This window comes from Flavobacterium sp. HJSW_4, assembly GCF_042436695.1.
GTDB lineage: Bacteria > Bacteroidota > Bacteroidia > Flavobacteriales > Flavobacteriaceae > Flavobacterium.
The window spans coordinates 57672-102417 of the sequence record NZ_JBHNPP010000019.1 but is presented as its reverse complement, the minus strand read 5'-3'; the positions used below and the strand labels follow the sequence as shown (position 1 = coordinate 102417).

Genomic DNA, 44746 nt, shown 5'->3' with positions numbered 1-44746 from the left:
TACGAACTAAAACCAGAAAATGTAATGAAAATCACAATTCTAATTGTTGACCATTCTTCAGAAAAACTAAAAATTTGGGAAGAAGAAATCAGTAAAGTGTGGAAAAACAATCCTTTTCCTGCCAGCACATTAATTCCTGTTCCAAAATTAGCACTCGACGGAATGCAGATCGAAGTTGATGCTGTTGCTTTTAAAGCCAATTAAATAAAGACATTTTAGATTTTGGTTTTTTATTTTAAAGATTCCAAAAAATCTAAAATCAGAAATCTAAAATCTACAATGGTAAACCGTACATTTGCACTACATTCAAAAAAACGCTTATGTCATCACACCATATAGTCCGCGACGATCAAGAACCAGCTTTAATAATTGCAAATGGCGCTGCCTGCGACCCAGAATTATTAGGACAATTGTTAGAATGGTCTCCTTTGGTTGTGGTTTTAGATTCGGCTATCGAAAGAGTGATTGAATTAGGCATAAAAGTCGATGTTTTACTGGGCGATTTTGACCATGGTTTTGATCCTGAAATCTATAAAACAACACAATTTCCGATCGAAATCGTTCATACTCCAGATCAGGAAAAAACCGATTTAGAAAAAGCTTTTGATTATCTTATCGAAAGAAAAATTCCTGCCGTAAATGTCGTTTGGGCAACAGGAAAACGCGCCGATCACACCATTACAAACTTGACACAAATTGTTCGTTACAGAGATTTATTAAAAATTGTAATTCTAGACGATCATTCAAAAATATTTCTTTTGCCAACAAAATTCGAGAAATGGTACACCGCAAAAACACCAATTTCACTGATTCCCATTGGTATTGTAAACGGCATTAATTCAACCAATTTAAAATACGAATTAAACGACGATACGCTGACAATGGGCTACAGAACAGGGAGCAGTAATTCTGTCGAAAAAGACGGCATTGTAACCATTACGCATCGTGAAGGAGATCTTCTTTTAATGGAATGTTTTGATTAGAAGCTATTTCCTGCTGTCCACTATATCTTTTGTGTCCGCCGCGGCGGACACAAAAGAATGCCGCTTCCATCAGGGCTAGGGCACTCATTTTCAAAACAAGACTTTCTTGCCTATCTTTGCAGTCGAAATAAAAGAAAATGAAAGCAAACGACAATTCTGAAAAAAACATTTTACACCCAAGAAATCTTCATCGAGAGCGATACGATTTCGAAAAACTAATTTCAAATTGTCCTGAATTAAAAGCTTTTGTTTCAGTAAACAAACACGGAATCGAAACAATTGATTTCAGTAATCCAAACGCTGTAAAAACCTTAAATAGCGCTTTACTGCAAACCTATTACGGAATTCAAAACTGGGATATTCCAAAAAATTACCTTTGTCCGCCAATTCCTGGACGTGCCGATTACATTCATTACATCGCCGATTTATTAGCGGAAAGCAAAATTCCAAACAATTCAGACGTTTTAGGTTTAGATATCGGAACTGGAGCTAATTGCATTTATCCAATTTTGGGAAATGCTATTTACAATTGGAGTTTCGTCGCAACGGATATTGACAAAAAAGCAATTGAAAACTGTAGTAAAATTATCCAAGCCAATCCTAAATTAATTGATGCGATAAGTTTACAACAGCAAACAGAACCTAGATTCATTTTCAAAAATATTATTACGTCAGAGGATCGTTTTACTTTTACGATGTGTAATCCGCCTTTTCATGCCTCTGCAGAAGAAGCCAATAAAAGTGCTTCGAGAAAAGTTTCCAATCTTAATCCGAAAGAAAAAAGAAATACAAATCCTGTTCTAAATTTCGGAGGTCAAAATGCCGAACTATGGTGCAACGGCGGCGAAATCGGATTCATCACACAAATGATTTACGAAAGTGCAAAATACGCTTCGCAGGTTTTGTGGTTTACAACTTTAGTTTCTAAAAAAGAAAATCTCCCAGCGATTTATAAAACTTTGAAGAAAGTAAATGCTGTTTCTGTGAAAACAATCGATATGGCACAAGGTCAAAAAAACAGCCGTATTGTGGCTTGGAGTTTTTTAAATGAAAGTGAAAAACAAAAGTGGTTACTGTAAACAATTGATTTCCAAATCAAAATCTTGATTTTATAATTTACTTTAAGTACATTTATTGTAAACATTTTAAAATCAAGATTATGGCAGAATACATTGGTTATCTAGCATCTGTTTTTATTGTTGGCGGTTTCTTGCTTAAAAACCTCAGAACAATTCGATTTATTAATATGTTTGGCTGTATTTGCTTTGTCATTTATGGTATTTTTCTAAATGATTATCACGATTTCAACCAATGGCTTTGGCCGGTAATTATTCCAAACGCGATTTTAGCTTTTGTACAGATTTATTATTTGACTTCAAAAAACGACAAATCTTAAAATTATGATATTTTAAAATAAAATTCTGATACACTTTTCACCTACTCCAATCGTAACTTTAAGCTGAAATTGAATTTTATTACTATGTTAAAACAATATTCGCGACTTTTAGTTGTATTATTTTTAGTTTCTAGTTGCGCTTCAAAAAAAGCGAAATATGAAGACTATGTTTTTAAAACCCGAAGCGAAGAACTAAAATACCAATCTGCTTACGACAAAGCGTTAAAACTTTGGAATATTCCGTATACCGAAGAAGATGTAAAAACTAGTTTTGGAACAGCGCACGTTGTAATCGCAGGTCCTAAAAACGGAAAAGATTTGGTTTTACTCCACGGAATGGATGCCAGCTCAACCATGTGGTATCCAAACATTAAAGTTCTAGCCAAAAATCACCGCATTTTTGCGATTGATTTTATCACGGAACCGAATAAATCAAACTTAACAGCAAAACCACTTTCATCCGATGATATTGTTGTTTTCTACAACGAGATTTTCGATCATTATAAATTAAAGAAATTCGATATAATCGGCGCTTCTCGTGGCGGATGGATCGCAACATTATTGGCCATTCAGAAACCAAATTCTATTGATAAAATTGTCTTACTGAGTCCTGCACAAACTTTTAAGTTTATAGATAAAGTCACAAAAACAACTTCTGCTTTGATGCTGAAACTTTTTCCAAGCGAAAAGAAATTCACTAAAACATTATCGACTTTTTCAACTCATCCAGAAAATATAAGCCGTATTTACAAAAGACAGTTTTATTTGGCTAATAAATACGCAAAATCAAATTCAAGCATGTTAAAAATGATGCCGTTTTCTAACAAAGAATTAGAATCTATTCAAAATCCTGTTTTGGTTTTAATTGGAGATAAGGATGTTATTAATTCGGAAGAAAGTCTAGAAACAGCAAAGAAACATTTAGCTAACAGTAAAACTAAAATGATAAAAGATGCTGGACATTTTCTAACCATTGATCAGCCAAAAGTTGTAAATGACGCGGTTATTAATTTTTTAGATTAGATTTTTTTTGCCACGAATTACACTAATTCGCACGAATATCATTTTACAGCACACGCAAAAAATTTGTGTAATTCGTGTAATTCGTGGCAAACTTTTGAACAGTTCATTTACATTCAAACTTCGTATCTTTACAAAACCAAATTTTCAGTATACAAAAATGAAATTTCAAGTTTCTTCAGAATATAGTCCAAAAGGAGATCAGCCACAAGCCATACAAAAATTGGCGCAAGGTGTGGTTGACGGAGAGAAATACCAAACATTATTAGGAGTTACCGGTTCTGGAAAAACCTTTACCGTTGCCAATGTAATTGAGGAAGTGCAAAGACCAACTTTGGTTTTGGCTCACAATAAAACTTTGGCTGCGCAATTGTATTCGGAGTTCAAGCAATTCTTCCCAAACAATGCTGTTGAGTATTTCGTTTCGTATTACGACTATTATCAGCCAGAAGCCTTTATGCCTGTTACTGGAGTTTTCATTGAAAAAGATTTATCTATCAACGAAGAACTCGAGAAAATGCGTTTAAGCACCACTTCTTCCCTACTTTCAGGAAGACGTGACGTTTTGGTTGTAGCATCGGTTTCTTGTCTTTATGGTATTGGAAACCCTGTTGAATTTCAGAAAAACGTAATTGAAATTAAAAGAGATCAGGTTATTTCAAGAACTAAATTATTGCACAGTTTAGTTCAAAGTTTATATGCTAGAACCGAAGCCGATTTTAATCCCGGAACTTTCAGAATTAAAGGAGATACGGTTGAAGTTTATCCGAGTTATGCTGACGACGCGTACAGAATTCACTTTTTTGGAGATGAAATTGAAGAAATAGAAGCATTTGACGCAAAAACTTCTCAAGTAATAGAAAAATTTCAACGCTTAACGATTTATCCTGCTAACATGTTTGTGACTTCACCAGAAGTTTTACAAGGCGCAATCTGGCAGATTCAGCAAGATTTGGTGAAACAAGTTGATTATTTTAAAGAAATTGGCAAACATCTTGAAGCGAAACGTTTGGAAGAAAGAACCAATTTCGATTTGGAAATGATCCGCGAATTAGGATATTGTTCTGGAATTGAAAACTACTCAAGATACCTTGACGGACGTGAAGCTGGAACAAGGCCTTTCTGTTTGTTAGATTATTTTCCAAGCGATTATTTAATGGTTGTCGACGAAAGTCACGTAACGGTTTCGCAAGTTCACGCCATGTACGGAGGTGACCGAAGCAGAAAAGAGAACTTGGTTGAATATGGTTTCCGTCTTCCTGCAGCAATGGACAATAGACCTTTGAAATTTGAAGAATTCGAAGCTTTACAAAATCAGGTAATTTACGTTTCTGCAACACCCGCAGATTACGAATTGCAAAAATCGGATGGTATTTATGTCGAACAGATTATTCGCCCAACTGGATTATTAGACCCTGTAATTGAAGTTCGTCCAAGTTTAAATCAGATTGATGATTTGATTGAAGAAATTCAAGTTCGTTGCGAATTAGACGAAAGAGTTTTGGTCACAACTTTAACCAAAAGAATGGCCGAAGAATTAGCCAAATACTTAACAAAAGTAAATATTCGATGCCGTTACATACATTCTGAAGTTGATACTTTAGAGCGTATTGAAATCATGCAGGATTTAAGAAAAGGACTTTTTGATGTTTTGATTGGAGTAAACTTACTTCGTGAAGGTTTAGATTTACCCGAAGTTTCTCTTGTTGCCATTCTCGATGCTGATAAAGAGGGATTTTTGCGTAATAGAAAATCTTTAACACAAACCATTGGTCGTGCGGCTAGAAACGTCAATGGAAAAGCGATTATGTATGCGGACAAAATTACCGAAAGTATGCAGCGAACAATTGATGAAACCAATTATAGAAGAACAAAACAAATCAACTACAACGTAGAAAACAATATTGTTCCGCAGCCTTTAAACAAGAAAATCGAAAGCGCATTTACGAAAAATCCATTGGTTGAATATGAATTAGGGCATCCAATTCCTGTTGCAGCCGAGCCAGAAACAGCTTATCTATCTAAATCGGAATTAGAAAAAATGATTCGCGAAAAGCGTAAAACAATGGAAAAAGCAGCGAAAGAATTAGATTTCCTTCAAGCGGCGAAACTTCGTGATGAAATTAAAAAACTACAGGAACAGCTTGCTTAATTATGCTGTTCCTGAAAAATTTCCAATAATACAATTGGATTAATCATTGTATTTGGTGCTTTTTTCATCATTTCTAAAACACGTTTTACAGCCGAAAGATTTAAACCCATTTCTAAAGCAATCTGCTGAATTGCTTTATGTTCTCTTTCGTGCAAAACGCCGTCAATATGCATCAATAAAGCCAATCTGTAAAACTGATTGATTCTTTGCATTTCTGATTTTATTGGAATTGTTTTGTGTTCTTGATGGAATAAATCCTGAAATTCTTCTTCGTTAATACTCAATTCCAAAGCTACGAGTCTTAAAAAATCAAGCTCACGTTTGTGCAAATGTCCGTCAACTGTGGCGAACATAATCATTTCTAAAAGTAAACTTCTTTTTTCTGCTTCTGTATTCATCAATTTCTTATTTTTAGCTAAAATATTGCTTTTAAATAAAAATACAAAACACGGATAATGAAGAGGATTTTCTTAGCAGTTTTACTTCTATTTACTCTAATTGGAAAAGCGCAAAGTACGGCTTCAAAAAACGTTTCTACTTTTACAATTGAAGCTCCTCAACTTCATACTACAAAAAAAATCTGGATTTATCTTCCTGAAAATTATTCCAAAGACATAAAGAAAAAATACAGCGTTATTTATATGCACGACGCTCAGAATCTGTTTGATGCTAAAACTTCTTATTCTGGAGAATGGAATGTCGATGAAAAATTAGACAGCTTAAAAGCTCCCGTTATTGTCGTAGGGATCGAGCACGGAAATGAAAAACGCATTGACGAACTTACGCCTTTCAAAAATGAAAAATACGGAGGCGGAAATGCTGACAATTACTTAGATTTTATTGTAAAGACTTTAAAACCTTATATCGACAAAAATTACAGAACCAAAACAAAAGCTAAAAACACGATTCTATTCGGAAGTTCGCTTGGCGGATTGGTTTCATATTACGGCGCTTTAAAACATCCCGATATTTTTGGCAAAACAGGCGCTTTTTCGCCTTCTTTTTGGTTTTCTAATGACATTTATACTTTCACCGAAAAACAATCCAAAATCAAGACTAAAATCTATTTTCTGTGTGGTGATAAGGAAAGTGAGGACATGGTAAACGATTTGACTAAAATGAAACGTTTATTAGATTCCAAACGCTGCTATTGTCTTCACCTTGATAAAACGAAAATTGTAAAAGGCGGAGAACATAATGAAAAACTTTGGCGTGATCACTTTGTTGAAGCGCTACTTTGGCTGGGCTATTAACCAAAAAATAAAAAAATACTCCTATAAAAATGAAATTAATTTTAAGAGAATACAATCTAAAACTAAAACATACTTTTACGATTTCTCGAGAATCTATTGACTTTCAGCCTTCGTTAATTGTAGAATTGCAAAGCGATGGTTTTTCTGGTTTCGGAGAAGCTACGTCAAATCCGTATTACCATATTACGGTTCCGATGATGATTGCTGATTTGGAGAAAATTAGATCGATTATTGAAAGTACGGAAGATGAAACTCCAGAAGTTTTTTGGTCAAAAATGCATCCGTATTTGAAAGACGATATGTTTGCTTTGTGCGCTTTAGATTTAGCTTATAATGATTTGTATGCTCGCAAAAAAGGCAAAAAATTATATGAATTATGGAATTATAAAACTGATCATAATCCGTTAACTGATTATACAATCGGAATTGATACGATTGAAAAAATGGTTTTTAAAATGCAAGAACTGCCTTGGCCCATTTATAAAATTAAATTGGGCACAAAGGAAGATATTGCCATTGTAAAAGAACTCAGAAAACATACCAACGCTATTTTTAGAATTGATGCCAACTGCGGATGGACGGTTGACGAAACCATAAACAATGCGGTTGAATTAAAAAAACTAGGCGTTGAATTTCTAGAACAGCCAATGAAAGCCGATAATTGGGAAGGTCATAAAGAGGTTTTCAAACATTCTGTACTTCCTGTAATTGCTGACGAAAGCTGTATTATTGAAGAAGATGTAGCGAAATGTTTCAATCATTTTCATGGTGTGAATGTAAAACTGGTGAAATGTGGCGGATTAACTCCAGGAAAACGCATGATTGAAGAAGCTAAAAAATTAGGCTTACGAACAATGGTTGGTTGTATGACCGAATCGACGGTTGGAATTTCTGCGATTGCACATTTGCTTCCGCAATTGGATTATGTTGACATGGACGGCGCATTGCTTTTGGCAGAAGACATTGCGACAGGTGTAACAATTGAAGACGGTATTATCAATTACTCCAATCTTAACGGAACGGGAGTTACATTGCTTTAAAATGATAGTCGAAAAATTTCCAGATCGAATCATTGAAATTGACCAAAAACAATATTTGTATTTTGGAGGAACTGCTTATTTGGGACTTCCAACAAACCAAAAATTTCAAGATTTAGTAGTTCAGAACATTTTAAAATGGGGAACCACTTACGGAAGTTCAAGAACTGCAAACATCAAATTAAGCGCTTACACTGCGGGAGAAAAGTTCTTAGCTCAACATATTGGTTCTGAAGATGCTGTTACGGTTTCTTCTGGAATGTTGGCTGGAAAATTGGTTTTAGAAAAACTAAAAAAGCAAACGGATTGTTTTTATCATTTGAATGAAATTCACTCGGCTATTCAGATAGAAAATAGTTTTCCTGTTTTTATAAATGAAAAATTGAACGATCGTTTATTAGATTCAAAACCTGAAAAAATAACGATTTTGACTGATGGAGTTCCTTCTTTTCAAACCAAACCTGTTGATTTGTCTTTTTTAAACGAAATTTCAAATCAAAAAGAAATTACTTTGGTTGTTGATGAATCGCATTCATTAGGAATTATTGGCGAAAATGGTTCTGGAATTTATTCCTCTATAGATTTTCCAATAAAAAGAAAAATCTTGGTTTCGTCTCTAGGAAAAGCTTTCGGATTAACAGGTGGCGTAATTGCTTCAGATTCTGAATTTATTCAAGAAATAAAAGAAATCGAGACTTTTACAAGTGCCGCAGGAATGAATCCGGCTTTTGTGCAAACGCTTTCAGATGCTTCTGAAATTTACAAAATACAGCATCAAAAATTGTTGGATAATTTAAGTTATATCGATTCGATTTTAATCCAAAATGAGAACATTAAGTTTGATAAAAACTATCCTTTAATTTACTTATTGCCAACAGAATTAGTTGATACTTTAAAAAACGAAAATATAATTATTGCCAGTTTTAGGTATAAAAAAGAAGCTGAACCACTAAATCGTATTGTAGTAACGTCAAATCACACAAAAGAAGATTTGGATAAGTTGGTTGGTGTTTTAAACTCATATAATCAGTAAAAGTTTGCAACAAATTACACGAATCTTCACGAATTTTTTAAATGCAACTTCTAAATTTAATTTGTGGAAATTCGCGCAATTCGTGGCTAAAAAATAAACCGTACATTTGTAAAAAATAAACGATGACAAATAACGATATACTTAAAAAACTTCGCGTGGCTTTGATGCTCCGTGACGACCAAATAGTTGAGATTTTAGAATTAGTAGATTTTAAAATTTCAAAATCAGAATTGGGTGCTTTTTTCAGAGCTGAAGACCATCCAAATTACATGGAATGTGGCGATCAGATTCTACGTAATTTCCTAAACGGATTGGTAATTCATTTGAGAGGAACTAAAGAAAATCCTAAAAACCCAAATGATGTTTTAGCGAAACATAAAGCTGAAATTCCGAAGAAAGAAAATTCTAAAGAAAGAGCTGAATTTAAAGCAACTCCAAAAGATTCTGAGAAATACAGAGGAGATCAAAATCCTTCAAAATCAGGTTCATCAACTGGGAAACCTAAAAAGAAATCATTCCCAAAAGGAAATGGAAAACCAACTGTAGTAGAAAAAGTGGTTTTCAAAAACGGTAATAAGAAAAAATCTTAACTAGCGATCTAACCGCAAAGAGCGCAAGGTTTTTTACCAAGGATTGTGAATATAAACGCAAAGTTCGCAAAGCTATATGGATAAAGCTTTGCGAACTTTGCGTTTTTATAAAGCACCAAAGACAAAAAACCTTGCGCCTTTGCGGTTAAATCTTATTCTGATCAATTTCATCAAAAAAAGCATCTTTAAAAGTCGCTCCAATTGGCAATTCTTTTCCGTTTACAAAAACAGAAAAATTATCAGTTGATTCTATATGCTGTAATGAAATCACATACGATTTATGTATCTGAATAAAATCTTTTTCTGGAAGCGATTCAATTACATTTTTTAATGACGAATGTGTAATAATTTGCTGTTTTACAGTATGAATGCAAACATAATTCTGAAGGCTTTCGACATACAAAATTTCATTCAAAAACACTTTCTGAAATTTATTCTTTCCATCAGTTTTTATGAATAGGAAATCTGGTCCTGCACTATTATTGCTATTTGAAACTTGTATTTTAGGTTCTGAATTTAGCTTAGAAACCGCTTGATAAAAACGTTCAAACGCAATTGGTTTTAAAAGATAATCAACAGCATTCAACTCAAATCCTTCTAAGGCAAAATCAGGATAAGCAGTTGTAAAAATGACTTTTATATCTTTAGAAATAATTTTAGAAATTTGTAAACCTGTTAATTGAGGCATTTGAATATCTAGAAAAATAACATCAACCGATTCTTTATTTAAAAATTCTAATGCTTTTAGCGAATCATTAAAAACGCCGACTTTCTCCAAAAAATTTACTTTTCCGATATAGTTTTCTAATATTCGAGTTGCAGGCGGTTCGTCGTCGACAATTATACATTTAAAAGCCATAAATTATTTCTTTAGGGGTATTTTTAAGTAAGTTTTAAAGGTATTATTTTCTTCTATTTTTTCAAGAATAAATTGGTCTTTATAGGTGTATTCTAATCTTTTCGTCAAATTATCAAAACCAATTCCGGTTGACGAATAATTCTCTCCTTCGATGAAATAATTGAATGTTGAAATCTCTAGAAAATTGTCTTTTATTCGAATCGAAATAACCGCTTTTTCTTTTTCATTATTAAATTTTCCGTGCTTGAAAACATTTTCAACAAAATGAACCAAAGCCGAAGAAATGATTTTTTCGTTAGAATAATTTCCTTCAACCGTAAAATCTAAAAACAGCTGATCTTCAAATCTTTTCTTTTGCAAATGAATGTAGTTTTGAATGAATTGAATCTCTTTTGAAAGTATCGCTTCATCTTTGTCTGTTTCTGTAATTACGTAACGAAGCAAATCGGAAAGCACCAAAATATCATCGGCCATTTTATCGTCTTTCAGAATCAATTGACTGTAAAAAGAATTCAAGGTATTAAACAAAAAATGCGGACTAACTTGTGCTTTTAACATCTGAAATTCAGCTTTTTTATTTTCTAAAAGCAATTCTTGGTTTTGATGCTGTGCAGTCTGAAATTGCCAAAACAAAAAAGTTAATGCACTTAGAATAACAGCAGGCAATCCGAAGAAAAAATTATCTTTTATGTAATAAGTAATTTCTCTAGTTTCTTCATAGTAATTATGCATTCCGGTAATACTATACATAACGACTTCTTGTAAAAAATAACGAACGGCTGCAAAAAGCAATAATGAAATCGGAAGAGTCAATATATAAATAAGCAGTTTCTTTTTGTTTAAAAACCATTCACAAAAGAAATAAAAATTGAGAATGTAAATAATAAATATTGCCAGTATATAAGTTGGTGTGATTCCGTAATATATTGCTTTTATTACATGCTCTATTTTTCTGTCATTAAGTCCAATATCCCACAAAATATAAGTTAAAAACAATAAGACAAAAAAGACAATGTGATAGTAAAAAGGAATTCTTGATTTCATAGTTTCTGATAATTAACTCAAAAATACAACTATGCCTTAAATAGAAAATTAGATTTATTTAAAACCTGCTTTTTTATTGATGAACTCTCAAAAACGTTACACGAAATTATCCCATCATAAATTTCATGCGTTTATGAAATGAAATCCCATGTTCATCAAAAACAAAAAATAGAGCTCAAAAGACGGAATACATTTGCCATGAATTTAAAAACAAACCATCATGCAAAAAATCATTTTATTATTGGCTTTTATCCTTTTCAACAACGTTTCGGCTCAAACAAAGAAAAAACAAATATTATTAATAGGCACTTTTCATTTTCAAAATCCTGGACTTGATATTGCTAAAACAAACACTTTTAATGTGATGTCTGAAAAAAGCCAAAAAGAGCTAGAAAACATCTCAGAGAAAATTAAAAAATTTGGTCCCGATAAAATCTTCGTAGAATGGGGATACGATAAGCAAGACAAATTAAATAAACTTTATGCTCGAAACTCAGATAGTTTACTTGGTAAAAAAGCAGACGAAAGAGTGCAATTGGCTTTGAGAACTGCTAAAAAATTAGGCCATAAAAAATTATACGCTATTGATTATAACAAAACTCATTTTCCTTATGACAGTCTAACCAAAGGAATGAAAGAAGCAAATCAAGAGGATTTAATGAAAAAAAATCTGGAATCGACGACGCAATTTGAAAAGTCTTTTAATGAAAATATTAAAAAATACAATTTAACTGAACTTCTCATCGATTTCAATACAAAAAAATTCATCAATCAAGATTTGCAGTGGTACATGGAAACCGCACTAAGAGCAGGAAAAACTGACAATTTCGTTGGCGCTTTTTTAGTTTCCGAATGGTACAAAAGGAATTTATACATGTATTCTTTAATTCAGAAATTAACAGATAGCAAGGATGAAAAAATAATGGTTTTATTAGGTGCCAGCCACGCTGCTATAATTAGAGATTTTATAGCGCACGATCCTACATTCGAAATTGTAGAATTATCAACTGTTTTGAAATAGTAATTTTCTAACCATATCATTAAACTTTTTCTACAATATACATTATCCATAAAAACAAAAAATCATGAAAAAATTCATTCTATTATTAGCTCTTATTACATTTAACATAACATCTGCTCAAACGAAGAAAAAACAGATTTTATTGGTCGGAACGTTTCATTACGCCAATCCTGGTCTTGATGTTGCTCAACTAAATAGTTTCAATATCATGTCTGAGAAGAGCCAAAAGGAACTCGAAATAATGAGTGACAAAATCAAAAAATTTGGCCCAGATAAAATTTTTGTAGAATGGGAGTTTAACGAACAAGCCGATTTAGATAAGTTTTACAATAAAAATGCCGACAGCCTTTTTAAAACTAACAAAAACGAAATAACGCAATTGGCGCTTCGCACGGCTAAAAAACTGAATCATAAAAAATTATACGGAATGAATCTCTATACTTCTTTTCCTTATGATAGTTTAATGATGTCAATGGAAAAAGCAAATCAACAGGATTTATTGAAAAGAAATAGTGAGTGGAAAAAAAGGAATGAAAAAGATCATAATGAAAGAATAACAAAAAGTTCGTTACAAGAACTTATGCTACATTACAATAAAAAAGAAACCGAAAATAAAAACATCCAATGGTATTTGGAAGTAGCAAATAGAGCTGGAAATCCAGATGATTTTATAGGGGCTTCTTTGGTTTCAAATTGGTACAAAAGAAACTTATACATGTATTCTCTAATTCAGAAATTAACTGAAAGTACCGATAATAAAATAATGGTTTTAGTGGGCGCTGGTCATGCTGCATTGATTAGAGAATTCATAATGCACGATCCAACATTTGAAATTGTGGAATTGTCCACTGTTTTGAAATAGTATTTTTTTAACCGCAAAGAGCGCAAAGATTTACGCAAAGTTCGCAAAGTTATTTGAACATAGCTTTGCGAACTTTGCGTTTTTATCAAGCCATAAAGATAAAAATCTTAGCGTACTTTGCGGTTAAAAAAAAATCCACTCCGCAAACGGAATGGATTTTCTATATAAATTGATTTCTTATTTTAATTAAGAAAGAGCAGCTTTAACTTGGTCAGCAGCTTCTTGGAATTGAACTGCAGATAAGATTGGCATACCAGAGTTGTCAATTAATTCTTTTGCAATTTCAGCATTTGTTCCTTGCAAACGAACGATAATTGGCACATTGATAGCGTCTCCCATGTTTTTGTAAGCATCAACAACACCTTGAGCAACACGGTCACAACGAACGATTCCTCCGAAGATGTTAATCAAGATAGCTTTTACGTTTGGATCTTTCAAGATAATTCTGAAAGCTGTTTCAACACGCTTAGCATCAGCAGTTCCTCCTACGTCAAGGAAGTTAGCAGGCTCAAAACCAGCATATTTAATTAAATCCATAGTTGCCATAGCTAGACCAGCTCCGTTTACCATACATCCTACAGTACCGTCAAGGTCAACATAGTTAAGACCAACTTCTTTAGCTTCAACTTCGATTGGATTCTCCTCACGGATATCTCTCATTTCAGCATATTTAGGTTGTCTGTATAAAGCGTTATCGTCGATATTTACTTTAGCATCTACAGCTAAGATTTTGTTATCAGAAGTTTTTAATACAGGGTTGATTTCAAACATAGAAGCATCAGAACCAATGTAAGCATTGTAAAGTGCGTCGATGAATTTCACCATTTCTTTGAAAGCATTTCCAGAAAGCCCTAAGTTAAAAGCAATTCTTCTAGCTTGGAAACCTTGTAAACCTACAGAAGGATCAACTTCTTCAGTAAAGATTAAGTGTGGAGTGTGCTCAGCAACTTCTTCGATATCCATTCCACCTTCAGTAGAATACATAATCATGTTGCGTCCTGTACCTCTATTCAATAAAACAGAAACATAAAATTCAGAAGTTTCGCTTTCTCCAGGATAGTAAACATCTTCAGCTACTAATATTTTGTTAACTTTTTTACCTTCAGGCGGAGTCTGAGGAGTAATTAACTGCATTCCGATGATTTGTTCTGCTAATTCTTCAACTTGTTGTAAGTTTTTTGCCAGCTTAACTCCACCTCCTTTTCCACGACCACCTGCGTGAATTTGTGCTTTAATTACATGCCATCCTGTTCCAGTTTCGGCAGTTAATTGTTTTGCAGCGGCCACAGCTTCAACTGCATTATTAGCCACGATTCCGCGTTGTACGCGTACTCCGTAACTCGCTAAAATTTCTTTTCCTTGATATTCGTGTATGTTCATAATATAGAATTTGTCTGGTTCTGAATTTATTTCAGAATAAAAGTGCGACAAAAGTAGCAAAATTCAACTTAAAAGTAAAATCTTTTTTAAATTAATAACTACACCTTAATTGATTCTTCATCTATTTAAATCGAAAGAAAAAAAATCATTAAACAATTGTATCTAAAAAGTTAACACAAAACCGCTAAAACGTTTGATATTTAACAAAAACTTCACTAATATCAATACCTTAGCGACGATTTTTCTTAATATATTTTAATCGCAATTGTCATTTTGATAATTCGCAATGCTTTATATGATAATTTTATCATTTAAGAACCGTTTTTCTAATATTCCTATAAAAATGAAAGCGAATCGATAATTTCAATACATTATGTTTAACGAAATCTTTATTTTTGTAAAAAAAATATCAAGAATGAGAGTTAAAGAACAAGGGCTTTATCTGCCTGAATTTGAACACGACAATTGTGGTGCAGGATTTATTTGTAATTTGAATGGTATTAAGTCAAATGATATTATTCACAAAGCATTAGACATCTTAATTAAATTAGAACATCGTGGTGCCGTTAGTTCTGATGGAAGAACTGGAGACGGAGCCGGAATTTTATTCGACATTCCTCATGATTTTTTTAAGAAAGTTTGTGACTTTGAAATCCCTGAAACGCGTGAGTATGCAGTAGGAATGGTTTTTTTACCAAAAAGCAAAAACCAAGTTTCTTTTTGCATTAATGCATTTGAGGCAACTATTAAAGACCAAAACTTAAAAGTTTTAGGTTGGAGAGATGTGCCAGTTGACGTTGAAAATTTAGGGCAAATCGCCGCAGAAAAAGAACCAACAGTTAAACAAGTTTTCGTTTCTAAAAACGGTCAGGATTTAACTGAAAATGAATTTAATGCAAAACTTTTTGCAGCTAGAAAAATTGCTGAACATGCCGTAAGAGGATCTAAAACTTCTGAAAGCCACATGTTTTATTTTACTAGTTTATCGACAACTACTATAATATATAAAGGTCTATTGATGCCAGAAGACATCAGCCGTTATTATATAGATTTGAAAGATCCAGACTTGGTGACGCGTCTTGCGCTTGTACACCAACGTTTCTCTACAAATACATTCCCATCTTGGGACTTAGCTCAACCGTTTAGATACATGTGTCATAATGGTGAGATCAACACACTTCGTGGAAACGTAAGCCGTATGCGTGCTCGTGAAGAGCTTATGCAAAGCAAAGTTTTTGGCGATGATATCAAAAAATTATTCCCAATTATCTTAGAAGGAAAATCAGATTCTGCTTCTATGGATATGGTGGTTGAACTTTTATTAATGACTGGCCGTTCTCTTCCTGAGGCAATGATGATGGTGGTTCCTGAAGCTTGGGAAAAACACCAAACAATGTCTGACGAGAAAAGAGCTTTCTATGAGTTCAACGCTTGTATCATGGAGCCTTGGGATGGTCCTGCTTCTATTCCGTTTACAGATGGTAACGTAATTGGTGCTTTATTGGATAGAAATGGTCTTCGTCCTTCTCGCTATACTTTAACGCATAGCGGATTCGTAATTATGTCATCTGAAATTGGTGTCTTAGACATCGATCCAGAAGATGTAATTCAACACGGTCGTTTAGAGCCAGGAAAAATGTTCTTGGTTGATATGAATGAAGGTCGTATCATCGAAGACGAGGAAGTTAAAAAAGCGATTGTAACAAAACGTCCTTACCAACAATGGGTTCAGGAAAACTTATTGCCACTTGCTAAAGTTCCTTACACCAACAACCCTACTCCTGTTGAAAAATTAGATTTCTTAACAAGACAGCGTTTGTTTGGTTATACAATTGAAGATTTAAAAACAATCATCAACCCAATGGGTAGCGACGGAGCTGAAGCAATCAGTTCTATGGGTAACGATACGCCTTTGGCAGTTTTATCTGATCAACCACAATTGTTATACAACTACTTCAAACAATTGTTTGCTCAGGTTACAAACCCACCGTTGGATGGTATTCGTGAAGAAATCATTACAGATATCAGTTTAGCAATTGGAGGAGATTTCAATATTTTCGAAATCGAATCGAAACAATGTAAAAAATTAAAAATCCAAAATCCAGTTATTTCTAATGAGGATTTGGATAAAATTAGAAATATCGATCACGCAGATTTCAAATCGGCTACGATTTCTACTTTATATAAAATAGAAAAAGGAGTTAATGGTTTAGAAAGAGCATTAGAAAAATGTGTTCAGGCTACTTTTAAAGCAGTTGAAGAAGGATGTAACATCATTATCTTGTCTGATAGAGGTGTAAGCGAAGAATTGGCTCCAATTCCGATGTTATTGGCTTGTTCTTACATTCACCACTCATTAAACATTTTACAAGTTCGTTCTAAATTCGGAATCATCATCGAATCTGCTGAACCACGCGAACCTCATCATTTTGCTTTATTGTTTGGATATGGTGCAAGTGCGATCAATCCTTACATGGTAAACGAAATCATTCACGATCAAGTTGAAAAAGGTTTCATTACAAAAGTAAAAGCTGATTATGCAGTTGTTAACTACAACAAAGCAATCGCAAAAGGAATCGTAAAAATCATGAACAAAATTGGTATCTCTACTTTACATTCGTACAGAGCTGCTCAAATTTTCGAGATTTTAGGATTAAACAAAACATTTACATCTAAATATTTCCCTTACACGCCTTCTAGAATTGAAGGAATTGGTTTAATGGAAGTGGAAAAAGAAGTAAAAAAACGTTTCCAAAAAGCTTTCCCAAATTCAAAAATTGCAAACTTGCTTTCTCTTGAAATTGGAGGTATTTACAGATGGAGACGTGGTGGAGAAAAACACATGTTTAACCCAACTACGATTTCTAAATTACAACAAGCAGTTCGTTTAAACAGCCCAGAAAGCTATAAAGAATATGCTAATGCTGTAAACGAGCAAAGCTCAAACTTAATGACTATTAGAGGTTTATTTGAATTCAACAATTTAGATCCAATTTCTATTGATGAAGTGGAACCTTGGACAGAAATCGTTAAGAAATTCAAAACTGGAGCAATGTCTTACGGGTCTATCTCTAGAGAAGCGCATGAGAACTTAGCGATTGCGATGAACAGAATTGGCGGAAAAAGTAACTCTGGAGAAGGTGGAGAAGATCCAAAACGTTTCCAGAAAGAAATTAACGGAGATTCAAGAAACTCTGCAATCAAACAAGTTGCTTCAGGACGTTTTGGTGTTTCGATCAACTATTTGACAAACGCTAAAGAAATTCAAATCAAAATGGCTCAGGGAGCAAAACCTGGAGAAGGTGGACAGTTACCTGGAGAAAAAGTAGTGCCTTGGATTGCTGAAACCAGAAACTCTACTCCTTATGTAGGTTTGATTTCGCCTCCGCCTCACCACGATATTTACTCTATTGAGGATTTATCTCAGTTGATTTATGATTTGAAAAATGCAAACCGTGAAGCTCGTATCAACGTAAAATTGGTTTCTGAAGTTGGAGTTGGAACAATCGCTGCCGGTGTTGCAAAAGCAAAAGCTGACGTTATCTTAATCTCTGGTTATGATGGAGGAACTGGTGCTGCACCATTAACTTCATTACAACACACAGGTATTCCATGGGAACTTGGTTTAGCTGAAGCACAACAAACACTTATCTTGAATGACTTAAGAAGCCGTGTGGTTTTAGAATGTGACGGACAATTGAAAACAGGACGTGACGTTGCTATCGCCGCTTTATTAGGTGCTGAAGAATTCGGATTTGCTACTGCTCCGCTTGTAGCTTCTGGATGTATCATGATGAGAGCTTGTCACTTAAATACTTGTCCAGTTGGTATTGCAACTCAGGATCCAGAATTGAGAAAAAATTTCAAAGGAACTCCAGAGCACGTAATCAACTTCATGTATTTTATTGCTGAAGAGTTAAGAGAGATCATGGCTCAGTTAGGTTTCAGAACTTTAAAAGAAATGGTAGGTCAGTCTCAAAAATTAAACGTAGACAAAGCTATCAAACATTATAAAGCTAATGGTTTAGACTTATCGACTATTCTATACAAACCGGAAAAAGCGAAACATGTGCCAATTCACAATACTACAGAACAAGATCACGCTCTTGAAAACGTACTGGATTTCGACATCATCAAAGAAGCTATTCCGTCTATTTATAGAAAAGAGAAAACGAGAGTTACTTTCAAAATCAAAAATACAGACCGTTCTGTAGGTGCGATTTTGAGTAACGAAATCTCAAAAATTTATGGCGCACAAGGATTACCAGATGACACTATTTTAGTTGATTTTGAAGGTTCTGCCGGACAAAGTTTTGGTGCATTTGCAACAAACGGATTGTCATTTAAAATTCACGGAAACTGTAATGATTACTTAGGAAAAGGTCTTTCTGGAGGAAAACTAATTGTAAAAGTACCTCCTACTGCGACTTTCAAACCTGAAGACAACATCATTATTGGGAACGTTGCCCTTTACGGAGCTATTACCGGAGAGGCTTATATTAATGGTATCGCAGGAGAGCGTTTCTGTGTGAGAAACTCTGGAGCAACAGCAGTTGTAGAAGGAATTGGAGATCACGGATGCGAGTACATGACAGGTGGTACAGTTGTAGTTTTAGGAAAAACTGGAAGAAACTTCGCTGCTGGTATGAGCGGTGGTGTAGCTTACATTTACGATCCGAACAAGAAATTCGATTCGACAGTTTGTAACATGGAAATGGTTGCATTCGATCCGTTGGAAGAAGAGGACGTTACTAAACTAAGAAAACTGATCAAAAACCATTCATTGTACACAAGCAGTCCATTAGCTAAGAGAATTTTAGCAGACTGGGAAAATGAACAACAGCACTTCGTAAAAGTAATGCCAACAGATTACAAAAAAGCATTAAAACGAATTGCAGAAGAAAAACAAATAGAAGAATTAATAGCTAATTAAGAGGTTCTGAGGTACAAAGGTGCAGAGGTGCTAAGTTTTTAAACTTCACCTCTCACATTTCACAACTCACAACTAAATTTATTAAAATGTCATGGGTAAAATAGGCGGATTTAAAGAATATAATAGAGCCGACGAAAGTAATTTAGCAGTTGCAGAACGTGTTTCCAACTACAACGAATTTACTATTCCGGTACCAAAAGATAAATTAAAAGAACAAGGATCAAGATGTATGGACTGTGGTATTCCTTTTTGCCACAGCGGATGTCCGTTAGGAAATTTAATTCCTGATTTCAACGACATGGTACATCAGGAAGAATGGCAGAGTGCATTAGAGATTTTGCAATCTACAAACAACTTCCCAGAATTTACAGGTCGTTTATGCCCTGCTCCATGTGAGAAATCATGTGTATTAGGAATCATCAAAGATCCGGTTTCTATCGAAAACATTGAGAAAAGCATCATCGAAAGAGGTTTTGCTGAAGGATGGATCAAACCACAACCACCAAAAACTAGAACTGGAAAAACGGTTGCCGTTATTGGTTCAGGACCTGCAGGTCTTGCTGCGGCTCAACAATTAAACAGAGCTGGTCATACGGTTACTGTTTTTGAAAGAGACAACGCAATTGGAGGTTTATTACGTTACGGAATTCCAAATTTCAAATTAGAAAAAGGGATTATCGACCGTCGTGTAGTAGTTCTTGAAGCAGAAGGAATCACTTTCAAAACAAATGTAAATGTTGGTGTAAATTTCAGCGTTGAAGAATTAAACCAATTCGATTCTATTGTTTTATGCGGAGGAGCAACTGAAAGAAGAAGCTTGCCAACTAAAGGAATCGAAAGCAAAGGTGTTGTTCAAGCAATGGATTTCTTAACACAACAAACTAAAGTTTTATTTGGAGAATCAATTCCTGATCAAATTAAAGCTACTGGTAAAGATGTAATCGTTATTGGTGGTGGAGATACAGGTTCTGACTGTATTGGAACTTCTAACAGACACGGAGCGAAATCGGTAACTAACTTTGAGATTTTACCAAAACCTCCAGTTGGAAGAAGCGAATCAACTCCTTGGCCTTTCTGGCCTTTACAGTTGAAAACATCTTCTTCTCACGAAGAAGGTTGTGACAGAAACTGGTTAATCAATACTAAAGAATTCATCTCTAACGAAAAAGGTGAATTAACTGGATTGAAAACAGTTGAAGTTCAATGGAAAATGACTCCAGGCCAAAGACCAGAATTAATCGAAAAAGAAGGTTCTGAAAAAATCTGGCCTTGCGACTTAGCGTTGTTAGCTCTTGGATTTACAGGTCCGGAGAAAACGTTAAGCGAGCAGTTAGGCATCGAAACTGATATGAGAAGCAACTATAAAGCACACAACTATCAGACAAACGTTCCTCACATTTTCACTGCTGGTGATATGAGAAGAGGACAATCATTAATTGTATGGGCTATTTCAGAAGGTCGCGAAGCAGCAAGAGAAGTAGATTTATTCCTAATGGGATCTACAAACTTGCCTACTAAAGGAAAAGGAGATCTTCCTAGCCTATAAGAACTATAAAAAAACACAACACATACTATTTGACAAACCCCTGAATTTCTATTCAGGGGTTTTGTTTTTTTTCGCCACAGATTTCACAGATTAAATGGATTTTTTTGTTTGCCACTAACTTCACTAATTTATTTATTCAATCAATTTCAAACATTGCCCACGGTTTCAACCGTGGGGACGCAATGCAAATCCTCAACGATATGCAACAATACGTTTCCCACGGTTGAAACCGTGGGCTATGTTTTACAATGATTGCGAAAGAATTGTTTAAAATTATCTAGACGTCCTATATAAATTAGAAAAATTCGTGAATTCGTGGCGAAAAAAACTTTGTACCTTTGAACCTCTGTCACTTTGTACCTCAAAAGAGTTATAAAATTCCAAAAACAACAACTTTTTGTTCAAAATAAAACAATTTGTTATAATTTGTTATTTTTCTGCATTTTATTTGCTGATACACAAAAGAGTAATAACTTTGTTCAAAATAATTTGAAAAATGCAAGCAAAAGATTTACTGCAGTTAGCAGACCAATTTGGAAGTCCATTGTATGTTTACGATGCTGAAAAAATCCAATCTCAGTACAACAGATTAACTAAAGCTTTCTCTAAGGTAGAAAACTTAAGAGTTAATTATGCCATGAAGGCATTGTCTAACGTTGCTATTCTTCAGTTATTAAAGAACATGGGGTCTGGCTTAGATACTGTATCGATTCAGGAAGTTCAGTTAGGACTTCACGCTGGCTATGAACCCGAAAGAATTTTCTTTACACCAAACGGAGTTTCTTTAGAAGAAATCGAAGAAGTTGCTGCAATGGGTGTACAAATCAATATTGACAATTTATCTATTCTGGAGCAATTCGGAACAAAACATCCACATATTCCAGTATGTATTCGTATCAATCCGCACGTAATGGCGGGTGGAAATGCTAATATTTCTGTTGGACACATTGATAGTAAATTCGGAATTTCTGTTCACCAGATTCCTCACATCTTAAGAATTGTTGAGAACACAAAAATGAGCATTGTAGGTATTCACATGCACACAGGATCTGATATTTTAGATATCGAAGTATTCTTGTATGCTGCTGAGATTCTTTTTGATACAGCTAAACATTTCAAAGATTTACAATTCTTAGATTTCGGAAGCGGATTCAAAGTTCCTTACAAAAAAGACGATATCGAAACAGATATTGAAGAATTAGGTAAAAAATTATCTAAAAGATTCAACGCTTTCTGTACAGAATACGGAAGAGATTTAACGTTGATTTTCGAACCAGGAAAATTCTTGGTGAGCGAAGCAGGTCATTTCTTAGTAAAAGTAAACGTAGTAAAACAAACAACTTCTACAGTATTTGCTGGAGTTGATAGTGGTTTCAACCATTTAATTCGTCCGATGTTGTACGGATCTTCACACCATATTGAAAACATCTCAAACCCAAAAGGAAAAGAGCGTTTTTACTCTGTTGTAGGTTACATTTGCGAAACAGATACGTTTGCAAACAACCGTAGAATTCAGGAAATTACAGAAGGAGATATTTTATCTTTCAGAAATGCTGGAGCATATTGTTTCTCAATGTCTTCGAACTATAATTCAAGATATAAACCAGCCGAAGTCCTTTGGATGAATGGTCAGGGAATCTTAATTCGCCAAGCTGAAACATTTGAAGATTTACTTAAAAATCAAATTCCGTTGCCACAAGAAGTTGCAGCAACAGTTTAAAAATAGAAAAAAAGAGAATATCATTTTAATCCCGTTTCTTAATTGAGGCGGGATTTTTTTATTGTAGATTTTAGAATTCAGATTTTAGATTATTTGAATTGCATTTGTCAGGCTGAGCGGAGTCGAAGCCCACGAAAAGTAACCACAAAGTTTGTCATTCTGATGACAAGGAATCGTACTAGAATCTCCATGAAATGCCCCCAAAGTTTGTCATTTCGACGTAAGGAGAAATCTCCGCAAATAGCTCCGCAAAGATTGAAATCCTATTACATAAAAAGAAAGAAAATTCTTTAATTTTATTAATTTTGTAAAAAAACCAAATGCAATTACAACAAGGCTATCACACATACTACATTTATATTCTAACAAACAAAGCCAAAACAGTTTTCTACACAGGAGTTACAAATAATTTAAGAATTCGTTTAAGTCAACATAAAGACAACAGCGAGAATGCAAACAAAACTTTCACAGCAAAATACAATACAGTATTCCTCTTATACTACGAAAAATTTACTTGGATTCAAGAAGCGATTGCTCGCGAAAAAGAAATAAAAGACTGGCGTAGAGAAAAGAAAATTGAATTGATAAAGACGATTAATCCAAATCTTAATTTTTTGAATGATTTATTTGAATGATTTATTTGAATAATTTAGGAAAAAAACAATAACAATTTCAAAGGGAACTCTCCAGTTTGTCATTTCGACGTAAGGAGAAATCTCCGCGAGAAACTCTACAAAGATTTGCACCACTTTGGGGAGCTACTTGCGGAGATTTCTCCTTACGTCGAAATGACAAGATTGAGGATAATTGGAACTTAAAAATTTTGGCTAAATAAATTCCAAAAATCAAAAGATAAATTCCTGTCTGAAAAAACATATATTTGTTATTCAAAAAATAACGACAGTATTTCATTCAAAAAAATTACCTTTGAAATATGAGCACAACAACAAAACCAAGACATATCGGTAGAAATATCAGCCGAATCAGAGAGCTTAAAGGTATGAAGCAGGAAGCACTTGCGATTGCAATTGGTTTAAGCCAGCAATCTGTTTCTAATATTGAAGCAAGTGAAACTGTTGATGAAGAAAAATTGGCAGAAATTGCAAAAGCGCTTGAAGTTACAATTGAAGCTATTGAAAATTTTTCGGAAGAAAATGTTATTAATTATTTCAACACTTTTAATGAATCTGTTACAGGAAGTTTCATAACTAACAATTCTTGCACTTTCAACCCACTTGATAAAGTTGTAGAACTTTACGAACGTCTGGTTCAAGCTGAAAAAGACAAAGTGGAGTATTTAGAAAAATTACTAAAAGGAAAATAATTTCCTCAATAATAAAATTCTGCAAAAGCACAAATATCTTATGATTTTGTGCTTTTTTTGTAAAACCAAATCTAATATGCAATAAACCCCAAAATCCAATGAAAATTACAATTACCCTATCAACCCTACTCCTACTACTTACAACAAACTTATTCAGCCAAACCATTGCTGATTTAAAACTAAAACCAAAAGAAATTCCGAAAGGCGGTTATATTGTAAGTGATGGTAATGTTTGTATTACGCCTCAAGCTTGTACTTTTTATGAAGATATTGCAACTTACAGCAATATTGTTGGAACTGTAAAAAGTAAAGCGATTCAAAGTTTTAAAAGCAAAGCCGATCGCGGTTCTATTATGTATTTTGAATTTGATCACGTTTTCAAAGGCGATCGTTTCCTGCAAGGTTTATTGTGGGGAAAAGCAGGCGAACCAACAGCTGAACATCCAGAAGAATATATTGCAAAAGGAAGATTTCTAGTTATTTGGAGTTTACAACCAGATAGTCCGTTAAAAGAAAAATCGGAAACTAAAGTCGAAGCCATTTTAGAATAAAAAAATCCCGTTTCGATAAAGAAACGGGATTTTTTATTATATCATAAATAACGATTATACATTTTTTCGTAAAAACTTAAATAATAAATAGAGCATATAAAATAAAAAGACAACAAATGCAATAATCAAAATCTGCCAAATAAATATCCCAAACTCAAAATCATTAATTAATTTATGCATAATTTTATCTTTTTAAAGCTTTATTTTCTGAGATGTAAATAAACAAAAAAATCTTACAATATTAAAAATAAAAATTACAAAAAAATGAAACCACAAGTACGAATTCTGTTTTATTCTATTCTTTTCTTTTTATACTTAACTCTAACTCAATATATTCTATCATTGGGTAAAGTTTTAAAAACAGATCCTTACATTACTTTAGGCTGTGGTTTTGCTGTCTTAAATCTTATTTATGCTTTTTTAGGTTTAAAATGGAAACCGCTTTTAAACGTAATCTGCGCCATCGGAATTTCGGCTTTGGCTTTGTTTTTGGCTTTACAGTTTACCAATCTGCATTTGTTTATAGATTATGATCCGTATCAGGTTAAAACTGCCATATTTGCTAATGCTATTTTCTCTATTATTTTTTGGGAGATTGTATATCAGGTAAAAATTAGAAAACAATAATAAAATTTCAATTGCCTTTAGCTTTAGCTAGAGGTTTATAAAAGTCTCAAAAGGGCTTTAGTCAAATGAATAAATTTTGGCTAAAGCCTTTCTTATTTCCGTACTTTAACCTAGAGCTATAGCTGTAGGCAATACATGAAATATTTTATAAGAATAATATTCAATAATCTATAAAATCATAAATTTTCGTAGGTATTTTTTTATATTAGCGCTTTAAAATTTTATCTAAGCCCAATATGAAAATTAGAACTCTACTCCTTTTATCTGTACTTGCTATTTCTTGTAAAAAAGAAACAAAAACCGAAGCCGAAACTCCAAAAATTACTCCAAAAGATTCTTTAGAAGTTACCGCTAAAAAAGAACCCGAAACACAAAAAGTAGACACAATTGCGCTTTCGACAAAACATAAAATCAATAAAATCTTATGTGATTTGGATGGCGATGGAAAAAATGAAATCGTTGAAATTGTAAGAAGCACAAAAAATGATAAAAGCGGTTTACGAATAATTTTTGGAAATGGAAATCGAACAGATTATTTCGGTTTTGGAAATAATGTTCTAAATCAAGGTTTTGACGAAATTGACTGGGTTGGCATTTTTGAAAAAGCGCCAAAAAATGAAATTTATTTTGAAAATGTGAATGAAGACGGAGAAATTATTGGTGAAGAACAAGTTGCAGAGGAAGACAAAATAAAACTTCCAAATGACGGAATCTTCATCCATGCTGATGAAAGCTGTGGTGGCGGTGTCATTTATCTCAAAAATGGCAAATACGAATGGATTCAGCAAGAATAAATTGATGTGATTTAACTTTTAAATTATTTTGAATATGAAAAGTACAACTGAAATTGCAAATCGTTTTAGAGAAGTCATTTTAAACGGAACTTGGATTGCGAACACCAATTTTAAAGATCAGCTCGAAAATCTAGATTGGAAAATTGCCGTTAGTCCCGTTCAGAACTTAAATACAATTGCGGTTTTGGCGCAACATATTCATTATTACGTCAAAGGAATCAATCAAGTTTTTAATGGCGGAACATTAGATATAAAAGACAAGTTTAGTTTTGATTTTCCACCCATTCAATCTCAAGAACAATGGAATACTTTTTTAAACAAATTTTGGAATGATGCCGAGCATTTTGCTTCATTAGTTGAACAAATGCCCGACGAAAAACTCGATGAAGGTTTTGTAGATGTCAAATACGGAACTTATAAAAGAAATATCGAAGCTATGATTGAACATAGTTATTATCATTTGGGGCAAACTGTTTTGATTAAAAAATTATTGATGTAAATCCAAGAATTAAAACTGACAATAAAATCCATATAAAAACATTAAAAAACATGGTAAAATACATTTTCGCCTTACTACTTTGTACCCAAATTTCGTTTTCACAAAATACAGATCATCTTAATACAGTTTTAAAACAGCTTAAAATAAAAAAAAGCGAAATTAATGTTGAGCTTTTCACTCAAAAAGTACTGCCAAATGATAAAGCTAAAAGTGTATTAGTTATCCCAAAATATGCTTCTGAAGTGACTCCCGATTATTTCGTCATAGATGCTTACATTCTCGTTATTGACAATACGACAGGGAAAATTATAAACAAATTCATTGAGCCTAGTGCCTGGACTTCTGATGCCATAATGCTAAACAACATTTCTATCGATACAGGTTTGTACCGTTTAAACGAGACGACAAGAGCTTTTGGAGTAAGAACAAGTTTCAGTAATAACAGTCGACTTAATCCGTACAGTGAAATGAATTTATCTCTATATATTACAACTAATAATTCATTAAAACAGGTGCTTAAAAATTACACCCTTCAACAATCTGGCGGAGAATGGGATTCTGATTGTGCGGGTGAATTTGATAGTTCAACTTCTTCCATTGATATTGATAAATTACAGAACAAAAACTTTAATAATCTTATTGTGAAAACAAAAGTTGTAAAGACGAAAAACATGTTTAAAAATGAGGATTGCATTGCTAAAGAAACAACTAAAAAACTTATTTCTAAGTTAATTTACAATGGAAAAGAGTACAAATAATATACCTTCAAAATAAGATACAAAGCTAAAAATGCCCGTTTTAAAAATATGAAAAACATTACTATTTTATTATTATCGATCGTTCTCCTTACAAGTTGCAAATCAGATAAAAAAGAAGAAATTAAAAATGATGTTTCAAGTGAGAAATCAACAGAAAAAGCATTTGTTTTAACGGTTGAAAAAATCGATTCGACTCAATTTCCTAAGTCAATAAAATATGAAGGTCATGTGAAAAGCGCCGTTCGATGGAAGGACAAATTGGGAGACAATATTGTAATTACTACTGAAACAGGTTATCACATCAACCAAAAATTCGAACATGAATCTGAAGGTTCTGATGCTGAATTATTTGCTTATCATTATATCATTTCAGGAAATAAGGTAAAACGAACTTGGCAAGTTTACGATTTTATTTCAGATTGTCCTGTCGATCTTGTTGCTGCGTTTGTCAAAGATACTTTTCAAGTTACAGATCTAAACAATAACGGAATTGCAGAAGTTTGGCTAATGTATAAAACCGTTTGTCATGGAGATGTAAGTCCGTCTGATATGAAAATTATTATGTACGAAGGAAATACAAAGTATGCAATGCGCGGTCAAAATAAAGTTCAGGTTGGTGTTCTTGATAATGGCGAAAAACAATTTGAAGGCGGCGATTTTAAGTTTGATGAAAGCTTTAAAAAAGGTCCTAAAGCTTTTAAAGAATTTGCAAAGAAATTATGGTCTGAGAATTTGATTGAAAAATGGGAAGATTAGAAAAAAGTAATCTTAACCTTAATTTTTTATTATAGAAAATAGAATTTATTAAATTTAGTAATCAATCCTAAAAAACTAAAAATGAAGAAATTACTTTTTGCTATCGTATTTTTATTTGGCTTATCGGCATCTGCACAAACTTCTAAAGAACTAATTGGAAAATGGCAACTGGTGAAATGGACAAAAAACGGAAAAGAAAAAAGCATTGAAAAACGTTTTAAAACAAATCAGGTTTTTCAGGTTTTTAAAGAAAATGGTGATTTTGAAAGTGTTATTGGCGAAGAATCGCACAAAGCGAAATGGAAATTATCTAAAGACAATACGCATTTGACCATTATTTCTGTTATTCTTCCGGTTGAGTTTACTATAAATTCTTTTGACAGTCAAAACCGTGTTATAACAAATCCGCAAGTTGGAACTTTTGAGTATAAAAAAATTACAGATAATTAGCTGTAAATAAAAAACCAGACATTGCATCAAATCTTAAAAATGAAATATTCTATTGCATGCCTTTTAATTTTTACTTTGTTCTCTTGTAAAAAAGAAGAAAAAAAAGAACTCCGAATTCCGAAAAAAGAAATTCAGGTAAATGCTGAAAATAATGAAGATACGTTGGAAGTTCCAGACACTTTAAAAATAAGCTACGACGAACATAAAAATCTATTTGATATTATCACCATTTTGCCAGACAGTACCTTTTCTAGCTGGGAATGGCCCAAAAGCGACAGAATCGAATTTGTAAAGAAAGTAAAGAAAAACAATTACATTGCGACAACTTCCCGTTTTATGTGGAAGTTCGCATTAATCGCTCCAAATACACTACAAATTCAGATCGTAGATGGAGCTTGGGTTTTGTCAATCTATAAAATCAAGCCAAATAATTACATTGTAATTACAGACGATATTGTGGGAGACGGCAATGACTTTCATGCATTTGAATATGAAAATGGCCAACTTACCAATATTCCGTTCAGAGACTTATTTGATCATTTTATAACCGCGTTGGTAATTGATCCGAACGATGAAAAATGTATGGAAATCTTTGACGATAACAGAATTCTATTCGAATATTCCTATATCGGTACAAAAAAGATAAAAATGAGCAATTCATATTTAGATGAAAATAAAGATTGTTTTAAAGGAAATACATTGAACTATGAATTTAATCCCTTAATTAAAAAATTCAACCTAATCAAAATAGATTAAACATTATCTATAACTAAATATGAAGAAAATACTTTATTCCGCAATACTGATTTTATCGATCCAAAGTATAAGCGCGCAAAATATTATTGACTTTTTCTATTCGATTCCGTCATCTTATGTTGATGAATTAAGCTATCTCGAAAAGAAAACATTGGTAAAAAACAAAACGCTTACAAAATATGGTGATAAAAAATTTAGTGTAGAGATAGATACTAAAAATGGGTATTTACGATTAAGCCAAAACTATACAGATGGTCTTTCTGGATATGCAATTTATGAAATGGCGTATTGGAATTTAAAAGGCAAAAAATTAATTGCTCTTTCAACAGTTTTTGGGAGCAACGGCGGATTTTTTCAGCAAAATTTTAAACTTTTTGAATACAAAAATGATAATTTAACTGAAGTTAGAACAGGATACCTAAAAAGCTATACCTCAAATTTTGATGTTTTTATAAATAATCTTGTTAGTGAATTTACAAAGACTAATACAAAACAATCCATCAAAGAGAATTTAACTCAATCTCAATTTACAATAGAACTTCCTCGCAATGGAAAAAATATGACCGTTTCATTTGAAGAAAATCCAATGTCTTCTCCTGAATATTTTGAAAAAGAATATGGAAAGTATCTCAATTTTAGAAAAAAAATCTATAAATGGAATGTGCAAAAAGAAGTTTTTGAATAGCTTTTTTGCTCCTCAAATAAAAAAATAAAGAAGGCATAGTTGTTGAAAGTTTAAAAAGATATATTTACACCTTCAAAAACACACAATGCAAAAAATTACTTTTCTATTTTCTATATTGTTTTTAGCCCTTTCATCTTGCGGCGTAAAGACAACACAATCAATGCTTAGCGACGGAAATTATGATGGTGCGATTGATCGCGCTGTTGAGGCGTTGCGTACAAAAAAAGATTCTAAAGGCAAACAAGACTACGTTTATTTGCTAGAAGAAGCCTTTGCAAAAGCAAAAGACCGAGATCTCCGTAATTTGGAAATGCTGAATAAAGAGAATAATCCTGCAAATGCGGAACGTATCTATAATACTTATTTACAGCTGAATAACCGTCAGGAAAAAATCAGTCCGATTTTACCATTGCCTTTATTAAAGCTAGGAAAAAATGCCTATTTCCCTTTTGATAATTATTCTGATGAGCTTGCAAACAGCAAAAATGCACTTTCTAAATATTTGTATGAAAACGCTTCTGCCCTTTTGAAATCGAATAACAAATTGGATTTTAGAAAAGCATACGATGATTTTGTTTATTTGGAAAGTATTAATCCAGGTTACAAAAACACCAAAAAATTGATGGATGATGCCCTTTTTAAAGGAACAGATTTCGTAGATGTTTACGCAAAAAACGAAACGAATATGGTAATTCCGAAAATGCTTCAGGACGATTTATTGGATTTTAAAACTTACGGATTAAATGATAAATGGACCGTTTATCATAGCGCAAGACAGAAAAATGTAACGTACGATTATAGTTTGATTCTTAGTTTCAGACAGATTGCCATTTCGCCAGAACAGATTAAAGAGAAAGAATTTATAAAAGAAAAGCAAGTTAAAGATGGCGTAAAAACACTTTTGGACAGCCGCGGAAGACCTGTAAAGGATAGCTTGGGTAAAGAAATTAAAGTCGATAATTACAAAACACTTCGTGCAACAGTTTACGAATCCAGACAGTTTAAATCTTGTTTGGTAACTGCAAAAGTTGATTATTTAGATTTGAAAACAAATCAGCTGGTTCAGACTTTCCCGATAAGCAGCGAGTATATTTTTGAAAATATTTATTCGACTTACAGAGGAAATAGAGGTGCTTGCGATGATAATTATTTGTCTTATTTTGACAGACGTGCCGTTCCTTTTCCAAATAACGAACAGATGGTATTTGATACTGGTGAAGACCTGAAAGCCAAGCTAAAAGACATCATTGTAAAGAATAAATTTAGACGATAATTATATAACATACTTATAAAGAAAAAGACGCATTTTTGATGCGTCTTTTTTGTTTAGGTTCTTATCATTCAAAAAAAAAAACATATTTCTAATTGCGCAACCAAAAAGTTGCGTATATTCGCAACTGATTAGTTGCAAATTTATATTCAGAAAAATGAAAAGAGATATTTTTCAAGCTATTGCCGATCCGACGAGAAGAGCAATATTAGTTTTGATTTCTTCTACTGCATTAACACCAAATGCAATTGCAGAGCAGTTTCAAACTACAAGACAGGCGGTTTCTAAACACATTAAAATATTGAATGAATGTGATTTATTGGAAGAAAAGAAATTGGGCAGAGAAATTTATTATCAGCTCAAAATTGAAAAAATGAAAGAAGTTGATGAATGGCTGGAGCAGTTTAAAGCAATTTGGGAACAGCGTTTTAGCCAATTGGATCAAGTATTACTAAACTTAAAAGCTAAAGAAAATGAGAACTGATTTATTAATGAATTTTTCTGTAGACAAGGAAAATAAAACGGTAAATGTAAAACGCGAATTCGACGCGCCATTGTCAAACGTTTGGGCTGCATGGACAGAACCCGAAATTCTAGATTTATGGTGGGCACCGGCTCCGTTTATATCTAAAACCAAAACCATGGATTTTAAAGAAGGCGGAAGAAGATTATATGCTATGGTTGGTCCAGACGGAACGGAACGCTGGAGTTATTTTGAGTATTCTTCGATTTCTCCTAAAACTAACTTTAAGCATTCTGCAACTTTTTCTGATGGAGAAGGAAATCCGAATTCAGAATTTGGAAGTTCGTATTGGGATATTTCTTTTTCGGAACAAAATGGTTCTACAATTGTTGATATCCATATAAGACGTGACAGTTTTGAAGAATTGCAAAAAATTATCGAAATGGGCTTTAAAGAAGGCTTCACTTCTGCAATGCAAGGTTTGGATAAAATCTTAGCAGAAAAAAAATAAAAGCTTTTTTTCCGAATTAACTATTTAAACACATAGAAACATAGCCTTTTTGATATCTAAAAAAGGCGTTTCACTAATCTAAATGCACATAGTTAAGCTATGTGTGGAAACTAGTTTCTTTTGCTTTCTTTTTTTGAAATAGAAAATCTATGTCTCTATGTGTTTTAATTTAATCCAACTGATTATTAACTAAAAATCTAAAGAAAATGAAATCAAATCTTTTAATGAATTTTACTGTAGATAAAGAAAATAATACTGTAAATGTAAAACGTGAATTTAATACTTCGCTTGTTCAAGTTTGGTCTGCTTGGACAGAACCTCAAATTCTGGATTTGTGGTGGGCGCCAGCTCCGTGGAAATCACGAACAAAAAGCATGAATTTCGAAGAAGGCGGACGAAGATTGTATGCAATGGTTGGTCCAGAAGGCGAAGAACATTGGGCTCTTGCCGATTATACTTCCATAAATCCGAAAACGAATGTAAAATGGCTTGACGCTTTTTGTGATAGCGAAGGAAATTTAAACGAAGAATTTCCACGCTCTGACTGGGACGTTACTTTCTGTGAAAAAGATGGTTCTACTTTTGTCGATGTTGAAATTAAACATGAAAAGCTATCAGATTTAGAAATGATTATTCAAATGGGATTCAAAGAAGGTTTCACCATTGCTATGGAAGGCTTAGATGCTGTTTTTGCTGAGAAAGTTTAATAACAAAATCTTTTATATAAAATTAAAATCCGCTTCAATAAAGCGGATTTTTTATGTTTTTAAATAATTTCATCTCTTTTTACAGTTTAATTTGTACTTTCAAATTAGCAACTGAAAACAAAAAAATAAGTGAATCGCCATTTAGTCAAAATAACCAAAGTCTTCTTATTTCTTAGTATAATTTTTATATTTAATTCATGTTCTTCAAATAAGAACTTTCAAGGAAGATATAGATCCAATTTTGCGCAACTTGGTTTTTTCGTGACTGATATCAAATTTAATCGAGACAGTACTGTCAAATTTCATAAAGCAGGAGATTTAATGAATGAAAATTTGACCGGACGATTTAAAGTTTCAAATAATATTGTTTACGTAAAATTCAACAAATCAAAGTATGACACATCTAAAGATACTTTATCGTTTGATGAATTACTAAAAGCTCCAATTGATACAAATGAGCATCAAAATTTACATTATTACGATTTAAAATTTGAAGATAACATCCCATACCATCTCAAATATAAAATAAAACAAGATAGACTTTTAGTTTATAATGTTGAAACAAACCAAATTATTCGAAGATTTAAAGGCTCTAAAAAGGTTGCCAAATTTTATTTACAGAAAGTAGAAAAGTAAACCATAATTAAAATTTGTATTTTCGTTTATCTAAAAACCATTTACTTCTAATTTAATGAACAATTTTTTTGCTCTAGCCTTTTCTTTTTTCTTTTTTACTGCAGCATTCAGTCAAAAAAATAAAACAAAAACCACAGAAACTTCTAAGCCTTTTGTTTTAGGCGTGATTGACGAAATTCAATCGAAAGAATTAAACGAAACAAGAATTTTAAATATTTATCTTCCTGAAGGTTACAATCCTGCTGAAGCAACAAAATACCCTGTTATTTATTTACTTGACGGTTCTGCCGATGAAGATTTTATTCATATTTCTGGATTGGTTCAATTCAATAGTTTTGAATGGATAAATCAGGTTCCTAAATCAATCGTGATTGGAATTGCAACTGTAGACCGAAAAAGAGATTTTACTTCTCCAACAACAATCGAAAAAGATAAAACTCGTTTTCCGACAACGGGACATTCTGATCAATTTATTGCTTTTATCGAAAAAGAATTGCAGCCTTTCATTGAAAAGAGATACAAAACCAACGAGTCTAAAACTATCATTGGCCAGTCTTTAGGCGGATTATTAGGTACAGAAATATTGCTTAAAAAACCTTTCCTTTTTAATAAATATGTTATTGCAAGTCCAAGCTTATGGTGGAATAATGGCTCATTATTGAATTTAGATTCTGAAATGCTAAAAGAAAATTTCAACCAGCAAACCGAAATTTACATTGCCGTTGGAAAAGAGGGATTAGCTCCAACAGAAATTCCGCACGTAATGGAAGTCGATGCTAATTTACTGGCCGAAAAACTAAAAGAATCTAAAAGTAAAAATGTAAAAGTCTTCTTCGATTATTTCCCTGAAGAAAATCACGGATCGATTTTGCATACTGCTGTTGGCAATTCTTTCAAATTCTTCTACCCGAAAAATAAAGAATAACATTTATTGTTTTTTGTGAAAAGTAAAATGTGAAATGAGAAAAGGCAATCTTCATTTCACATTTTACAACTCACAATTCATAATTCTACCCAAGCCATCCTTCTCTATCCAAACTTCGATATTGAATCGCTTCAGCAATATGAGACGAAACAATATTTTCGGAATGATCTAAGTCGGCGATTGTTCTCGAAACTTTCAAAATTCTGTCATAAGCTCTCGCGGAAAGATTCAGACGTTCCATTGCCGTTTTTAATAATTGTTTAGAAGGCTCATCTAAAACACAATATTCTCGAATTAGTTTGCTGCTCATTTGAGCGTTGTAATGAACATTTTCTACTGTTTCAAATCGTTTGGTTTGAATTTCTCGCGCCGCTGTAACTCGTTTACGAATTTCTACACTGCTTTCTGCTTTTCGCTCGTCTGATAATTTATCAAATGGAACTGGAGTAACTTCAATATGAATATCAATCCGATCCAATAATGGTCCAGAAATTTTACTCATATATCGTTGCATTTCGTGCGGTGAAGAAGTATTCGGCATACTTGGATCGTTAAAAAATCCGCTTGGGCTTGGGTTCATACTTGCTACAAGCATAAAAGAGGAAGGATATGTAATCGTAAATTTAGCTCGTGAAATAGTCACTTCACGATCTTCTAAAGGCTGACGCATCACTTCTAAAACATCTCGTTTAAATTCTGGCAATTCATCTAAAAATAAAACGCCATTATGTGCCATCGAAATTTCGCCCGGCTGCGGATAACTCCCTCCTCCAACAAGCGCAACATTCGAAATAGTATGATGCGGACTTCTAAATGGTCTTTGATTCATTAATCCGACTTCTTTTAATTTGCCTGCAACGCTATGAATTTTAGTAGTTTCTAAAGCTTCACGCAAAGTCATTGGAGGCAAAATACTCGGAACACGTTTTGCCAGCATTGTTTTTCCCGCTCCAGGCGGACCAATCAAAATAATATTATGTCCGCCAGCTGCCGCGATTTCCATACAGCGTTTGATACTTTCTTGCCCACGAACATCGGAAAAATCGTGTTCTGGGAAATCTAAAGTTTTGTAGAATTCTGCTCTTGTATCAATAACGGTTGGCTGTATCGTTCCTTTTCCAGAGAAAAAATCAATTATTTCTTTTAGATTTTCAACTCCATAAACATCTAAACCCGCTACAATTGCCGCTTCTTTTACATTTTGAATCGGAAGAAAAAATCCTTTATAACCTTCTTCTTTCGCTTTAATAGCAATTGGTAATGCTCCACGAATGGGTTGCAGACTTCCGTCTAAAGAAAGTTCTCCCATAATAATATATCGTTCAATTTCAGGAGCTTTAATCTGATCTGAACCTACCAAAATTCCCATCGCCAAAGTCAAATCGTAAGATGAACCTTCTTTTCGAAGATCGGCAGGCGCCATATTGATTGTGATTTTCTTTCCTGGAAGACTAAAACCGTTATTCTTTAAAGCGGCAGCAATTCTATAACTGCTTTCTTTTATGGCATTATCTGGAAGTCCAACTAAATGATAACCAATTCCTTTATCCATATGAACCTCAACTGTGATTGTTGTGGCCTCAACTCCAAAAACGGCACTTCCGTAAACTTTTACTAACATAAATAAATTCTTATAAAAAAGTAAAAGTATTTAATTAAATGCGAGTAAAAAATATAATTTGTAAATATTTTACTACTTTATATTTTCAATAACTTATTTATAAATCTTTATTTATCTAACCATTTTTCATCATCTAAGTCTTTTTCATATTCAGATGTTCCTTTAAAACCATATTCTTCAAGTTTTCTTAGATGTGGTGTGTAATCAAAAAACGGTTCATTCCATCCTTCCAATTCCCAGATATCTTCTATTACTGAGGCTAACCATCTTGGCGGAGGAGAATATTTTTTAAAATAACTAATTTTTTCTTCAGTTGTTTTAAGATTTTCTCCAAACCAAATATAAAAACAGTCACAAAATTCATCACCACTTCCCTGTCTCCAAAAAATACTATATGGATGTGAGTCCGGTTTGAAAATCCAATGAGGCGGCACTTCTCCATATTTTTCAACAAACCCATTTATTTTTTTAGCAAGATATTCTGTTTTCTCAATCATGTGAAACAATATTATTAAAGTGAATACTTAAAATGTTAACCCAATCTGAGTTTTAATCTCCTCCACTATCCTACTCAAATCCAAACAATTCTGATGCAACCAAAGTTTGCTTTCAATTTCATTATTCAAAATACAATTTTGGCATTCTATAATTTCATGAGAATATCCTTTTCCAAGAGTTGGCAAAGTGACAACGGCTTCTTTTTCTTCATTTTTAAATAACGAATAACCATCAGCAACAAACCACGGCGCATTTAATTCTATTCGTCCTTCTGTTCCAGAAATAATAGCTTTCATATCAGATTCTGAAACTATGGAAGCATGCAAAACCGCTTGTCCTGATTCGTATTGCAAAATCATCGAAGTCTGCAAATCAATATCGTTTTTATGTTTAATTGCTTTCGCTAAAATCTCTTTCGGATATCCTAATAATATATATGACAGAAACAAAGGATAAACGCCAATATCAAATAATGCTCCGCCGCCAAGTTCTTTATCAAAAAGTCTTTTGTTTTCTGTTTCACTTCCGTGAAAGGCAAAATCGGCTTTTATATAATTTACGTTTCCAATTGCTCCTTTATTTATTTTCTGCAAAACATCTTGAACTGATGGAATAAATCGCGTCCAAAATGCTTCCATAAAAAATTTATTATGCTTTTTAGAAGCTTCTACCATTCTTTCAGCGTCTTTATACGATAATGCCATAGGTTTTTCGCATAAAACATTTTTGCCGTTTTCTAAGGCTTTTATAGTCAATTCGGCATGTGAATTATGAGGAGTTGCAATGTAGATGATTTCAACTTCTGGATCTTGAAAAAGCAAATCATAAGAATTATACATTCTTAAAGCATTGTATTTTCCGCCAAATTCTTCCGCTTTAGAAAAATCTCTAGACGCAACTGCCTTCAGTTCAGCATTTTCAATTAATAATAAATCTGAAGCAAACTGACTTGCAATATTTCCAAGTCCAACTATTCCCCATTTAATTCTTCTGTTTTCCATTCTTAGATTATAATCACCAAAATTGTTAAAAAGATTAAAAAATATCTTTTACAATCAACTCTGAACGTTTTTTAAACAACAAATATCTATTATCCTACAAAAAATAGCAATCAATTACCCCAAAAATTATCAAAAATGATGGTAAGTGAAAAAAAAATGTTGCCAAATTGTAAATTTTAAGTTTGTTTTAAGAAATTCACGCAAAATGAAAGGGGTTAAATTTTAAATTTAACAAAAATTAAGCATGTAACCCTATTTTTTTAGGGGGTATTAAATCATTTTATACTTTTATAAAAAATTTAAAACTAAATAACTATGCGAAAAATTATTTTAAGTGTGATTCTTATCACGATTTTAGTGCTAACCTTTATTTCAAACTTTATTATTGCAGACAACCCAATTCCTGCAGAAGCTGTAAAGTTTGATACTGGAGATACTGCCTGGATGATCGTTGCAACTGCTTTTGTATTGCTAATGACACCTGGATTAGGATTTTTCTACGGAGGTATGGTAGGTAAGAAAAACGTAATTAGTACTATGCTTCAAAGTTTTATGGCAATGGTAATTGTTACTATTCTATGGACCGTTGTTGCTTTTGGATTGGCTTTTGGACCATCAATTGGAGGAATTATCGGAGATCCGTCTCAGAATTTATTCTTTGCAGGAGTTGGAACCAATACAGCATGGAGCCTTGCACCAACAATTCCATTTATTTTATTCGCATTATTTCAGGCAAAATTCGCCATCATTACTCCTGCATTAATTACAGGTGCTTTTGCAGAACGTATTCGTTTCTGGGCTTATTTGTTGTTCATGGTTTTATTCATCATTTTAATATATGCTCCTCTTGCTCATATGACATGGCACCCTGATGGAGTTTTCTTCAAAATGGGGGTTCTGGACTTCGCCGGAGGAACAGTAGTGCATATGAGCGCTGGATGGGCTGCATTGGCTGGAGCTATGTTCTTAGGAAAAAGAAAAGTTCAAAAAGTGAACCCTGCTAGAATTACTTATGTATTATTAGGAACAGGTTTACTTTGGTTCGGATGGTTTGGTTTCAACGCTGGATCTGCTTTAGGAGCAAACGGGCTTGCTGCTCAAGCTTTAGGAACTACTACTGTTGCTGCTGCTGCCGCTGCAATGGCTTGGGTTTTCCTTGACAAAATTTTAGGACACAAATTATCTGCTCTTGGAGCTTGTATCGGAGCTGTTGTAGGTCTTGTTGCTATTACACCTGCTGCTGGCTTCGTAAGTATTCCTCACGCAATCTTCATCGGTTTATTCTCTGCAATTGTAAGTAACATTGTAGTAAGCAAATTCCCTAAAGGAAAAATCGACGATGCTCTAGATGTATTTGCTTGTCACGGTGTTGGTGGTATGGTAGGTATGCTTTTAACTGGAGTTTTCGCTTCAAAAGCAATCAACCCTGCAGTTGGGGATAATCAAGGTTTAATCTTCGGGACTCCGACATTATTCATCAACCAATTAACTGCTTTAGTTATTGTTTCAATCTTCGCTTTTGTAGCTTCTTATGCTTTATTCTTCATCGTTAATAAAATTACTCCTTTAAGAGTTACTGAAGAAAAAGAAGAACTAGGATTAGACATCTCTCAACACGGAGAATTCTTATAAAAATAAATTCCCTTTCTCACATTACTTGATAAATAAAAAAGCACTCTAAATTTGACTTAGAGTGCTTTTTGTTTGAATTAACTTCAACCTTATTTATTTTTGATTTAAGATTGCAGATTTTAGACTTTAGAGTGTAGATTGATACCTTCTCTTTCATCTTTCATCTTGCTTCTTTCATCTTGCTTCTTTCATCTTACTTTACTTCTTCTCAACTTATTTAAAATTAGCAATTCCTTCTTTCAGCCATTCTAAATATTCATCAGCGCTTACGTAGCTAATTGTTGGTTTAGAAGTATTCATGTTTTTTCCTTCCAAATCTGTAATAACGTATAAAGGCTGTGTATTTGTTTTATATTTTGAGATCATAAAATCTGTCCATTTATCACCAACTGTAATTATTTTATCTCCTGCTTCAGTTGTAAATTGTTCTTCTTTTGGCAATTCACGTTTATCATCAACGTAAAGCGAAATCAAAACCACATCATTTTTAAGAATTGGTAAAATTGTCGGCTCAGACCAAACATTGTTTTCCATTTTTCTACAGTTCACACAAGCATAACCTGTAAAGTCTAACATGATTGGTTTGTTGATTTGTTTTGCATAAGCTAAACCATCTTCATAATCGTGGAAAACCATAATTCCGTGCGGCCCTAATTCTGCTCCTGCTGGCAAGCCTTTTCCTGCTTCTGCAGAAACTGCTCCATTTCCTGATCCTCCCACTCCAAACGGACTTTCACTATATGTCGGAGGTGGCGGGAATGCACTAATTAATTTTAAAGGCGCTCCCCAAAGTCCAGGAATTAAATACATTGTAAATACAAAAGTTAATAATCCTAAGTACAATCTTCCTACTGAAATATGGTGTGTTGGACTATCGTGAGGCAATGTGATTTTTCCGAATAAATATAAAGTCAAAGCTCCGAAAATAGCAATCCAGATCGCGATGAAAACTTCTCTTTCTAAGAAATGCAATTGTAAAACTAAATCTGCATTTGATAAGAATTTGAATGCCAATGCTAATTCTAAAAACCCTAAAACAACTTTTACTGTATTTAACCAGCCTCCAGATTTTGGCAACGAATTTAACCAACCTGGGAACATTGCAAATAACATAAACGGAAGCGCTAATGCCAATGAGAATCCTAACATTCCGACAATTGGCGCAATTCCTCCATTTGAAGCTGCATCAACTAATAAAGTTCCAACGATTGGTCCTGTACAAGAGAATGATACAATTGCCAAAGCCAAAGCCATAAATAATATTCCGATTAAACCACCTTTATCTGCTTGCTGATCGGCTTTGTTTGCCCAAGAATTTGGAAGCATAATTTCAAATGCACCCAAAAATGATGTTGCAAAAACAACCAAAATCACAAAGAAAATAAGATTAAACCAAACATCTGTAGACAAAGCATTTAAGGCATCTGCTCCAAATATCTTAGTAACTACAAGACCTAAAATTACGTAAATCGCAATAATAGAAAGTCCGTAGATAATCGCATTTCTAATTCCTTTTGCACGGCTTTTACTTTGTTTGGTAAAGAAACTTACTGTCATTGGAATCATTGGGAAAACGCAAGGCGTAAATAACGCCGCAAAACCACCTAAGAAAGCAAGAAAAAAGATTGACCATAAACTTCTTGAAGCCGCTGGAACAGGAACTTCTTCTTTTGCTGTTTCTGCAGTTTTTTCAACTTTTGCCTGAGTCGCTTCTTCTTTTTTAACCTTATCAACAGCTAGTCCAACTACTTTTGTTTCATCAACTTTAGCCTCTGCTACAACAGGAACTTCGTCTATTTTGAAAGTTGAAGGAACTGCAATCGAGAATTTCTTGCTCGAATTGATACAAACTTCTTTACAAACCTGAAAATCAAAATCTACATCAACCGTTTTTAAGTTTGGGTTTATTATTTTAATTTCTTGTTCAATATGTGCTTTTCCTTCAAAGAAAGTTTCATCTACACCAAAAACATCGTTGAAAGCAGTTCTAGTTTTACCTTCCTTTGCTTTTCCAACTAATTCGTAGTTCCCTTTCTGATTTTTAAAAGCTATTTCTAAAGCTAAAGGTCCGCCGTCTGGAGTAAACTGCGAATACATGTGCCAGTCTTTTTCGATTGTTCCATCAAAAATTAAAACGGCATTGTTTCCTTTTTTCTCAATTTTAGAAGTCCATTTTACAGGCTCTAATATTTGTGCATTACCTTTTGCAAAAGCAAAGAAAAACACGAAAAGTAAAATGGTTTTAGTCCAAACATTTTTTGACAAATTTGTCTGAAGATTTCGAGTAAAGTTCATTATTGTAATTCTATTTTTAGTATTTGATTTGTGGTTTTCTCTATTTTAAAACGCTCGTCTTGTCGAATTCCGACAACCCAGACGATTTCATTTTCAGAACATAAAATCCATGTTTTTTCTTTTTCGATCAATGATAATTTTTCGTCTTTAAAAAGTTTGCTGACTTTTTTAGATTTTCCTCTCATTCCAAAAGGCTGAAAAACATCTCCTTCTTTCCATTTACGCAAAACTAATGGAAAGCGGATTTTTTCCGAATCGACAAATATAACCTTATTTGAACCGAATGTTGTGTGACCTACGTTACAAAGACTCATTTTTAAGGGAAAATTAACTTCTGTATCGTTTTCATTAATTTCGTATTCTTCGTTTTCTGGCATTCCTGAAAACGGACTTAAAATAAGCGTTTCTCTATTTTTCAACAATCTAAATTCCTCTGAAAGAACTTGTTTTCCTGATTGTCCTTCAACCAAATCGTAAATATCATTCCATGCCGAAAAGCCAAATTCATTCAGCCATTGGTACAAATACGATTTATAATTTGGAAGTTTTTTTAATTGATTTAAATCGAAATGAATATCATCTCCCGCTTCTTTAGCCACTTGCTGATACACCATAATCGACGCATCTTCGACCATTTCTTTCGATTCTTGAAGAAACGACTGCGTTTTCTGAAAAGCATCCAAAAAATTAGGATTGATTTCTTTTAAAACAGGAACCAAATTATGACGAATTTTATTTCGAAGATATTTTGTCGAAGCATTACTACTATCTTCTCGCCATTCTATCTTATTCTCTTCTGCATATTTCGAAATTTCTTCTCTAGAAAAAGGCAAAAGCGGACGAATAATTTTATCGTTTTGTTCTGGAATTCCAGTTAAACCTTCTAATCCTGTTCCGCGAGTTAAATTGATAATAAAGGTTTCCAGATTATCGTCGGCATGATGCGCTGTTAAAATATAATCGAAGTTTTCTTCTTCTAAAAGTTCATAAAACCAACTGTAACGAAGTTCTCTCGCCGCAACTTGAGTTGAAAGTTTATAATCTTTAGCGAAAGCTTCGGTATCAAAATGAGTCGTAAAAATCGGGATATTATTCTGATCGCAATAGTTTTGAATAAATTCTTGATCTCCAAAACTTTCTAATCCGCGAAGTTGAAAATTGCAATGCAAAACAGCAATTTCATAAGGCAGTTTGTGCAATAAATGCAGCAAAACCATACTGTCTAACCCGCCGCTTACAGCCAGAAAAAGCTTTTTTTCGGCTAAAAAAGGAAATCTTGAAACGATATGATTTTGAAATTTTGAAAACATTTGATAAATGTAAAAAATTAAACGCTATTTATTTTTAAATGAAATGTTAAGCGTGGTGTTTTTTTTTTCGCCACGAATTATTTTTTATGCTGATGGCGCATATTTTCTTTGCCACGAATTACACAAATTTCCACGAATTATTTCTCCAACTAAATAGCCATAGATTAAAGGATTAAAATCATTAAAAATCCGTAAAAATCTTTTAATCTGTAGCTAAAAAAAATAATTCGTGGAAATTTGTGTAATTCGTGGCAGAAAAAAATTACTGCAAAACTTCGTGCATTGCTTTTGCTTTTAGCAGGCATTCTTCGTATTCTTTTTCTGGAATTGATTGTGATGTTATAGCACTTCCTACCGAAAAAGAAACATATTTATTTTCTTGATTGTATAAAATACTTCTGATTACGACATTGAAATCAAAATCGCCTTCTGGTGTAAAATAACCAACTGCCCCACTATATAATCCTCTTTTGGTTTCTTCGAGATTTTCTACAATTTCCATTACAGAAATCTTTGGAGCTCCTGTCATACTTCCCATTGGAAAGGTTGTTTTTAAAACATCTACAGCAGAATATTGCGGATCTAATTTTGAAGTTATCGTAGAAATCATTTGGTGTACTTGCAGAAAAGAATAGATTCCGCAAAGCTCTTCAACTACAACCGAACCTTTTTGCGCCGTATGTGATAAATCATTTCGAACCAAATCGGTTATCATGATATTTTCAGCTCGTTCTTTAGCGTCTGAAACTAAAATATTCTTTGATTTTTCATCTTCAACTGGATCAGAAAAACGTTTTGAAGTTCCTTTTATGGGTTGCGAAATAATCTTATCTCCTTCTTTTTTCAAATAGCGTTCTGGTGAGGCAGAAAGCAAATAATGCTTATAGTTTTTAAAGAAAACTGAAAAAGGTGGTTGCGAAATCTCATTCAGTTTCTGAAATTTCTCTAACGGATTGATAATGGCATTTTCAGCATAAAATTCCATACAAAAATTACCCTCATACATATCTCCAATATGAATATGTTCTAGCATTTTGTTTACTTTTTGAACATATAAATCTTTAGGAATGCGTTGTTGCACTTTGACTCCGCTCAGTGTGACAAATGTTTCAGTTTGCATTTTTTCGACTTCATTAAAATCCTCTTCAACCTCATCGTCACAGAGCATTAAATATTGGATTTCAAGCTCATTTCCTTTTAAAATAAAAATCTTTTTAGGTTGAAAGAAAAACAAATCTGGAAAATGCAATCCGTCAAAATTATTGGATTGAAGCTTTTCTATATCATTCTTTAAATCATACGAAAGATATCCAAAAAGCCAGTCTTTTGTATTTTGCTGATATTGTTTTAAATCTTCAAAAGCGTTGTAATAATCTGTTTGTAAAGACGTAAAAGCATCTACTGCCAATATGCAGTCAAAATTGGAATACTGCTGCGGATAAGAATTGCTGTCTAAAAAAACGACTTCGCGAAATTGCTGCGCCCAACTTAAAAGCTGCTCCTTAAACAGTTTCGGATTGGCAATATTTTTATGGATGGAAACTCTCAAAAATGGTAATTTTAAAGGTCAAAATTACGACAAAATTCTGTCATTCGCGGAAAGCAAAAAAAATAATCAATTGATTTGAATTACATTGCAAAACTGTTAAAAAGACATTCTTTTTATAAGAAAAAATTCGTTATATTTGATATACAATTAGATTAATCCTAAAACAGTACTAATTTGATTGTAAAATCCTTAAAAAAGAACCTCAAAAAAATTAATTTGTGATTCTCATTTGAGCTTTAGATTGCATCTTTTCCAATGACTTAATTATATTTTTTAACCTTAAAAAATCCTAAGTATTA

General features: G+C 33.2%; 44 protein-coding genes (1 of these 44 running past the window's edge). 34 read left to right on the top strand and 10 right to left on the bottom strand.

Annotated features, from left to right (window positions below):
* From ACE01P_RS17270 to uvrB, 6 genes are all read left to right on the top strand, one after another.
* Nucleotides 1–204, top strand: a 204-nt coding sequence (locus tag ACE01P_RS17270) for a RidA family protein (protein ID WP_379700127.1), incomplete at its 5' end; no start/stop codon positions are given.
* Between the two features lie 116 nt (nt 205–320).
* A complete protein-coding gene (locus ACE01P_RS17265; protein WP_379700126.1) occupies nt 321–983 on the top strand; it encodes a thiamine diphosphokinase in 663 nt (220 codons plus the stop codon).
* Nucleotides 984–1120: 137 nt separating this feature from the next.
* Nucleotides 1121–2062 carry a 23S rRNA (adenine(1618)-N(6))-methyltransferase RlmF gene (rlmF, locus tag ACE01P_RS17260; protein WP_379700125.1) on the top strand — a complete coding sequence of 314 codons (942 nt, stop codon included), beginning with the start codon at nt 1121–1123 and terminating at the stop codon, nt 2060–2062.
* Between the two features lie 80 nt (nt 2063–2142).
* Nucleotides 2143–2379 carry a uroporphyrinogen decarboxylase gene (locus ACE01P_RS17255; protein WP_379700124.1) on the top strand — a complete coding sequence of 79 codons (237 nt, stop codon included), beginning with the start codon at nt 2143–2145 and terminating at the stop codon, nt 2377–2379.
* An 84-nt stretch (nt 2380–2463) separates the two neighbouring features.
* Nucleotides 2464–3402 (top strand): alpha/beta fold hydrolase, encoded by a 939-nt coding sequence (locus ACE01P_RS17250; RefSeq protein WP_379700123.1) that lies wholly within the window; start codon nt 2464–2466, stop codon nt 3400–3402.
* Nucleotides 3403–3559: 157 nt separating this feature from the next.
* Nucleotides 3560–5551, top strand: coding sequence for an excinuclease ABC subunit UvrB (uvrB, locus tag ACE01P_RS17245; protein WP_379700122.1), 1992 nt, complete (start codon nt 3560–3562; stop codon nt 5549–5551).
* Here uvrB and ACE01P_RS17240 read toward each other — a convergent pair.
* Nucleotides 5548–5949, bottom strand: coding sequence for a TerB family tellurite resistance protein (locus ACE01P_RS17240; protein WP_379700121.1), 402 nt, complete (start codon nt 5947–5949; stop codon nt 5548–5550). The genes uvrB and ACE01P_RS17240 overlap by 4 nt on opposite strands.
* Before the next feature lie 57 nt (nt 5950–6006).
* Between ACE01P_RS17240 and ACE01P_RS17235 the strand changes: the two genes are divergently transcribed.
* The 4 genes from ACE01P_RS17235 (at nt 6007) to ACE01P_RS17220 (ending at nt 9464) form a co-directional block, all read left to right on the top strand.
* The gene (locus ACE01P_RS17235) at nt 6007–6804 is read left to right on the top strand and encodes an alpha/beta hydrolase (protein WP_379700120.1); all 798 of its coding nucleotides are present in this window, start codon (nt 6007–6009) and stop codon (nt 6802–6804) included.
* A 29-nt stretch (nt 6805–6833) separates the two neighbouring features.
* Complete coding sequence (locus tag ACE01P_RS17230) at nt 6834–7844, top strand: dipeptide epimerase (protein ID WP_379700119.1); 1011 nt, start codon at nt 6834–6836, stop codon at nt 7842–7844.
* 1 nt (nt 7845) lies between these two features.
* Complete coding sequence (locus tag ACE01P_RS17225) at nt 7846–8874, top strand: aminotransferase class I/II-fold pyridoxal phosphate-dependent enzyme (protein ID WP_379700118.1); 1029 nt, start codon at nt 7846–7848, stop codon at nt 8872–8874.
* 122 nt (nt 8875–8996) lie between these two features.
* Complete coding sequence (locus tag ACE01P_RS17220) at nt 8997–9464, top strand: DUF1456 family protein (RefSeq protein ID WP_379700117.1); 468 nt, start codon at nt 8997–8999, stop codon at nt 9462–9464.
* Between the two features lie 145 nt (nt 9465–9609).
* Here ACE01P_RS17220 and ACE01P_RS17215 read toward each other — a convergent pair whose 3' ends face one another.
* On the bottom strand, nt 9610–10323 hold the full coding sequence (locus ACE01P_RS17215; protein ID WP_379700116.1) for a LytR/AlgR family response regulator transcription factor: 714 nt from the start codon (nt 10321–10323) through the stop codon (nt 9610–9612).
* Between the two features lie 3 nt (nt 10324–10326).
* Entirely contained in the window at nt 10327–11367 is a 1041-nt protein-coding gene (locus ACE01P_RS17210) for a sensor histidine kinase (RefSeq protein WP_379700115.1), read from the bottom strand.
* A gap of 220 nt (nt 11368–11587) precedes the next feature.
* Between ACE01P_RS17210 and ACE01P_RS17205 the strand changes: the two genes are divergently transcribed.
* Together ACE01P_RS17205 and ACE01P_RS17200 are read left to right on the top strand one after the other, a co-directional pair.
* Complete coding sequence (locus ACE01P_RS17205) at nt 11588–12388, top strand: DUF5694 domain-containing protein (protein ID WP_379700114.1); 801 nt, start codon at nt 11588–11590, stop codon at nt 12386–12388.
* Between the two features lie 64 nt (nt 12389–12452).
* Nucleotides 12453–13250, top strand: coding sequence for a DUF5694 domain-containing protein (locus ACE01P_RS17200; RefSeq protein WP_379700113.1), 798 nt, complete (start codon nt 12453–12455; stop codon nt 13248–13250).
* Nucleotides 13251–13436: 186 nt separating this feature from the next.
* Here the strand turns inward: ACE01P_RS17200 and sucC are convergent, their stop codons facing one another.
* Entirely contained in the window at nt 13437–14630 is a 1194-nt protein-coding gene (gene sucC, locus ACE01P_RS17195) for an ADP-forming succinate--CoA ligase subunit beta (RefSeq protein WP_144214913.1), read from the bottom strand.
* Nucleotides 14631–15045: 415 nt separating this feature from the next.
* Between sucC and gltB the strand changes: the two genes are divergently transcribed.
* The 20 genes from gltB (at nt 15046) to ACE01P_RS17095 (ending at nt 34541) form a co-directional block, all read left to right on the top strand.
* Nucleotides 15046–19563 (top strand): glutamate synthase large subunit, encoded by a 4518-nt coding sequence (gltB, locus tag ACE01P_RS17190; protein ID WP_379700112.1) that lies wholly within the window; start codon nt 15046–15048, stop codon nt 19561–19563.
* Nucleotides 19564–19654: 91 nt separating this feature from the next.
* Nucleotides 19655–21109: a glutamate synthase subunit beta gene (locus ACE01P_RS17185; protein ID WP_379700111.1), complete on the top strand. Its 1455-nt coding sequence runs from the start codon at nt 19655–19657 to the stop codon at nt 21107–21109.
* A 496-nt stretch (nt 21110–21605) separates the two neighbouring features.
* A complete protein-coding gene (lysA, locus tag ACE01P_RS17180) occupies nt 21606–22829 on the top strand; it encodes a diaminopimelate decarboxylase (protein WP_379700110.1) in 1224 nt (407 codons plus the stop codon).
* Between the two features lie 320 nt (nt 22830–23149).
* A complete protein-coding gene (locus ACE01P_RS17175) occupies nt 23150–23464 on the top strand; it encodes a GIY-YIG nuclease family protein (RefSeq protein ID WP_379700109.1) in 315 nt (104 codons plus the stop codon).
* A 299-nt stretch (nt 23465–23763) separates the two neighbouring features.
* The gene (locus ACE01P_RS17170) at nt 23764–24153 is read left to right on the top strand and encodes a helix-turn-helix domain-containing protein (RefSeq protein WP_379700108.1); all 390 of its coding nucleotides are present in this window, start codon (nt 23764–23766) and stop codon (nt 24151–24153) included.
* Between the two features lie 98 nt (nt 24154–24251).
* A complete protein-coding gene (locus ACE01P_RS17165; RefSeq protein WP_379700107.1) occupies nt 24252–24704 on the top strand; it encodes a hypothetical protein in 453 nt (150 codons plus the stop codon).
* 264 nt (nt 24705–24968) lie between these two features.
* Complete coding sequence (locus ACE01P_RS17160) at nt 24969–25331, top strand: hypothetical protein (RefSeq protein WP_379700106.1); 363 nt, start codon at nt 24969–24971, stop codon at nt 25329–25331.
* 236 nt (nt 25332–25567) lie between these two features.
* A complete protein-coding gene (locus ACE01P_RS17155) occupies nt 25568–26125 on the top strand; it encodes a hypothetical protein (RefSeq protein ID WP_379700105.1) in 558 nt (185 codons plus the stop codon).
* Between the two features lie 34 nt (nt 26126–26159).
* Nucleotides 26160–26624, top strand: a complete 465-nt coding sequence (locus tag ACE01P_RS17150; protein WP_379700104.1) for a DUF1572 domain-containing protein — start codon at nt 26160–26162, stop codon at nt 26622–26624.
* Nucleotides 26625–26674: 50 nt separating this feature from the next.
* The gene (locus ACE01P_RS17145) at nt 26675–27382 is read left to right on the top strand and encodes a hypothetical protein (RefSeq protein WP_379700103.1); all 708 of its coding nucleotides are present in this window, start codon (nt 26675–26677) and stop codon (nt 27380–27382) included.
* A gap of 48 nt (nt 27383–27430) precedes the next feature.
* Nucleotides 27431–28138, top strand: coding sequence for a M949_RS01915 family surface polysaccharide biosynthesis protein (locus ACE01P_RS17140; protein ID WP_379700102.1), 708 nt, complete (start codon nt 27431–27433; stop codon nt 28136–28138).
* A gap of 81 nt (nt 28139–28219) precedes the next feature.
* On the top strand, nt 28220–28588 hold the full coding sequence (locus ACE01P_RS17135) for a hypothetical protein (protein WP_379700101.1): 369 nt from the start codon (nt 28220–28222) through the stop codon (nt 28586–28588).
* A 39-nt stretch (nt 28589–28627) separates the two neighbouring features.
* On the top strand, nt 28628–29344 hold the full coding sequence (locus ACE01P_RS17130; protein WP_379700100.1) for a hypothetical protein: 717 nt from the start codon (nt 28628–28630) through the stop codon (nt 29342–29344).
* A gap of 19 nt (nt 29345–29363) precedes the next feature.
* The gene (locus tag ACE01P_RS17125) at nt 29364–30029 is read left to right on the top strand and encodes a hypothetical protein (RefSeq protein WP_379700099.1); all 666 of its coding nucleotides are present in this window, start codon (nt 29364–29366) and stop codon (nt 30027–30029) included.
* Nucleotides 30030–30114: 85 nt separating this feature from the next.
* Nucleotides 30115–31302, top strand: coding sequence for a hypothetical protein (locus ACE01P_RS17120; protein ID WP_379700098.1), 1188 nt, complete (start codon nt 30115–30117; stop codon nt 31300–31302).
* Nucleotides 31303–31456: 154 nt separating this feature from the next.
* Complete coding sequence (locus ACE01P_RS17115) at nt 31457–31783, top strand: helix-turn-helix transcriptional regulator (RefSeq protein WP_198856796.1); 327 nt, start codon at nt 31457–31459, stop codon at nt 31781–31783.
* Nucleotides 31773–32273 (top strand): SRPBCC domain-containing protein, encoded by a 501-nt coding sequence (locus tag ACE01P_RS17110; RefSeq protein WP_379700097.1) that lies wholly within the window; start codon nt 31773–31775, stop codon nt 32271–32273. The genes ACE01P_RS17115 and ACE01P_RS17110 overlap by 11 nt, the downstream gene beginning before the upstream one ends.
* A gap of 206 nt (nt 32274–32479) precedes the next feature.
* Nucleotides 32480–32980 carry an SRPBCC domain-containing protein gene (locus ACE01P_RS17105; protein WP_379700096.1) on the top strand — a complete coding sequence of 167 codons (501 nt, stop codon included), beginning with the start codon at nt 32480–32482 and terminating at the stop codon, nt 32978–32980.
* Nucleotides 32981–33241: 261 nt separating this feature from the next.
* Nucleotides 33242–33616: a hypothetical protein gene (locus ACE01P_RS17100; RefSeq protein ID WP_379700095.1), complete on the top strand. Its 375-nt coding sequence runs from the start codon at nt 33242–33244 to the stop codon at nt 33614–33616.
* A 55-nt stretch (nt 33617–33671) separates the two neighbouring features.
* Complete coding sequence (locus ACE01P_RS17095; protein WP_379700094.1) at nt 33672–34541, top strand: alpha/beta hydrolase; 870 nt, start codon at nt 33672–33674, stop codon at nt 34539–34541.
* A gap of 85 nt (nt 34542–34626) precedes the next feature.
* Here the strand turns inward: ACE01P_RS17095 and ACE01P_RS17090 are convergent, their stop codons facing one another.
* The 3 genes from ACE01P_RS17090 to ACE01P_RS17080 all read right to left on the bottom strand — a co-directional run bounded on the left by ACE01P_RS17090 (nt 34627) and on the right by ACE01P_RS17080 (nt 37661).
* On the bottom strand, nt 34627–36162 hold the full coding sequence (locus tag ACE01P_RS17090) for a YifB family Mg chelatase-like AAA ATPase (RefSeq protein WP_379700093.1): 1536 nt from the start codon (nt 36160–36162) through the stop codon (nt 34627–34629).
* Between the two features lie 107 nt (nt 36163–36269).
* Nucleotides 36270–36659 carry a hypothetical protein gene (locus ACE01P_RS17085; protein ID WP_379700092.1) on the bottom strand — a complete coding sequence of 130 codons (390 nt, stop codon included), beginning with the start codon at nt 36657–36659 and terminating at the stop codon, nt 36270–36272.
* A 27-nt stretch (nt 36660–36686) separates the two neighbouring features.
* Nucleotides 36687–37661 carry a Gfo/Idh/MocA family protein gene (locus ACE01P_RS17080; protein WP_379700091.1) on the bottom strand — a complete coding sequence of 325 codons (975 nt, stop codon included), beginning with the start codon at nt 37659–37661 and terminating at the stop codon, nt 36687–36689.
* Nucleotides 37662–37976: 315 nt separating this feature from the next.
* Between ACE01P_RS17080 and ACE01P_RS17075 the strand changes: the two genes are divergently transcribed.
* A complete protein-coding gene (locus ACE01P_RS17075) occupies nt 37977–39293 on the top strand; it encodes an ammonium transporter (RefSeq protein WP_379700090.1) in 1317 nt (438 codons plus the stop codon).
* 213 nt (nt 39294–39506) lie between these two features.
* Here the strand turns inward: ACE01P_RS17075 and ACE01P_RS17070 are convergent, their stop codons facing one another.
* The 3 genes from ACE01P_RS17070 to ACE01P_RS17060 all read right to left on the bottom strand — a co-directional run bounded on the left by ACE01P_RS17070 (nt 39507) and on the right by ACE01P_RS17060 (nt 44447).
* Nucleotides 39507–41588, bottom strand: a complete 2082-nt coding sequence (locus ACE01P_RS17070) for a cytochrome c biogenesis protein CcdA (RefSeq protein WP_379700089.1) — start codon at nt 41586–41588, stop codon at nt 39507–39509.
* A complete protein-coding gene (tilS, locus tag ACE01P_RS17065; RefSeq protein ID WP_379700088.1) occupies nt 41588–42898 on the bottom strand; it encodes a tRNA lysidine(34) synthetase TilS in 1311 nt (436 codons plus the stop codon). Before tilS ends, ACE01P_RS17070 begins: the two co-directional genes overlap by 1 nt.
* Before the next feature lie 262 nt (nt 42899–43160).
* Nucleotides 43161–44447, bottom strand: coding sequence for an anthranilate synthase component I family protein (locus tag ACE01P_RS17060; RefSeq protein WP_379700087.1), 1287 nt, complete (start codon nt 44445–44447; stop codon nt 43161–43163).
* Between the two features lie 298 nt (nt 44448–44745).
* Here ACE01P_RS17060 and ACE01P_RS17055 point away from each other — a divergent pair, with 298 nt between their 5' ends.
* A protein-coding gene (locus tag ACE01P_RS17055) for a DoxX family membrane protein (protein ID WP_379700086.1) crosses the window boundary here: on the top strand, nt 44746 shows a 1-nt sliver of it. It continues 374 nt past the right edge of the window; just 1 of its 375 coding nucleotides falls inside the window; only part of the start codon is in view: it crosses the right edge, with 1 base visible at nt 44746; its stop codon lies off the right edge, out of view.

Bases quoted from the DNA above. Each gene is read 5' to 3' on its own strand.
- ACE01P_RS17130 (WP_379700100.1), top strand. From the start codon at position 28,628: ATGAAATATTCTATTGCATGCCTTTTAATTTTTACTTTGTTCTCTTGT.
- ACE01P_RS17095 (WP_379700094.1), top strand. From the start codon at position 33,672: ATGAACAATTTTTTTGCTCTAGCCTTTTCTTTTTTCTTTTTTACTGCA.
- ACE01P_RS17105 (WP_379700096.1), top strand. From the start codon at position 32,480: ATGAAATCAAATCTTTTAATGAATTTTACTGTAGATAAAGAAAATAAT.
- ACE01P_RS17220 (WP_379700117.1), top strand. From the start codon at position 8,997: ATGACAAATAACGATATACTTAAAAAACTTCGCGTGGCTTTGATGCTC.
- ACE01P_RS17215 (WP_379700116.1), bottom strand. From the start codon at position 10,323: ATGGCTTTTAAATGTATAATTGTCGACGACGAACCGCCTGCAACTCGA.
- ACE01P_RS17210 (WP_379700115.1), bottom strand. From the start codon at position 11,367: ATGAAATCAAGAATTCCTTTTTACTATCACATTGTCTTTTTTGTCTTA.
- ACE01P_RS17185 (WP_379700111.1), top strand. From the start codon at position 19,655: ATGGGTAAAATAGGCGGATTTAAAGAATATAATAGAGCCGACGAAAGT.
- ACE01P_RS17080 (WP_379700091.1), bottom strand. From the start codon at position 37,661: ATGGAAAACAGAAGAATTAAATGGGGAATAGTTGGACTTGGAAATATT.
- ACE01P_RS17225 (WP_379700118.1), top strand. From the start codon at position 7,846: ATGATAGTCGAAAAATTTCCAGATCGAATCATTGAAATTGACCAAAAA.
- ACE01P_RS17115 (WP_198856796.1), top strand. From the start codon at position 31,457: ATGAAAAGAGATATTTTTCAAGCTATTGCCGATCCGACGAGAAGAGCA.
- tilS (WP_379700088.1), bottom strand. From the start codon at position 42,898: ATGTTTTCAAAATTTCAAAATCATATCGTTTCAAGATTTCCTTTTTTA.
- ACE01P_RS17135 (WP_379700101.1), top strand. From the start codon at position 28,220: ATGAAGAAATTACTTTTTGCTATCGTATTTTTATTTGGCTTATCGGCA.
- ACE01P_RS17165 (WP_379700107.1), top strand. From the start codon at position 24,252: ATGAAAATTACAATTACCCTATCAACCCTACTCCTACTACTTACAACA.
- sucC (WP_144214913.1), bottom strand. From the start codon at position 14,630: ATGAACATACACGAATATCAAGGAAAAGAAATTTTAGCGAGTTACGGA.
- ACE01P_RS17070 (WP_379700089.1), bottom strand. From the start codon at position 41,588: ATGAACTTTACTCGAAATCTTCAGACAAATTTGTCAAAAAATGTTTGG.
- ACE01P_RS17125 (WP_379700099.1), top strand. From the start codon at position 29,364: ATGAAGAAAATACTTTATTCCGCAATACTGATTTTATCGATCCAAAGT.
- ACE01P_RS17240 (WP_379700121.1), bottom strand. From the start codon at position 5,949: ATGAATACAGAAGCAGAAAAAAGAAGTTTACTTTTAGAAATGATTATG.
- ACE01P_RS17200 (WP_379700113.1), top strand. From the start codon at position 12,453: ATGAAAAAATTCATTCTATTATTAGCTCTTATTACATTTAACATAACA.
- ACE01P_RS17175 (WP_379700109.1), top strand. From the start codon at position 23,150: ATGCAATTACAACAAGGCTATCACACATACTACATTTATATTCTAACA.
- ACE01P_RS17155 (WP_379700105.1), top strand. From the start codon at position 25,568: ATGAAAATTAGAACTCTACTCCTTTTATCTGTACTTGCTATTTCTTGT.
- ACE01P_RS17170 (WP_379700108.1), top strand. From the start codon at position 23,764: ATGAGCACAACAACAAAACCAAGACATATCGGTAGAAATATCAGCCGA.
- lysA (WP_379700110.1), top strand. From the start codon at position 21,606: ATGCAAGCAAAAGATTTACTGCAGTTAGCAGACCAATTTGGAAGTCCA.
- ACE01P_RS17160 (WP_379700106.1), top strand. From the start codon at position 24,969: ATGAAACCACAAGTACGAATTCTGTTTTATTCTATTCTTTTCTTTTTA.
- ACE01P_RS17230 (WP_379700119.1), top strand. From the start codon at position 6,834: ATGAAATTAATTTTAAGAGAATACAATCTAAAACTAAAACATACTTTT.
- ACE01P_RS17075 (WP_379700090.1), top strand. From the start codon at position 37,977: ATGCGAAAAATTATTTTAAGTGTGATTCTTATCACGATTTTAGTGCTA.
- ACE01P_RS17235 (WP_379700120.1), top strand. From the start codon at position 6,007: ATGAAGAGGATTTTCTTAGCAGTTTTACTTCTATTTACTCTAATTGGA.
- ACE01P_RS17090 (WP_379700093.1), bottom strand. From the start codon at position 36,162: ATGTTAGTAAAAGTTTACGGAAGTGCCGTTTTTGGAGTTGAGGCCACA.
- ACE01P_RS17085 (WP_379700092.1), bottom strand. From the start codon at position 36,659: ATGATTGAGAAAACAGAATATCTTGCTAAAAAAATAAATGGGTTTGTT.
- rlmF (WP_379700125.1), top strand. From the start codon at position 1,121: ATGAAAGCAAACGACAATTCTGAAAAAAACATTTTACACCCAAGAAAT.
- gltB (WP_379700112.1), top strand. From the start codon at position 15,046: ATGAGAGTTAAAGAACAAGGGCTTTATCTGCCTGAATTTGAACACGAC.
- ACE01P_RS17140 (WP_379700102.1), top strand. From the start codon at position 27,431: ATGAAAAACATTACTATTTTATTATTATCGATCGTTCTCCTTACAAGT.
- ACE01P_RS17265 (WP_379700126.1), top strand. From the start codon at position 321: ATGTCATCACACCATATAGTCCGCGACGATCAAGAACCAGCTTTAATA.
- ACE01P_RS17150 (WP_379700104.1), top strand. From the start codon at position 26,160: ATGAAAAGTACAACTGAAATTGCAAATCGTTTTAGAGAAGTCATTTTA.
- ACE01P_RS17205 (WP_379700114.1), top strand. From the start codon at position 11,588: ATGCAAAAAATCATTTTATTATTGGCTTTTATCCTTTTCAACAACGTT.
- uvrB (WP_379700122.1), top strand. From the start codon at position 3,560: ATGAAATTTCAAGTTTCTTCAGAATATAGTCCAAAAGGAGATCAGCCA.
- ACE01P_RS17110 (WP_379700097.1), top strand. From the start codon at position 31,773: ATGAGAACTGATTTATTAATGAATTTTTCTGTAGACAAGGAAAATAAA.
- ACE01P_RS17255 (WP_379700124.1), top strand. From the start codon at position 2,143: ATGGCAGAATACATTGGTTATCTAGCATCTGTTTTTATTGTTGGCGGT.
- ACE01P_RS17145 (WP_379700103.1), top strand. From the start codon at position 26,675: ATGGTAAAATACATTTTCGCCTTACTACTTTGTACCCAAATTTCGTTT.
- ACE01P_RS17120 (WP_379700098.1), top strand. From the start codon at position 30,115: ATGCAAAAAATTACTTTTCTATTTTCTATATTGTTTTTAGCCCTTTCA.
- ACE01P_RS17250 (WP_379700123.1), top strand. From the start codon at position 2,464: ATGTTAAAACAATATTCGCGACTTTTAGTTGTATTATTTTTAGTTTCT.